Annotated in this window: 52 protein-coding genes and 1 riboswitch (1 of these 53 running past the window's edge); of the genes, 27 read left to right on the top strand and 25 right to left on the bottom strand. The window is 56.7% G+C overall.

Annotation, left to right across the window (positions count from 1 at the left end):
• Nucleotides 1-308: 308 nt before the first annotated feature.
• Both murI and btuB read right to left on the bottom strand, forming a co-directional pair.
• Nucleotides 309-1,160, bottom strand: a complete 852-nt coding sequence (gene murI, locus HP564_RS18390) for a glutamate racemase (protein ID WP_371245280.1) — start codon at nt 1,158-1,160, stop codon at nt 309-311.
• Complete coding sequence (gene btuB, locus HP564_RS18395) at nt 1,105-2,997, bottom strand: TonB-dependent vitamin B12 receptor BtuB (RefSeq protein WP_371245378.1); 1,893 nt, start codon at nt 2,995-2,997, stop codon at nt 1,105-1,107. Before btuB ends, murI begins: the two co-directional genes overlap by 56 nt.
• A gap of 57 nt (nt 2,998-3,054) precedes the next feature.
• Nucleotides 3,055-3,237: riboswitch (cobalamin riboswitch) on the bottom strand.
• A 111-nt stretch (nt 3,238-3,348) separates the two neighbouring features.
• Here btuB and trmA point away from each other — a divergent pair.
• Nucleotides 3,349-4,455: a tRNA (uridine(54)-C5)-methyltransferase TrmA gene (trmA, locus tag HP564_RS18400; RefSeq protein WP_371245281.1), complete on the top strand. Its 1,107-nt coding sequence runs from the start codon at nt 3,349-3,351 to the stop codon at nt 4,453-4,455.
• Nucleotides 4,456-4,523: 68 nt separating this feature from the next.
• Here the strand turns inward: trmA and HP564_RS18405 are convergent, their stop codons facing one another.
• A complete protein-coding gene (locus HP564_RS18405; protein WP_371245282.1) occupies nt 4,524-4,880 on the bottom strand; it encodes a YijD family membrane protein in 357 nt (118 codons plus the stop codon).
• A gap of 17 nt (nt 4,881-4,897) precedes the next feature.
• A complete protein-coding gene (gene fabR / locus HP564_RS18410; protein ID WP_371245283.1) occupies nt 4,898-5,542 on the bottom strand; it encodes an HTH-type transcriptional repressor FabR in 645 nt (214 codons plus the stop codon).
• Nucleotides 5,543-5,734: 192 nt separating this feature from the next.
• On the opposite strand from fabR, the gene sthA reads away from it, so the two are divergent.
• Nucleotides 5,735-7,135, top strand: coding sequence for a Si-specific NAD(P)(+) transhydrogenase (gene sthA, locus HP564_RS18415; protein WP_371245284.1), 1,401 nt, complete (start codon nt 5,735-5,737; stop codon nt 7,133-7,135).
• Here the strand turns inward: sthA and oxyR are convergent.
• A complete protein-coding gene (gene oxyR, locus HP564_RS18420) occupies nt 7,118-8,035 on the bottom strand; it encodes a DNA-binding transcriptional regulator OxyR (protein WP_371245285.1) in 918 nt (305 codons plus the stop codon). The genes sthA and oxyR overlap by 18 nt on opposite strands.
• A 126-nt stretch (nt 8,036-8,161) precedes the next feature.
• Here oxyR and HP564_RS18425 point away from each other — a divergent pair, with 126 nt between their 5' ends.
• Nucleotides 8,162-8,896 carry a glutathione peroxidase gene (locus tag HP564_RS18425; RefSeq protein WP_371245286.1) on the top strand — a complete coding sequence of 245 codons (735 nt, stop codon included), beginning with the start codon at nt 8,162-8,164 and terminating at the stop codon, nt 8,894-8,896.
• A 140-nt stretch (nt 8,897-9,036) separates the two neighbouring features.
• On the opposite strand, the gene HP564_RS18430 is transcribed toward HP564_RS18425, so the two are convergent.
• The 6 genes from HP564_RS18430 to argC form a co-directional block, all read right to left on the bottom strand.
• Entirely contained in the window at nt 9,037-9,375 is a 339-nt protein-coding gene (locus HP564_RS18430; RefSeq protein ID WP_371245287.1) for a hypothetical protein, read from the bottom strand.
• Between the two features lie 53 nt (nt 9,376-9,428).
• Nucleotides 9,429-9,761 carry a colicin V synthesis protein gene (locus tag HP564_RS18435; protein WP_371245288.1) on the bottom strand — a complete coding sequence of 111 codons (333 nt, stop codon included), beginning with the start codon at nt 9,759-9,761 and terminating at the stop codon, nt 9,429-9,431.
• Between the two features lie 304 nt (nt 9,762-10,065).
• Nucleotides 10,066-11,439 (bottom strand): argininosuccinate lyase, encoded by a 1,374-nt coding sequence (gene argH / locus HP564_RS18440; protein WP_371245289.1) that lies wholly within the window; start codon nt 11,437-11,439, stop codon nt 10,066-10,068.
• A gap of 90 nt (nt 11,440-11,529) precedes the next feature.
• Nucleotides 11,530-12,747: an argininosuccinate synthase gene (locus HP564_RS18445; protein ID WP_371245290.1), complete on the bottom strand. Its 1,218-nt coding sequence runs from the start codon at nt 12,745-12,747 to the stop codon at nt 11,530-11,532.
• Between the two features lie 25 nt (nt 12,748-12,772).
• The gene (gene argB / locus HP564_RS18450) at nt 12,773-13,549 is read right to left on the bottom strand and encodes an acetylglutamate kinase (protein ID WP_371245291.1); all 777 of its coding nucleotides are present in this window, start codon (nt 13,547-13,549) and stop codon (nt 12,773-12,775) included.
• Between the two features lie 15 nt (nt 13,550-13,564).
• On the bottom strand, nt 13,565-14,569 hold the full coding sequence (gene argC / locus HP564_RS18455; protein ID WP_371245379.1) for an N-acetyl-gamma-glutamyl-phosphate reductase: 1,005 nt from the start codon (nt 14,567-14,569) through the stop codon (nt 13,565-13,567).
• Between the two features lie 167 nt (nt 14,570-14,736).
• Between argC and argE the strand changes: the two genes are divergently transcribed.
• The 7 genes from argE (at nt 14,737) to HP564_RS18490 (ending at nt 24,356) form a co-directional block, all read left to right on the top strand.
• Nucleotides 14,737-15,885 carry an acetylornithine deacetylase gene (argE, locus tag HP564_RS18460; RefSeq protein WP_371245292.1) on the top strand — a complete coding sequence of 383 codons (1,149 nt, stop codon included), beginning with the start codon at nt 14,737-14,739 and terminating at the stop codon, nt 15,883-15,885.
• A gap of 285 nt (nt 15,886-16,170) precedes the next feature.
• Nucleotides 16,171-18,822, top strand: a complete 2,652-nt coding sequence (gene ppc, locus HP564_RS18465) for a phosphoenolpyruvate carboxylase (protein WP_371245293.1) — start codon at nt 16,171-16,173, stop codon at nt 18,820-18,822.
• 152 nt (nt 18,823-18,974) lie between these two features.
• Nucleotides 18,975-19,691 carry a DUF3053 domain-containing protein gene (locus tag HP564_RS18470; protein WP_371245294.1) on the top strand — a complete coding sequence of 239 codons (717 nt, stop codon included), beginning with the start codon at nt 18,975-18,977 and terminating at the stop codon, nt 19,689-19,691.
• Nucleotides 19,692-20,121: 430 nt separating this feature from the next.
• The gene (locus tag HP564_RS18475) at nt 20,122-22,056 is read left to right on the top strand and encodes a PTS mannitol transporter subunit IICBA (RefSeq protein ID WP_371245295.1); all 1,935 of its coding nucleotides are present in this window, start codon (nt 20,122-20,124) and stop codon (nt 22,054-22,056) included.
• 94 nt (nt 22,057-22,150) lie between these two features.
• Nucleotides 22,151-23,299, top strand: a complete 1,149-nt coding sequence (gene mtlD / locus HP564_RS18480; protein ID WP_371245296.1) for a mannitol-1-phosphate 5-dehydrogenase — start codon at nt 22,151-22,153, stop codon at nt 23,297-23,299.
• A gap of 82 nt (nt 23,300-23,381) precedes the next feature.
• Nucleotides 23,382-23,915, top strand: a complete 534-nt coding sequence (locus tag HP564_RS18485) for an MltR family transcriptional regulator (protein WP_371245297.1) — start codon at nt 23,382-23,384, stop codon at nt 23,913-23,915.
• Nucleotides 23,916-23,993: 78 nt separating this feature from the next.
• On the top strand, nt 23,994-24,356 hold the full coding sequence (locus tag HP564_RS18490) for a YibL family ribosome-associated protein (protein WP_371245298.1): 363 nt from the start codon (nt 23,994-23,996) through the stop codon (nt 24,354-24,356).
• 8 nt (nt 24,357-24,364) lie between these two features.
• Here HP564_RS18490 and HP564_RS18495 read toward each other — a convergent pair whose 3' ends face one another.
• From HP564_RS18495 to fdhD, 3 genes are all read right to left on the bottom strand, one after another.
• Nucleotides 24,365-25,327, bottom strand: coding sequence for a VirK/YbjX family protein (locus HP564_RS18495; protein ID WP_371245299.1), 963 nt, complete (start codon nt 25,325-25,327; stop codon nt 24,365-24,367).
• A gap of 178 nt (nt 25,328-25,505) precedes the next feature.
• On the bottom strand, nt 25,506-26,123 hold the full coding sequence (gene sodA / locus HP564_RS18500) for a superoxide dismutase [Mn] (protein WP_371245300.1): 618 nt from the start codon (nt 26,121-26,123) through the stop codon (nt 25,506-25,508).
• Between the two features lie 182 nt (nt 26,124-26,305).
• Nucleotides 26,306-27,130, bottom strand: a complete 825-nt coding sequence (gene fdhD, locus HP564_RS18505; RefSeq protein ID WP_371245301.1) for a formate dehydrogenase accessory sulfurtransferase FdhD — start codon at nt 27,128-27,130, stop codon at nt 26,306-26,308.
• A 382-nt stretch (nt 27,131-27,512) separates the two neighbouring features.
• Between fdhD and fdnG the strand changes: the two genes are divergently transcribed.
• The 5 genes from fdnG to HP564_RS18530 are packed head-to-tail and all read left to right on the top strand — an operon-like array spanning nt 27,513 to nt 33,659.
• Complete coding sequence (gene fdnG, locus HP564_RS18510; RefSeq protein WP_371245302.1) at nt 27,513-30,563, top strand: formate dehydrogenase-N subunit alpha; 3,051 nt, start codon at nt 27,513-27,515, stop codon at nt 30,561-30,563.
• A 12-nt stretch (nt 30,564-30,575) separates the two neighbouring features.
• Nucleotides 30,576-31,457 carry a formate dehydrogenase subunit beta gene (gene fdxH / locus HP564_RS18515; protein WP_371245303.1) on the top strand — a complete coding sequence of 294 codons (882 nt, stop codon included), beginning with the start codon at nt 30,576-30,578 and terminating at the stop codon, nt 31,455-31,457.
• Nucleotides 31,454-32,095, top strand: a complete 642-nt coding sequence (fdoI, locus tag HP564_RS18520) for a formate dehydrogenase cytochrome b556 subunit (RefSeq protein WP_371245304.1) — start codon at nt 31,454-31,456, stop codon at nt 32,093-32,095. Before fdxH ends, fdoI begins: the two co-directional genes overlap by 4 nt.
• A complete protein-coding gene (fdhE, locus tag HP564_RS18525; protein ID WP_371245305.1) occupies nt 32,095-33,021 on the top strand; it encodes a formate dehydrogenase accessory protein FdhE in 927 nt (308 codons plus the stop codon). The genes fdoI and fdhE overlap by 1 nt, the downstream gene beginning before the upstream one ends.
• Before the next feature lie 26 nt (nt 33,022-33,047).
• On the top strand, nt 33,048-33,659 hold the full coding sequence (locus HP564_RS18530; protein ID WP_371245306.1) for a glutathione S-transferase: 612 nt from the start codon (nt 33,048-33,050) through the stop codon (nt 33,657-33,659).
• 140 nt (nt 33,660-33,799) lie between these two features.
• Here HP564_RS18530 and glyS read toward each other — a convergent pair whose 3' ends face one another.
• Together glyS and glyQ are read right to left on the bottom strand one after the other, a co-directional pair.
• Nucleotides 33,800-35,869, bottom strand: coding sequence for a glycine--tRNA ligase subunit beta (gene glyS / locus HP564_RS18535; RefSeq protein WP_371245307.1), 2,070 nt, complete (start codon nt 35,867-35,869; stop codon nt 33,800-33,802).
• Between the two features lie 9 nt (nt 35,870-35,878).
• Entirely contained in the window at nt 35,879-36,790 is a 912-nt protein-coding gene (gene glyQ / locus HP564_RS18540; RefSeq protein ID WP_371245308.1) for a glycine--tRNA ligase subunit alpha, read from the bottom strand.
• A gap of 180 nt (nt 36,791-36,970) precedes the next feature.
• Between glyQ and HP564_RS18545 the strand changes: the two genes are divergently transcribed.
• Nucleotides 36,971-37,966 carry an acyltransferase gene (locus HP564_RS18545; RefSeq protein WP_371245309.1) on the top strand — a complete coding sequence of 332 codons (996 nt, stop codon included), beginning with the start codon at nt 36,971-36,973 and terminating at the stop codon, nt 37,964-37,966.
• Here HP564_RS18545 and HP564_RS18550 read toward each other — a convergent pair.
• The 4 genes from HP564_RS18550 to xylA form a co-directional block, all read right to left on the bottom strand.
• Complete coding sequence (locus HP564_RS18550; RefSeq protein WP_371245310.1) at nt 37,951-38,883, bottom strand: GlxA family transcriptional regulator; 933 nt, start codon at nt 38,881-38,883, stop codon at nt 37,951-37,953. The two genes, HP564_RS18545 and HP564_RS18550, sit on opposite strands and share 16 nt — an antisense overlap.
• Before the next feature lie 18 nt (nt 38,884-38,901).
• On the bottom strand, nt 38,902-39,441 hold the full coding sequence (locus HP564_RS18555) for an isochorismatase family protein (RefSeq protein WP_371245311.1): 540 nt from the start codon (nt 39,439-39,441) through the stop codon (nt 38,902-38,904).
• Nucleotides 39,442-39,539: 98 nt separating this feature from the next.
• The gene (gene xylB / locus HP564_RS18560; protein WP_371245312.1) at nt 39,540-40,982 is read right to left on the bottom strand and encodes a xylulokinase; all 1,443 of its coding nucleotides are present in this window, start codon (nt 40,980-40,982) and stop codon (nt 39,540-39,542) included.
• A gap of 17 nt (nt 40,983-40,999) precedes the next feature.
• Nucleotides 41,000-42,322, bottom strand: coding sequence for a xylose isomerase (gene xylA / locus HP564_RS18565; RefSeq protein ID WP_371245313.1), 1,323 nt, complete (start codon nt 42,320-42,322; stop codon nt 41,000-41,002).
• Nucleotides 42,323-42,659: 337 nt separating this feature from the next.
• Between xylA and xylF the strand changes: the two genes are divergently transcribed.
• The 4 genes from xylF (at nt 42,660) to xylR (ending at nt 47,640) form a co-directional block, all read left to right on the top strand.
• A complete protein-coding gene (gene xylF / locus HP564_RS18570) occupies nt 42,660-43,652 on the top strand; it encodes a D-xylose ABC transporter substrate-binding protein (RefSeq protein ID WP_371245314.1) in 993 nt (330 codons plus the stop codon).
• 28 nt (nt 43,653-43,680) lie between these two features.
• The gene (locus HP564_RS18575; protein WP_371245315.1) at nt 43,681-45,201 is read left to right on the top strand and encodes a xylose ABC transporter ATP-binding protein; all 1,521 of its coding nucleotides are present in this window, start codon (nt 43,681-43,683) and stop codon (nt 45,199-45,201) included.
• 79 nt (nt 45,202-45,280) lie between these two features.
• A complete protein-coding gene (xylH, locus tag HP564_RS18580) occupies nt 45,281-46,369 on the top strand; it encodes a xylose ABC transporter permease XylH (protein WP_371245380.1) in 1,089 nt (362 codons plus the stop codon).
• 92 nt (nt 46,370-46,461) lie between these two features.
• Nucleotides 46,462-47,640, top strand: coding sequence for a D-xylose utilization transcriptional activator XylR (xylR, locus tag HP564_RS18585; protein WP_371245381.1), 1,179 nt, complete (start codon nt 46,462-46,464; stop codon nt 47,638-47,640).
• A 119-nt stretch (nt 47,641-47,759) separates the two neighbouring features.
• On the opposite strand, the gene HP564_RS18590 is transcribed toward xylR, so the two are convergent.
• The 5 genes from HP564_RS18590 to HP564_RS18610 form a co-directional block, all read right to left on the bottom strand.
• Entirely contained in the window at nt 47,760-48,893 is a 1,134-nt protein-coding gene (locus HP564_RS18590; RefSeq protein WP_371245316.1) for an ROK family protein, read from the bottom strand.
• A 152-nt stretch (nt 48,894-49,045) separates the two neighbouring features.
• A complete protein-coding gene (dnaC, locus tag HP564_RS18595) occupies nt 49,046-49,786 on the bottom strand; it encodes a DNA replication protein DnaC (RefSeq protein ID WP_371245317.1) in 741 nt (246 codons plus the stop codon).
• Nucleotides 49,786-50,322 (bottom strand): primosomal protein DnaT, encoded by a 537-nt coding sequence (dnaT, locus tag HP564_RS18600; RefSeq protein WP_371245318.1) that lies wholly within the window; start codon nt 50,320-50,322, stop codon nt 49,786-49,788. The genes dnaC and dnaT overlap by 1 nt, the downstream gene beginning before the upstream one ends.
• A gap of 103 nt (nt 50,323-50,425) precedes the next feature.
• Nucleotides 50,426-51,103 carry a hypothetical protein gene (locus HP564_RS18605; protein ID WP_371245319.1) on the bottom strand — a complete coding sequence of 226 codons (678 nt, stop codon included), beginning with the start codon at nt 51,101-51,103 and terminating at the stop codon, nt 50,426-50,428.
• 76 nt (nt 51,104-51,179) lie between these two features.
• Nucleotides 51,180-51,872 (bottom strand): autotransporter, encoded by a 693-nt coding sequence (locus tag HP564_RS18610; RefSeq protein WP_371245320.1) that lies wholly within the window; start codon nt 51,870-51,872, stop codon nt 51,180-51,182.
• A 139-nt stretch (nt 51,873-52,011) separates the two neighbouring features.
• Between HP564_RS18610 and HP564_RS18615 the strand changes: the two genes are divergently transcribed.
• From HP564_RS18615 to HP564_RS18645, 7 genes are all read left to right on the top strand, one after another.
• Nucleotides 52,012-52,593, top strand: a complete 582-nt coding sequence (locus HP564_RS18615) for a DNA-3-methyladenine glycosylase I (RefSeq protein ID WP_371245321.1) — start codon at nt 52,012-52,014, stop codon at nt 52,591-52,593.
• Nucleotides 52,594-52,681: 88 nt separating this feature from the next.
• A complete protein-coding gene (locus tag HP564_RS18620; protein ID WP_371245322.1) occupies nt 52,682-53,344 on the top strand; it encodes an OmpA family lipoprotein in 663 nt (220 codons plus the stop codon).
• Between the two features lie 143 nt (nt 53,345-53,487).
• Complete coding sequence (locus HP564_RS18625; protein WP_371245323.1) at nt 53,488-54,474, top strand: LacI family DNA-binding transcriptional regulator; 987 nt, start codon at nt 53,488-53,490, stop codon at nt 54,472-54,474.
• Between the two features lie 71 nt (nt 54,475-54,545).
• On the top strand, nt 54,546-55,571 hold the full coding sequence (locus HP564_RS18630) for a LacI family DNA-binding transcriptional regulator (protein ID WP_371245324.1): 1,026 nt from the start codon (nt 54,546-54,548) through the stop codon (nt 55,569-55,571).
• A 138-nt stretch (nt 55,572-55,709) separates the two neighbouring features.
• Complete coding sequence (locus HP564_RS18635) at nt 55,710-56,459, top strand: sugar phosphate isomerase/epimerase family protein (protein WP_371245325.1); 750 nt, start codon at nt 55,710-55,712, stop codon at nt 56,457-56,459.
• Between the two features lie 9 nt (nt 56,460-56,468).
• Nucleotides 56,469-57,422 carry a sugar kinase gene (locus HP564_RS18640; RefSeq protein WP_371245326.1) on the top strand — a complete coding sequence of 318 codons (954 nt, stop codon included), beginning with the start codon at nt 56,469-56,471 and terminating at the stop codon, nt 57,420-57,422.
• A gap of 36 nt (nt 57,423-57,458) precedes the next feature.
• Nucleotides 57,459-57,671, top strand: partial view of an MFS transporter gene (locus HP564_RS18645; protein WP_371245327.1) — the 5' end (the start) only. The gene runs 1,068 nt beyond the window's last position; 213 of the gene's 1,281 nt are visible here — the first part of the coding sequence; the start codon lies at nt 57,459-57,461; the stop codon falls past the right edge of the window.

Below are 57,671 nucleotides of genomic sequence, written 5' to 3' on the forward strand. Positions count from 1 at the left end.
TATTTTTTAAAGCCCGAAGGCTTCTGATATCTGCTTCCGAGTGCCCACACAGATTGTCTGATAAATTGTTAAAGAGCATGCCGCGATTATTCAGCGGCGCGGGCTGCGTATATTACGCTTTCCGCTTTATCAGTCAAGCATTTATTTTGCTTTCCTGACGATTCGCTTGTTATCGAATCTTCCTGAACACCGCATTCCGTAAGCCGTTGTGCCGTGTCAGTGGAGGCGCATTATAGGGAGTTCTTTTTCGGTGACAAGCGCTAATTTCAAATTAATTTCTGAGTGTCGCTTTTTTCAACAAAACCTCTCTAAACCGCTACTTTTTCCAGCGAAGGGAAGCCATAACGCTGTAAAACTGGCGATAATTTCATCGCCTCACTGTTTAACTCAGTGCAAAACGCGCAGTTAGCCTGAGAAGACTGCACGCCAGGCGCTTCGTGCTCAAGCAGCCAGGCTGTCCGGCGCGCTATCGCCGCGCCCGAATCGATTAATCGCGTTCCTTCAGGTAACACCTGCTGCAACTCTTCACGCAATAATGGAAAGTGGGTACAGCCCAGCACAACCGTATCAGGTGGCTCGGCCATACGTAGCCAGGGTTGCACAATGCGCCTCACCTCTTCTAATGCTACCGCCTGACCGTGCAGCTTCTGCTCGGCCAGTTCCACCAGCTCTGCCGAACCGAGCATGGCAATTCGGCACGAGGTGGCAAACTGCGCCACCAGCTCATGCGTATAAGCGCGGCGCACCGTGGCACGCGTTGCCAGTAATCCCACCACGCCATTACGCGTCAGACGCGCTGCAGGTTTAATCGCAGGCACCACACCGACGACGGGAAAATCAAAACGCGCGCGCAGCGCGGGCAGGGAAACCGTACTGGCAGTATTGCAGGCAATAATACAGAGTGAGAGAGGATGACGGCTGGCAATGGCGCCGACGATCTCAACGACGCGCGCCACAATATACTCTTCCGTCTTTTCGCCGTAGGGAAAGCCTGCGTTATCGAAAGCGTACAGATAATGCAGATCCGGCAGCAGTTGCCGGACCTCATTATAGACAGAAAGCCCCCCCACGCCGGAATCAAACACCAGCACGGTGGGACGCAGATCAGAAGCTGTAGCTGGCGCTGAGGTAATACTCCGTTCCTGGAGTTTGATAGCCATACACTGTCTCGTAGTCTTTATCAAACAGGTTGGCAATTCTACCACGAACCGTCAGCTGAGATGTGACCGGATACGACACCGCGAGATCCCACAGACTCACGCCGCCCAGTTTTACGCGGCGGGTGGGATAGCTGTTGTAGTCATTATCGAAGCGGTCGCCCAGGTAGTGGTAGGTCACCGACCAGTCGAGATGATACAGAGTCCAGTCGAGCTGATACTTAACCTGCTGTTTTGCACGGCGAACCAGCTGTTGATCCGTTTCGCCATCGCGCGCATCAACGTAGTCCCAGGAAATCTGATGACCCAGCGGGCCGGTATCAAAGGAAGCGGTCGCCTCAACACCTTTAATGCGCGCCTTGCGGATATTAAAGTAGCGATAGGTCACCGGATCGCTGTCAATCAGGTTATCGATGTCATTACGATAGCCTGAGATGCGCCAGCTTACCGGTCCGGTTAAGCCGTCAAAGCCCCCTTCCCACTGCTTGCTTTTTTCCGGGTCGAGGTCAGGATTGCCATATCCTGGGCTATAGACTTGGGAAAGATTCGGTGCCTTGAAGGCGGTGCCGTATGAGGCAAAGGCGTGATAGCCCGACACAAACTCCCAGGACGCTGCCGTTTGCCAGGTGTGATGCCAGCCGAACTGGTTATTATCATCACCGCGCAACGCACCTTCTAAGGTTACGCTGCCAAACTGCTGCTGTCCGGTAAGGTAGACGCCGGTATTACGCTGCTCGTAGCTGTCTGCCAGATAGTTTGTTCCTGGCTCGGTGGTCTCTTTCTGCCAGTCTACACCGCCACTGATAGTGCCCTGCCCCACCTGCAGCGTATTGCCCCATTGCAGGTTGTACTGAGTGACATCATCAAAAGTCGACGCCGCACCATAGCGGCCATTGCGCGGATCGTAGTTGATATCTTTGGTTCGACTGTAGCTGGCAATCAGCTGCGTTGAATAGATGTCATGGTTAACGCGCAGGCCGGTATCCCACGTCTGACTATAGAGCTGGCGTGTGTCAGCCAGGCCCACAATATTGGTGTAGCTGTCGTCCCAGGTATAAGAGCCATCATAAGCCGTACGGTTATCGAAGCCGTAGCCGCGCACAAATCCGCTGATTTCATCGCTGAACTGATGTTCCAGATTGCCATACAGGGTTTTACTCATAAAGCCGTCCCGGTCAGGCTGTGCCGGACCATACGCATTGGGATAGCCTGCGCCCACATCGAAGCCGCGGGTATAGGTATAGTTGCCAGCCAGCGTAAGCGTGGTCGCGTCGCTCAGCTTCTGCTGCGTAGAACCGTCGTATGACTGATAACCTTTCGAGCCGATACCCGCCGTCAGCGTTGTACCTGGCTGCGCGCGCCCGGTGATGATATTGACCACGCCGCCAATCGCGTCAGAGCCGTAAACCGCTGAACGCGCACCGCGAATATATTCAATGCGCGCGACCAGTGAGAGAGGAATCTGGCTGAGATCGGAAGAGCCAGAAATGCCCGCCTGGTTGAGGCGGATGCCGTCGATTAAAATCAGCACGTGGCTGGAGTTGGTACCGCGGATAAACAGCGAGCTGCTCTGTCCCAGGCCGCCGTTCTGCGCCACGTCAACGCCAGGCAGGCGACGCATCACATCGGTAAGGCTTTTTGCCTGCCAGCGTTCAATCTCGTCACGCGTAACGACAGTGGTGGGTGCCAGCACCGAGGATACCGGCTGGGCAAAGCGATTAGCAGAAACGATTTGCGTCTCATCATTACCCTGAGCGAAACCCGGTTGCGCCCAGAGAGCAAGCGCCGTTGCACTAAACGCGAACAGCGAAGCGAAGTGTGTTTTCATTGTTATGAGCATCCAAAAGACGAAGCAGGATGCCGCAGGCATACGATCGATAGCACGCGATGACCGTACGAGTTGCGACGTCACACCGGCAGGTCTTCGGGCTGGGAACCATAAATGGCGAAGACTTCCCATCCCGCTGGACAGTGTCTGCAAGGCGATCGCCACGACATTCCTTACCGCTGCGCGTCAGCTCCAGATTTGCACTGGATTCCCTATTAACTCAAGGCTGAGGCCGGCGCAGGCAGTCTACAGCAGTGATAACGGATGTCCAGACAGCCATACACCCCGATGCGCGCGGGACTGGACATCGCCAGGTGAATGCCTACAATCGCCCGGCAAGTTTGCTATTAACCAGGATTGATCATGACACCCGAACATCTCCCGACCGAACAGTATGACGCGCAACTGGCCGAAAAAGTCAGCCGTTTGCAGACGATGATGACGCCGTTCGCCGCGCCTGACGTGGAGGTGTTTCGTTCGCCGGTCAGCCACTACCGGATGCGCGCAGAGTTTCGTCTCTGGCACGACGGTGACGATCTTTATCACATCATCTTTGATCAGGAGACACGCCAGCGCATTCGCGTTGATCGTTTCCCTGCGGCCAGCGAGCTGATTAACGCACTGATGCCGAAAATGATCGACGCCATCCGCGATAACCGCGTACTGCGCCACAAGCTGTTTCAGATCGACTATCTCTCAACGATGAGCAATGAGATTGTGATCTCGCTGCTTTATCACCGCAGGCTGGAGGCGGACTGGACAGAGGCAGCAAGCGCATTGCGCGATGCGCTCCGGGCACAGGGCTATGCGGTGCAGCTGATTGGCCGTGCCACCAAAACCAAAATCTGTCTCGACCGCGACTATGTGGACGAATGTCTGCCTGTTGCCGGCCGCGAGATGATCTATCGCCAGGTGGAGAACAGCTTTACCCAGCCCAATGCGGCCATGAATATTCAGATGCTGGAGTGGGCGATTGATGTCACCAACGGGTCACGCGGCGATCTACTGGAGCTTTACTGCGGCAACGGTAACTTTTCGCTGGCGCTGGCGCGTAATTTCCGCCGCGTGCTGGCGACGGAAATTGCCAAACCCTCTGTTGCTGCCGCCCAGTTCAATATTGAGGCTAATCAGATCGATAACGTCCAGATTATCCGCATGGCGGCAGAAGAGTTTACTCAGGCGATGAACGGCGTGCGCAGTTTTAACCGTTTGCAGGGTATCGATTTAAAGAGTTACGAGTGCGAAACCATTTTTGTCGATCCGCCGCGCAGCGGACTGGATGATGAGACGGTGAAGATGGTACAGGCCTATCCCCGTATCCTTTATATCTCCTGCAACCCTGAGACGCTGCGTGACAACCTGCTCACGCTGGGGCAAACGCATGAGGTTTCCCGCCTCGCACTGTTCGATCAGTTTCCCTATACGCACCATATGGAGTGCGGCGTGTGGCTGACGCGTAAAACGGGATAACAGGGCGGTGTCCCTGATATAAACAGCTAACGCGGACGTCTGATGCCTCTCAGACGCCCGCGCTTGTCTTAATCGTTGTTCTTACGACGCTTCATCTTCAGGCCGATCCAGAACACCAGCGCCACCATCAGCAGCGTGGGAATAAAGTTAGAGCCAATATCCGGATACTCGGCACGCACCAGCGCGCTATAGACCAGAATACCCAGCAGGAAAAACGCGGCGGCTAAACCCGGCATTCCCTCTGGCATATTACGGTTCAGATAACGCTGATGCAGGCTCCAGACCGCGAGCCCCAAAGCGATAATGGGAAAGATAGAAAACGGCACAAAGGTGCTGAACAGCACGGAAAACGAGCCGTTGATAGCTAAACCAGTAATAAAAGCCAGCAGCAGCGTGCCCTTATCGCGAGAAGTCGGTTGTGACATAGCCTTATCCTTATCGTTTACTCTTCGGGTTTTTCCAGGGTGACCGCCAGACGCTCCTGCTCACGGCGATACCAGTAATAAGCACCTTTAGCAATCATGCGCAGCTGTAGCACCAGCCGATCTTCCAGCTTACGGCGCTGCTCAATATCGATATCCAGCGCTTCCGCACCGGCGCTGAACACAATGGTAACCATCGCCTCTGCCTGCGCCTCAGTGAAGCTGCGCGGCATGCGGTTTTCAACTTCGAGGTAGTCAGCCAGTTCGGCGATAAAGTGCTGGATTTCACGCGCGACGGCGGCGCGAAACGCTGCCGACGTGCCGGAGCGTTCACGCAGCAGCAGCCGAAAGGCGTTAGGGTTATTGCCGATGAACTCCATAAAGGTGGAGACCGACGTTTTGATAATGCTGCCACCTTTGGCGATGCGCTGACGCGCCTGACGCATCAGTTGACGCAGCATCAGTCCGCTCTCGTCGACCATGGTCAGGCCAAGTTCATCAACATCTTTAAAATGGCGATAGAAAGACGTGGGCGCGATGCCGGCTTCCCTGGCGACCTCACGTAAACTCAAACTGGCGAAACTGCGTTCAGCGCTGAGCTGGCTAAATGCCGCTTCGATCAGCGTACGCCTTGTACGTTCCTTCTGTTGCGCTCTGACGCCCATTCTCTCTGCCTTATGACAAGTTGAAGAGGCACTATAACAAACTTTTCAGCGTACACAGGGCAAAGTTTGTGACTGCCTGTGAACCTCACGCTTTGTCAAACCGGCAGGAATTTCGCTGTTAGAATTCAGATGTGCGCGGCGAGATGTTAGAATCTCGTTGTAAAAATGTATAGAAACATAGGACGTACTGGTATGCAAAAGTCTTACGATTACGATGCCATCGTGATTGGCTCCGGTCCTGGAGGTGAAGGTGCAGCCATGGGCCTGGTGAAGCAGGGAGCGCGCATCGCAGTGATCGAACGCTACCATAACATCGGCGGCGGTTGTACACACTGGGGCACCATTCCTTCCAAAGCACTTCGCCATGCAGTCAGTCGCATCATTGAATTCAACCAAAACCCGCTTTACAGCGATCACACTCGCCTGCTGCGCTCTTCGTTCGCGGATATTCTTAACCATACGGAAAACGTTATCAGTCAGCAGACCGCCATGCGCCAGGGTTTCTACGAGCGCAACCGCTGCGAGCTGTTTCAGGGTAATGCGCATTTTGTTGATGCCAACACCATTGAAGTTGAACACTACGACGGCACGCGTGAGCAGCTGACGGCAGAAAAATTTGTTATCGCCTGCGGATCACGCCCTTATCACCCGGCTGACGTCGACTTTACCCATCCGCGTATCTATGACTCTGACTCTATCCTTAATCTGCATCATGAACCGGGCCACGTCATTATCTATGGCGCAGGCGTGATCGGCTGTGAATACGCATCGATTTTCCGCGGCCTGAACGTCAAGGTCGATCTGATTAACACGCGCGATCGCCTGCTGGCGTTTCTCGATCAGGAGATGTCGGACTCACTCTCTTACCACTTCTGGAACAGCGGCGTGGTGATTCGTCATAACGAAGAGTTTGAGAAGATAGAGGGCGTCGACGATGGCGTCATCATGCATCTGAAATCGGGCAAAAAGGTAAAAGCGGACTGCCTGCTCTACGCAAACGGCCGAACCGGCAACACCGATTCGCTGGCGCTGGAGAATGTAGGACTTGAGGCAGATGGTCGCGGCCTGCTCAAGGTCAACAGCATGTACCAGACCGCGCAGCCGCACATCTATGCCGTAGGCGATGTCATTGGCTATCCGAGCCTGGCATCAGCCGCCTACGATCAGGGCCGTATTGCCGCCCAGGCCATTATTAAAGGAGAGGCCAGCGCTCATCTGGTGGAAGATATCCCGACCGGGATCTATACCATTCCGGAAATCAGCTCGGTCGGCAAAACCGAACAGCAGCTGACGGCAATGAAGGTGCCGTACGAGGTGGGCCGTGCGCAGTTCAAGCATCTGGCTCGCGCGCAAATCGTTGGCATGAACGTCGGCAGCCTGAAGATCCTGTTCCATCGCGAGACCAAAGAGATTCTGGGTATTCACTGCTTTGGCGAGCGTGCGGCGGAAATCATTCATATCGGCCAGGCGATTATGGAGCAGAAAAACGGTGGTAATACCATTGAGTACTTCGTTAATACCACCTTTAACTACCCCACTATGGCCGAAGCCTATCGCGTGGCCGCACTGAACGGCTTAAACCGCCTGTTTTAACGTGGTGTTCAGATAGCCCTGCATGTGCGTTCGAATCGCTTCTGCCAGTTGCTCATAGCGGCTGCGCAGAGGCGAGCCAGGACGATACACCAGCGCGATAGTGCGCTGTGGCACAGGCTTATAGCACGGCAGATAGCAGACGCCGTCGCGCACGCGCTCCTGTGGCACCGCCAGCGCAGGCAGTAGCGTAATGCCGCTTCCGGCTGCCACCATATTGCGTAGCGTCTCAAGGCTGGTGGCGCGGAAATGGGTATCTTCGTCAGCGCCAGCTTCAAAGCAGAAGCCCATCGCCTGATCGCGCAGACAGTGGCCATCCTCCAGCATTAACAGTTTTTCACCTGCCAGATCGGACATCGGAACACGATCGCGATCGTGCCACGGATGATCCTGATAGATCGCCAGCTTCATCGGCTCATCAAACAGCGGAACCTCAATAAAGGCCTCACTCTCTTTGACCAGCGCCAGAATCGCACAGTCGAGCTTGCCACTGTCGAGCTGTGCCAGCAGCTGCTGCGTCTGCGCTTCATGCAGGTACATTTCAAGTTTAGGGAAGGTCTGGTGCAGCATGGGAATAATCTGCGGCAGCAGATAGGGGCCGGTAGTCGGGATCAGGCCAATATGTAACGGACCAGACATCGCTTCGCCCTGCTGGCTGGCCATTTCTTTCAACACTTTGACTTCCCGCAGCACGGTGCGCGCCTGATCGACCAGCAGCATGCCCGCCTGGGTGAACAACACTTTACGGCTGGTGCGCTCCAGCAGCATTACGCCCAGCTCATCTTCCAGCTTGCGGATCTGACCGCTCAGCGTCGGCTGGCTAACGTGGCATGCATCCGCCGCACGGCGAAAATGACGATGCTCTGCAAGAGAAACCAGGTATTCAAGATCGCGAATGTTCATTGTAATCCTCCAGACCACGATAGCCCGTGGCGATAGATAGGATAGCAATGAACGATTAGCCCTATCAAGCAATGATAAGAATAATGCACGCAACAAATTCAGGCGCGTGGCTCTTAAGGAGAAAATATGTTGGCAACTCAGGAAGGTAAGCCTGTTCCACAGGTGGTGTTCCATACTCGTCAGGGCGATCGCTGGGTCGATGTAACGACGGAAGAGCTGTTCAAAGATAAGACGGTTATCGTCTTTTCGTTGCCGGGCGCGTTTACGCCTACCTGCTCTTCGAGCCACCTGCCTCGCTACAACGAGCTTTTCAGCGTCTTCGCTCAGCACGGCGTCGACAGCATCCTCTGCGTGTCAGTAAACGACACCTTTGTTATGAATGCCTGGAAAGCGGAGCAGCGCGCAGAAAATATCACCTTTATTCCCGACGGCAACGGTGAGTTCACGCGCGGCATGGAAATGCTGGTAGAAAAAGCGGATGTTGGTTTTGGTGCACGCTCGTGGCGCTACTCAATGCTGGTGCGCGACGGCGTAATCGAAAAGATGTTTGTGGAGCCGAACAAGCCGGGCGATCCCTTTGAGGTTTCTGACGCTGATACCCTGCTGCGCTATCTGGCACCCGAATATAAAGTGCAGGAGTCCGTTTCGCTGTTTACCAAACCGGGCTGCCCGTTTTGCACTAAAGCAAAACAGATGCTGATTGATAACAACATACAGTTTGAAGAGATTGTATTGGGTCAGGACGCCACCACCGTCAGCCTGCGTGCCGTATCGGGTCGCGCTACGGTGCCACAGGTGTTTATCGGCGGTCGTCATATTGGCGGCAGCGACGATTTGGAACAGTATCTGCTTTCAGCCTAAAAGAATCATTGTGTCAGCTGGAGTGCTGGCTCTCTGATGATGTGCCTATAAAAATAGTATTTAAATTCCGAAGCTAGAGGTTAGCGGGCAATTATTGCCCGCTTTTTTTCCCAGCAGGATTAACCGGCCGATGACAGCTATTATACGGTGGATTTGCCAGGCATACCTTGCATTAAATCGCCCAGTAGACTTTGCGCCATTACAAGTCCTTCTTCCCAGCCAACATAGGGTCCATAAATAGCACCAGCAATAGCTCCGCCGATCGCGCCGCCAATCATCCCAATCAGGGCAGTAATTCCGCCGCCAATACCGATCACATCAGCAGAATTTGCTCCAAGACCACCCAGAGTAGCCAGGGTCCAGCTACCAATCACAGCTCCGCCAATCGAACAGGCAATACCTTCGGCAACATTCGCCAGCAGATTATCGCTATAAGCACCAGATACGGACTGCAGTTCAGCACCAGTTAACAGACGCATAAAATCACCTTTTTATTTTTTAGAAAATTCGTTAATTAATGAAACATTAGAGATTATTGAATCCCACCGGAAACAAGCGTATGCACGAACTGCTCGGCTAAAGGCAGGCTGTAAGAAAGTGAGACCAGGCTCCCGGCGATAACGCCGCCTACGCCGCCAATTACCGCACCACTTACGGCACCCACCAGTTGTCCAATTACGCCCAGACCCAAAATCCCCATTGCATCACCACCATGCAGAAAGCCAATTGAACCGCCTGCGACAGCAGCGGCGACACCGCCGAGAACCGCGCTAGCTAAATGGTCAGCAACGAAATTTACGACGCTATCAGGAGTAAGTGCTGCACCTGATACATTTGAAACTTCAACTATTGTTAATTCACGCATAAGCCCTCCTGGCTCATATAAAATTTAAAAATAAGCGCTAACAAGGCGCTCAGAAAAATTAAATGCATCCGAAAAAAGAAGGAATAAAAAAAAATCCATAATTCATAAAAAGAGTGAATTTTGTGAAGACCAAAAAGGCAAGCCGATTATAAAAATTATTTCGCTAACATTATTTCAGGTTAATATTTAATACGGAGAGGGAGAAGAAAGGACGATTGTCAATCATTAATAAGAAACAAAGATACTGTATGCAGTAGCAAACTGGCACAGCTTGCGCAATGCCAGTAGTATTTAATAAAGGGCTTTAGGCAAGACGCTTTTTCGCTTCCCCAATGGCAAATGCCACCTGCTGTGGTGCAACGCCGCCTTTGGCGTTACGTTTTTCCAGGCAGGATTGCAGCGCCAGCACCGGATAAACATCCTCTTCAATGACGGCGCTAAACTGCTTCAGCTGCGCCAGCGACAGCGCTTCCAGCGCGATCCCCTGTTTAATCGCTTCAACGACAGCTTCACCGACAATATGATGCGCCTCACGGAACGGCACGCCCTTCGCCACCAGATAGTCGGCCAGCTCGGTGGAGTTCGCGTAGCCCTGCTCTGCCGCTTCCTGGCAGCGCGGACGCTTCACCTGAATGCCATCCAGCACCAGCGCTGACATATGCAGACAGTCCAGCCAGGTGTCGAGCGCGTCGAAAAGCCCCTCTTTATCTTCCTGCATATCTTTGTTGTAGGCCAGCGGCAGCCCTTTCAGCGTCATCATCATACCGGTTAGCGCACCCTGCACGCGGCCACACTTGCCACGGATCAGTTCCAGCGCATCCGGGTTTTTCTTCTGCGGCATCAGCGACGAGCCTGATGTCACTTTGTCAGCCAGCTCAACAAAACCTGCTTCGCCGGTATTGAAGAAAATTAAATCTTCGGCGAAACGCGACAGGTGGACCATGCCAATAGAAGCGTCTGCCAGCAGCTCCAGCACGTGATCGCGGTCGGAAACGGTATCGAGGCTGTTGCGAGTGGCAGAGGCAAAGCCAAGCCAGCCGGCCAGCTGTTCACGGTCGATCTCATAGGCGGTTCCGGCCAGCGCACCGCAGCCAAGCGGACTGACATCCAGGCGCTTGAGGGTATCCTGCAGACGACTCTCATCGCGCGCCAGCATTTCGACATAGGCCAGACACCAGTGCGCAAAAGTAACCGGCTGCGCGCGTTGCAAATGGGTATAGCCCGGCATCACCGCATCCTGATTCGCGTCGGCGGTTGCCACCAGCGCCTGCTGTAGATCGCGCGTTGCGCCAAGCAGCGCTTCTACCTGCATTTTGCACCAGAGTTTCAGATCGGTAGCGACCTGATCGTTACGGCTGCGGCCGGTGTGCAGCTTTTTGCCCAGCGCACCGACTTTCTCAATCAGCTGACCTTCAACCCAACTGTGAATGTCTTCGGCGTCGCTTTGCAGGATCTGCTCGGGGTTCGCCTGTACGTCAGCCAGCAGGGTATTCAGCGCCTGCTCCAGCTGCTGCTGCTCGTCGCTGCTCAGCACGCTAACCGTCACCAGCGCTTTGGACCAGGCAATGGAGCCGATAATGTCCTGCTCCGCCAGACGATAGTCAAAGCGCAGCGAGTCGTTGAACTGTTTGAAACGTTGATCTGCTGCCTGGGTAAAACGCCCGCCCCAAAGTGCCATGTAAAACTCCTTTAACGCTTTTTAAACCAGAGGCGGCCCGAAGCCGCCTCTGCGAAATCTGGATGGGCGAGGCGCGCGCCTCGCCGGAGATTACTTCTTCTGCTCGTTCAGGGCGCGAATGCGCGACGAGAGCGAGAACAGACGGATAAAGCCGCCTGCGTGACGGTGATCGTAAACTTCGTCTTCGCCGAAGGTGGCGAACTCTTCAGAGTAGAGGCTGTTGGACGAGCTTTTCTGGATCGCCGTTGCCTGACCTTTGTAGAGTTGCAGGACCACTTCGCCGTTAACCTCTTCAGCCAGCGACTCCGCCGCGGCCTGAATAGATTTACGCAGCGGCGCAAACCAGCGACCATCGTAAACCACGTAGGACATCTCATGGCCCAGCTGCTCGCGCCATTTGAAGCTGTCGCGATCCAGAACCAGCTGCTCAACGGCACGCAGCGCATTGACCATGATAGTGCCGCCAGGGGTTTCATAGCAGCCACGTGATTTAATGCCCACCAGACGGTTTTCCACGATGTCGATACGGCCAACGCCGTGCTTCGCGCCGATCGCGTTGAGCACTTCAAGGCACTGGAACGGGCTCAGCTTCTCGCCGTTTACCGCTACCACACGCCCTTTTTCTACGGTCACGGTCACATTTTCTGGCTGATCCGGGGCTTCCAGCGGATCCACGGTCCACACCCAGCAATCTTTATTCGGTGCGTTCGACGGGCTTTCCAGCACGCCGCCTTCAGTAGAGATGTGCCATGCGTTCTCGTCGCGGCTGTAGATTTTTTCCAGCGACGCAGTCGTCGGGATGTTGCGCTCTTTCAGGTAATCCAGCAGCGCTTCACGGGAACGCAGGTTCCACTCACGCCACGGCGCGACCACTTTCAGCTGCGGCGCCAGCGCGGTGTAGGTGGTTTCGAACCGCACCTGATCGTTGCCTTTACCGGTTGCACCGTGACACAGCGCATCGGCGCCGACCTTGAGCGCCAGTTCAACCTGCGCTTTGGCGATAATCGGACGCGCCATTGAGGTGCCGAGCAGATAGGTGCCTTCATACAGCGCGCCGGTCTGCAGAACCGGATAAACGTAGTCGCTGATGAACTCTTCACGCAGATCGACAACATGGCACTCCGAGGCACCAGACTGCAGCGCTTTTTTCTCTACGCCTTCCAGATCGCTACGCTCCTGGCCGATATCGGCCACGAACGCGACCACTTCACAGCCGCCGTAGTTCTCTTTCAGCCATGGAATGATGGCAGAGGTGTCCAGACCACCGGAGTAAGCCAGTACGATTTTTTTGATGTTTTGCGTGCTCATTGTCGTCATCCTGAAATCTAAGTCGTTAAGCGAGAATGCGGGTGCCAATAGACACACCGTTAAACAGGTCGGGCAGTTGCTCCGCGTGTCGCCAGCTGGCAATGTCCACCGGGCGGCCCAGGGTGCGCGCCGCGTCGAGCGCCGCGTGCACCTTTACAATCATGCCATCGGTAATGATGCCCTGCGCAATCAGCTGCTCCGCTTTTGCGGCTGTCATCTCAGCGATGCGCTGGCCTTTACCATCGAGAATACCGCTTACGTCAGAGAGCAGCACCAGATCGGCTCCCAGCGTCGCGGCCAGTGCGGTTGCGGCCTGGTCAGCATTGACGTTCATTAGCTCACCGCCGTCAGTAATACCGATTGAACTCACAACAGGCATATATCCTGCAGCCAGCAGCATATTCAGCAGTGCTGGGTTGCCAGGTTCAGCATGGCCCACGTGTCCCAGCTCTTCATCGAACTGCGCCACGTTCACCAGATCGGCATCCCCCAGGCTCAGGCCAACCGCCTTGATACCGTGTTTTTTCGCCCAGGCGAGCAGGGTTTTGTTGGCGGTTCCCGCCAGCGCGCCGGTAATAATGTCAATCTGGTCGGCAGGCGTAACGCGCAGGCCATTTTTCTTCTTCACCGGCAGCGACAGCTTTTTCATCAGCTCATCAACCAGACAGCCGCCGCCGTGAACGATCATCAGCGGACGCTGATGCGCGCTGCGATAGGCCAGTAAGGCGTCAAACAGGCGCGCCAGCGCCTCTTCACTGTCGAGCAGCACGCCGCCCAGTTTGATAATTAATGGAGTCGTCATAATCATCCTTGCCCGTTAAATCAGAGACTGCGTTTCAGGGAAACCGAAGCGAATATTCATACACTGCACCGCCTGTGACGCCGCACCTTTCAGCAGATTATCTTCCGCCGCCACCACAATCAGATGCTCGCCCTGCACGGCAAAACCGATATCGCAGAACGGCTGACCGATAACCGCTTTCAGCGCCGGTACGCCCTGCTCATATACCCGCACCAGTGGCTTGTCGTGATAGGCATGCTGGAACGCCGCGGCCACGTCATCGTGGCTGACGCCCGGCTTAAGGCGACAGGTAATGGTTGCCAGAATGCCACGCGGGAAACTCCCCAGATGCGGTGTGAAAATCACTGGCGTTCCCAGGTGCGCCACAATCTCCGGGTGATGCCGGTGATTAAACAGGCCGTACGCCGACAGGCTCACTTCACAGAAGCTGGTCGCTACGTTGGCTTTGCGACCCGCGCCGCTGACGCCGCTGGTGGCATTGATCACTGGCCACTGCTCCAGATTCAGCAGTTCGCCGTCAACAAGCGGCTTTAGCGCCAGCTGTGCAGCAGTGGGATAGCATCCCGGCACCGCAACCAGCTGCGCCTCTTTAATCTTCGCCTGGTTCCACTCCGCCAGACCATAGACGGCGTTGTCGAGCCAGTCGCCGTGCTGATGGGTGAAGCCGTAAAACTGCTGATAAAAGTCGCCGTCATTAACGCGGAACGCACCGGAGAGATCGAAGACCACGCAGCCCGCCTTGAGGAATTCCGGTGCCAGATCGTGACTGACTTCGTGGGCCGTTGCGAGAAAGACCACGTCCACTTTATCCGCCCACTCCGCTGCACTGCTCAGCGGCTGCAACGGCAGATCCACAATGCCTTTCAGCTGCGGATGCAGATCGGACAGACGCTTACCCGCATCGGGGCTTTGCGCTGAAACCGCCAAAGCGGTTATGTTCATATGTGGATGGCGATTAAGGAAAGTGGCGAGTTCCACACCAGCGTAACCACTGGCACCAACGATCAGCGTATTCAACATCAGGCTGTAACCCTTTTTACAGTCACACGTTCCGGGTCGCGGCCATGCCCCGTTGCCCACGATGCCGTTTGAGGGGATTTTTGCTTCCCAGCCAACCGGCGTTAATGTATTTTTATTCACTATTAATGCATGAATATTGATACATCCTAACTCAAGGACCGTCAACAGTGAAGACAAAATTACCGCCTTTTATCGAACTCTACCGCCAGCTGATTGCCACTCCAAGCATCAGCGCAACCGATGCGGCGCTGGATCAGAGCAATGAAACTTTAATCAATTTGCTGGCAGGCTGGTTTCGCGATCTCGGCTTCAGTGTTGAAGTCCAGCCCGTGCCGGGCACGCGCCATAAATTTAACATGCTGGCCCGCACTGGCAGCGGTGCAGGCGGCCTGCTGCTTGCCGGGCATACCGATACTGTGCCCTTTGACGATGGCCGCTGGACGCGCGATCCCTTTACCCTGACCGAGCATGACAACAAGCTCTTTGGTTTGGGTACTGCCGACATGAAAGGTTTCTTTGCCTTTATTCTCGACACGTTGCGCGATGTGGACGTCAGCAAACTCAGCAAGCCGCTCTACATCCTGGCGACAGCGGATGAAGAGACCACCATGGCAGGAGCGAAGTATTTCTCCGAAACCACTGCTATCCGTCCGGATTGCGCCATTATCGGCGAACCCACCTCCCTGAAGCCGGTGCGTGCGCACAAAGGTCACCTGTCCCACGTTATTCGCATACAGGGCCAGTCGGGCCACTCCAGCGATCCGTCGCGCGGCGTTAACGCCATTGAGCTAATGCATGATGCTGTCAGCCACCTGATGCAGCTGCGCAACACGCTGAAAGAACGCTACAACCACGATGGCTTCGCTATCCCTTATCCCACCATGAACTTCGGCCACATTCACGGTGGCGACGCGGCGAATCGCATCTGCGCCTGCTGCGAACTGCACATGGATATTCGCCCGTTGCCTGGTCTGACGCTGAATGATCTGGAAGGGTTACTGAATGAGTCGCTGGCACCGGTCAGCGCGCGCTGGCCTGGCCGCTTGACCGTAGGCGAGCTGCATCCGCCCATTCCAGGCTACGAATGCCCGGCGAACCATGAGCTGGTGGTGGTGGTAGAAAAATTACTCGGTACCCCGACTGAAGTGGTGAACTACTGCACCGAAGCGCCCTTTATTCAGACGCTCTGCCCGACACTGGTTCTGGGGCCGGGATCAATCAACCAGGCGCATCAGCCGGATGAATTTATCGATACTGCATTCATTAAGCCAACGCGTGCTTTAATCGCTCAGGTTGTGCAGCATTTTTGCCACTGATATGCAATAAACAGGGCAATTCACTGTTAAGAAAGTAATTTTCCTGATCTCCACGCGGGATTTGTTGATAAGAATAACTTATCCCGCTTCTCTACGATTAAAATCTTTGAATTTCCGCCAGTTAGATGCATGTTACCGGGTGGCGAAGCACATTGACGCCGCAAGGTTTACGTGGCTAGATAAAAGCCGATGTTATGCCCAGTGGGTGATGGCTCAGGCCGTTTTCGGGTTAACGCAAACAGTGGGTATAGAAGCTTACAAAGACGATAAGGGTGTCAGGGTCACATGAACGAACAATATTCCGCAATGCGAAGTAATGTCAGTATGCTCGGCAAACTGCTCGGGGATACCATAAAGGATGCACTAGGAGAGAACATCCTCGACCGGGTGGAGACCATCCGCAAACTCTCAAAGTCATCCCGTGCGGGAAATGAGGCCGATCGCAAGGAACTGCTCAATACGCTGCAAAACCTGTCGAACGACGAACTGTTGCCCGTCGCGCGCGCCTTCAGCCAGTTTCTTAATCTGACCAACGTTGCCGAGCAGTACCAGACTATTTCTCGCAGCGGCGACGGCACCAATCATCCTGAACTGCTGAAAACCACCTTTGATCGTCTTAAACAGCAGCCTGACGTGAGCGAAAGCGCTATCCGCGAGGCGATTGAGTCGCTGTCGCTGGAGCTGGTGTTGACCGCGCACCCGACTGAAATTACGCGCCGCACCCTGATTCATAAGCTGGTTGAAGTTAACAGCTGCCTGAAGCAGCTCGATCACAGCGATATCTCCGACTACGAGCGTAACCAGATCATGCGTCGCCTGCGTCAGCTGGTGGCGCAGGCATGGCACACGGATGAAATCCGTAAATATCGCCCAACGCCCATTGATGAAGCCAAATGGGGTTTTGCCGTTGTAGAAAACAGCCTGTGGGAAGGTGTGCCCGCCTTTCTGCGTGAACTGAACGAGCAGGTGGAAGAGACGTTCGGCATCAGGCTACCGGTGGATTTTGTGCCGGTGAAATTTACCTCCTGGATGGGCGGTGACCGCGATGGCAACCCGAATGTCACCGCGCCGGTAACACGCCATGCGATGCAGCTCAGCCGCTGGAAAGCAGCCGACCTGTTCCTGCGGGATATTGGCGTGCTGATCTCTGAACTGTCTATGTCTGAGTGCAGCGAGGAAATACGCGAACTGTGTGGCGATCCAGACGCGATTGAACCCTATCGTGTGATTTTGAAGCGTATGCGCAGCCAGCTGATGGCCACCCAGACCTATCTTGAACACCGTCTTAAAGGCGAGCGTCTGCCGCGTCCGGCCGATTTGCTGATCTCCAACGACCAGCTCTGGACGCCGCTTTACGCAATCTATCAGTCGCTGCAGCAGTGCGATATGGGCATTATCGCTAACGGCCAGTTGCTCGATACGCTACGTCGCGTCAAATGCTTTGGCGTGCCGCTGGTGCGTATCGATCTGCGTCAGGAGAGCACTCGCCATACGGAAGCCATTGCCGAAGTGACCCGTTATCTCGGCCTCGGCGACTACGAAAGCTGGTCGGAGGCTGACAAGCAAGCCTTCCTGATCCGCGAGCTCAACTCCAAGCGTCCGCTGCTGCCGCGCCACTGGGAGCCAGGCGACGAGACGCGTGAAGTGCTGGAAACCTGCCGCGTCGCCGCTGAAGCGCCGCAGGGCTCGATTGCTGCCTACGTCATCTCGATGGCAAAAACTCCCTCTGACGTTCTGGCCGTGCACCTGCTGCTGAAAGAGGCAGGCATCACGTTTGCCCTGCCGGTGGCACCGCTGTTTGAAACCCTCGACGATCTCAACAATGCCAATGACGTGATGACCCAGTTGCTAAACATCGACTGGTATCGCGGCTTTATCCAGGGCAAGCAAATGGTGATGATCGGCTATTCCGACTCGGCAAAAGATGCCGGCGTGATGGCGGCCAGCTGGGCGCAGTACCAGGCGCAGGACGCCCTGATTAAAACCTGTGAAAAAGCCGGCATTGCGCTGACGCTGTTCCATGGACGCGGCGGCAGCATTGGCCGCGGCGGTGCGCCAGCCCACGCCGCGCTGCTGTCTCAGCCTCCCGGCAGCCTGAAAGGCGGCCTGCGCGTGACCGAACAAGGCGAGATGATCCGCTTCAAATATGGTTTGCCCGAGGTCACTATCGCCAGCCTGTCGCTCTATACTGGTGCGATTCTTGAAGCCAACCTGCTGCCGCCGCCGGAGCCAAAGCAAGAGTGGCACAGTATTATGGATCAGCTTTCTGAACACTCCTGCGCCATGTATCGCGGCTACGTACGCGAAAATCCCGACTTTGTGCCCTACTTCCGTTCTGCTACGCCAGAGCAGGAGCTGGGTAAACTGCCGCTCGGCTCACGTCCGGCCAAGCGCCGTCCAACCGGCGGCGTTGAGTCACTGCGCGCCATTCCGTGGATTTTTGCCTGGACGCAAAACCGTCTGATGCTGCCCGCCTGGCTCGGCGCGGGCGCGGCTCTGCAACAGGCGATGGAGGATGGACATCAGGATCAGCTGGAGGCGATGTGCCGCGACTGGCCGTTCTTCTCCACCCGTCTCGGCATGCTGGAAATGGTGTTTGCGAAAGCTGACCTGTGGCTGGCGGAATATTACGATCAGCGCCTGGTCGACAAAACGCTCTGGCCGCTGGGCAAACAGCTACGCGACCAGCTTGATGCTGACATCAAAGCGGTGCTGACCATCGCCAATGACGCTCACCTGATGGCGGACCAGCCGTGGATCGCTGAATCCATCGCGCTGCGTAACGTCTATACCGACCCGCTTAACGTGTTGCAGGCGGAGCTGTTACAGCGTGCCCGTGCGCAGGAAGCGCGCGGTGAAGAGGTAGATCCCCGCGTTGAGCAGGCGCTGATGGTGACCATTGCGGGCGTTGCAGCCGGCATGCGTAATACCGGTTAATGCGCTCTGCAATCCGGGCAGGCTCCTGCCCGGATACCTCACATGCCACGACGCCTTTCACGTGTGCAAGCGTTGTGCCCGGCCGCTACTTTGCTCTATTCTTTAGGACCATTCCTCGGTTATCTACATTCTCATTTACAGGAGTTGCCCTTATGGCATCAGGAATTTCTCGCATCTGGATGCGTACTGGCATGTTGCTCGGTGCCGCATTGCTGGTGCTTAACCTCACCGCATGCGGTGACAAAGAGGGCGATCAGCGCAAAGCCTTTATCGATTTCTTGCAAAATACCGTGATGCGCAGCGGCGAGCATTTGCCGAGCCTGAGTGAAAGCCAGAAGCAGAATTTTGGTAAGTTTGCTGGTGATTACGCCATTATTTATGGCTTTTCCCAACAGGTAAATAAAGCGGTCGAGCAGGGTATGCGTCCGGTTGTCGATGAACTGTCGGCGATTCGCGTGCCGCAGGATTACCTGACTCGTCGTGACGCCCTGCGCCAGGCTAACGGCGCGCTGGTGATTGTTACGCAGCAGCTGGAAAGCGCTAAAATGCAGGCGGACAGCAGTAAAGCGGCGCTCAAGCAGGAAGAGGAGCTGAAAAAAGCCTATGACACCGTTTACGATAAAGTGGTGACGCAGCCAGCAAACCAGTTAGTTCCCCTGCTGCCGAAGCTGCAGGCGCTAAGCCAGGGTGCGGTGCAGGCAGGCGACTTCCTGCAACAGCAAGGTTCGCGCGTCAGCTTCAACAACAATGCCGTTCAGTTCCCGACGCAGGATCAGGTTACCCAGTATAATGCGCTGATGAGCACCCTTTCTGCGAATGCCCAGGCATTAAATCAGGCGCAGGCGACCGTCCAGAACGGTTTGCAGTAATTATTTCAGAGGCAAGCGGCAAGCTTGCCTTTGCCCTTTCTCTTATCCCTTTCCGCTTTTTCCCCATGCGCCAACAGAGTGTGATCTGGCGCATTTTCAACCGAAAATACTTTGTGATCATAGTCACATATATGAAACAAACCAGGGCGATCAAATCGTGATACAGGTCACATTTGCCTCGCTTTGGTGTTGAATAAATGTGCACTTGATCTTTTTTATCCCTCTTTTTTGTGACCAGCTTCACCAAAAATGGCCCTGTCCACACCGAACATTAGTGATCTGGATCACACTTACCCCGACGGCTACGCAGCGTCATATTCGCGTGATAGAGTCCGCCTGCATACAGTAATAGCGACGGCTTACCGCCGTGCTGACTTAACAAAAACAAACGCGCTCTCTTATTGCAGCGCGTCTCGATAAGGGGTGGGATATGTCCTCATCAGTCAAGGTTAAGGTTCAAAGCTTTGGCCGCTTTCTGAGTAACATGGTGATGCCGAACATCGGTGCGTTTATCGCATGGGGCATCATCACTGCACTGTTCATCCCGACCGGATGGATTCCCAATGAAACGCTGGCCAAACTGGTTGGCCCGATGATTACCTACCTGCTGCCGCTGCTGATCGGTTTTACCGGTGGGCGTCTGGTGGGCGGCGATCGCGGTGGTGTTGTGGGGGCCATTACGACCATGGGCGTCATCGTGGGTGCAGATATGCCGATGTTCCTTGGCTCCATGATCGCCGGTCCGCTGGGTGGCTGGGCCATTAAATCTTTCGACCGCGCCGTTGATGGCAAAATCAAAAGCGGTTTCGAGATGCTGGTCAATAACTTTTCTGCCGGGATCATCGGCATGGTGCTGGCGCTGATCGCCTTTATGGCTATCGGGCCCCTGGTAGAAGGTCTGTCGCATATCCTTGCCGCCGGCGTTAACCTGATGGTGCAGAACAACCTGCTGCCGCTGACCTCCATCTTTGTTGAACCGGCAAAAATCCTGTTCCTTAATAATGCCATCAACCATGGTATCTTCTCGCCGCTGGGCATTCAGCAGGCGAGTGAAGCAGGCAAGTCCATTTTCTTCCTGATCGAAGCGAACCCAGGCCCAGGCATGGGAGTGCTGGTGGCCTATATGATCTTTGGCCGCGGCAGCGCGAAGCAGTCTGCGGGCGGTGCGGCGATCATCCACTTCCTGGGGGGGATTCACGAAATTTACTTCCCGTACGTGCTGATGGCACCCCGCCTGCTGCTGGCGGTTATCCTCGGCGGTATGACCGGCGTATTTACGCTGACCGTGCTGAATGGTGGCTTGGTTTCTCCGGCCTCGCCCGGTTCTATCCTGGCCGTCCTGGCGATGACGCCGAAAGGCGCCTACTTCGCTAACATCGCTGCGATTGTGGCAGCCTTTGCCGTCTCTTTCGTAATTGCCTCTGTCCTGTTGAAAACCAGCAAAGTGAAAGAAGATGACGATATCGAAGCCGCGACCAAACGCATGCACGACATGAAAGCACAGTCGAAAGGCCAGGCCGTTGCGGGTGCGCCAGTGGTAGCTGATGCGAACAGCGTTGACGTCAGTCACGTGCGTAAAATCATCGTTGCCTGCGACGCCGGTATGGGCTCCAGCGCCATGGGTGCCGGGGTGCTGCGTAAAAAAGTGCAGGATGCGGGTCTGAGTAACGTCTCTGTCACCAACAGCGCAATTAACTCGCTGCCGGGCGACGTCGACCTGGTGATTACCCACCGCGACCTTACCGAGCGTGCAATACGCCAGGCGCCGCAGGCGCAGCATATCTCGCTGAATAACTTCCTCGACAGTGCACTCTACACCAACCTGACTGAGCGCCTGGTGGCGGCAAACCGCAGCGAAGCGCATCGTGAAACCGTACAGACCGCGCTGGCAGACAGCTACGACAACAGCGGCTCGCACCTGTTTAAGCTGGGCGCAGACAATGTCTTCCTCGGCCTGAGCGCCAGCAACAAAGAGCAGGCAATCCGCTTTGCCGGTGAGCAACTGGTGAAAGGCGGCTACGTTCAGCCAGAATATGTGGAAGCGATGCTGGCACGCGAGCAGCTTACGCCAACTTATCTCGGCGAATCTATCGCGGTGCCGCACGGCACGGTGGAAGCGAAAGATCGCGTATTGAAAACCGGCGTGGTGTTCTGTCAGTATCCTCAGGGCGTATTGTTTGGTGAAGATGCTGATGATGTGGCGCGCCTGGTAATTGGTATCGCGGCACGCAACAACGAGCATATCCAGGTGATCACCAGCCTGACCAATGCGCTGGACGATGAAAGCGTAATTGAGAAGCTGGCACACACTACCAGCGTACAGGAGGTGCTGGATCTGCTGTCAGGCAGCCCGGCTACCGCCTAAACGCCCTGCGTGATTTTCCCTGGGGCGGGTATGCCCGTCCCGATTTCCGGGGCGGATATGCCCGCCCCATCGTCATTTGATATGGGTCAATATTATGAAAGCGTTACATTTTGGAGCAGGCAATATCGGTCGCGGTTTCATCGGCAAGCTGCTGGCGGATGCAGGCATTGAACTGGTCTTTGCTGATGTCAATCAGGTGGTGCTGGATGCACTGAACGCGCGTCATGAATATCCAGTACATGTGGTTGGCGAGCAGGCAAAAGTGGAAATCGTGAAGGGCGTCAGCGCCGTCAACAGCACCAGTGACGATATCATCGCGCTGGTGGCGGAAGTCGATCTGGTCACCACGGCCGTAGGCCCACAAATTCTTGAGCGCATCGCGGGAAGTCTGGCGAAAGGCCTGGCAAAACGCCACGACGACGGCAACACGCAGCCGCTGAATATTATTGCCTGTGAAAATATGGTGCGCGGCACCAGCCAGCTCAGGCAGCACGTGCTGAAGTCACTGCCGGAGCAGTATCACGCCTGGGTTGAGCAGCATGTGGGTTTCGTTGACTCTGCAGTAGACCGAATCGTACCGCCATCCGAAGCAGGCAGCAGCGATCCGCTGGAAGTCACCGTAGAAACCTTCAGTGAGTGGATTGTTGATAAAACCCAGTTTAAAGGTGAACTCCCAGAGATTGCCGGGATGGAACTGACCGATAACCTGATGGCATTTGTCGAGCGTAAGCTGTTTACCCTCAATACCGGCCACGCCATTACCGCTTATCTCGGCCAGCTGGCTGGGCATCAGACTATTCGCGATGCCATTCTGGATAAGAAAATCCGTGCGGTGGTAAAAGGCGCCATGGAAGAGAGTGGTGCAGTGCTGATCAAGCGTTACGGCTTTGATGCTGACAAGCACGCTGCCTATATCGAAAAAATCCTCGGCCGTTTTGAAAACCCCTATCTGAAAGATGACGTAGAGCGCGTCGGCCGCCAGCCGCTGCGTAAGCTGAGCGCGGGCGATCGCCTGATCAAACCGACGCTGGGCACGCTGGAGTATCAGCTGCCAAATGCGAACCTGGTTCAGGGAATTGCGGCGGCGCTGCACTATCGCAGCGCCCAGGATCCGCAGGCGCAGGAGCTGGAAACGCTGCTGAATGAGAAAGGCCCGCAGGCTACGCTGGCACAGGTCTCTGGACTGGATGCCGACAGCGATGTGGTCGCCGCCGCAGTCAGCGCATACAACGCAATGGTTTGAGAAACGCGTGTTACTCACGCATAAGCGGTACGGGCACAGCGAGGCTGTGCCCGTTGACGGTAGTGGAATATTGCAGGCAACAATGGAAGAAAAGCAGGCTTTTGAAAACCGGGTGCTTGAGCGCCTGAACGCCGGTCGCTCGGTGAGAAGCTTTCTGATCGCCGCCGTTGAGCTGTTGGCCGAAGCGGTTAATCTGCTGGTGCTACAGGTGTTTCGTAAAGATGACTATGCGGTGAAATATGCCGTCGAGCCGCTGCTGCTGGGCGATGGCCCGCTTGGTGAACTTCCGGTGCGCCTGAAACTGATTTACGGCCTGGGCGTGATTAACCGTCATGAATATGAAGATTGCGAGCTGCTGCTGGCGTTACGCGAAGAGCTTAACCACGATCGGGGTGACTATCGCTTTACCGACGATGAAATTCTTGGCCCCTTTGGCGAGCTGCACTGCGTCGTCGCCTGGCCGCCAAAACCGGAATTTCATCCTGACGATGCCGAACTGCGCGCGATGCAGCAGCAGCGCTATTTGCAAATGGTGCGCTCAACCATGGTGCTCTCTCTGACCGAGCTCATTTCGCGTATCAGCCTGAAGCAGGCGTTCAAACGTCCCGGTACCTGATCCCTGCTCCATCGTCGTGCGCGAATCTGCGCCGCTTTTCGTGTATCCTTTGCCTGTTTTCCACTACGAGTTTTCGCCATGAAAGAGCAAGAAAAAGCCGAGATTAAACGTCTGAGCGATCAGCTGGACGCCCTGAACCGCAAAGAGCCGCAGCTGCTGGAAGCGGGCGACGCCGAAAAACTGGGCGCGCTGCTGAAAGAGAAAGAGACGCTGGTAACAGAAATTGAGCGTCTGCGCGACAAAATTGACGACAAGCTGAGCAAAGAGGCGCAGAAGCTGCAAAATCTGCCGTTCAGCCGCGAAATCACTAAAAAAGAGCAGGCCGACATGGGATCGCTGAAGAAAAGCGTGCGCGGCCTGGTGGTGGTCCATCCGATGACCGCGCTGGGTCGTGAGATGGGCCTGAAGGTGATGACCGGCTTCGCGAAGAAGCCGTTCTGAGCCCTGGATCAGGCAGCAGCCTGATCCACTGCGCGCTGGCCGGTTGCCGTCAGCACCTGCATTGCCAGCGCGTCCAGCAGTTCATAACGACGGCGATACTCCGCGCGCTTCTTGCTGGCGATCTCCTCCAGCGCTTTGCGCGGCAGGCTAAGCGGCAGCTGGAACAGGGCATCCGGGCGTGCCACTCCGCCAAGTGATGTCCAGAACTCGCTGTAGCTGGCAAAAAAATGGTCACTCTTGCTGCGACGATAGCGCAGGCTGCGGAACACATGCGTGTCATCCCCTACGGCAACCATACTCTCCACACCGCACTGACGGGCCAGCATCAGCACCACCTCCATTAACAGGCGTTTAGGAAACAAGCCGTGCGCCGCTTTCGTCGCCTCGCGGATCACCTCATTTGAAATATGCTTACGCGGTCCCTGCAGGCCGCCAATTAACAGCGTGCGTTGTTTATTTTCATAAATAAGCGAGAAAGAGAGCGAGGCAATGACTTCACTCTGATAGCGCAGCACCAGCGTGATTTCGCCTTCGCGATCGAAACGCCCGGGGCAGGAATAGAGCGTAAAGCATTCGCTGTTTTTACCGTGCAGCGTCGCCAGCAAATTATCGCCGGGAGTTTGCAGCAGCTGCCGTAGCGTCGCATTCTGTAATGATGCTACCAGCTGATAGTGATCGAGAATCGCCTGCGCACGCGCCGCCACGCCCAGTCCGGCATGGAGATAAGGACGGTGCAACTTGGCCGGTAATAACCCTTGTACGCTCATGACCTGAGGTAAATCAGGCAGGCATGAAAGCTGACGTAAATATCCTGTCGTCGTCACGGGATAAGCCAGGGTTCTTAACGCAAACTTCAGGCGAAAGCGTTTGCTCAACCACAGTTTATTCGGGATATATTTTCCGCTAACCAGCTGAAAAAACAGCGAAGCTGAGGAATCAGCGATTGGCACATGCGTTGTTATAATAGACATGAGATAACATTCTCTGGTGGAATGTTATCAATCCTATTGAGTCAAAACTCAACGGCACATTAATGCAACTTAAAGTTAAAAAACAACGAAACAAATGTTTAATTGCCGTTTAAAAAGGCAGATAGCGCGCATAAAAAAACCGGCGACACGCCGGTTTTTTGCTTTAGCGCTGACGCACTTATTTTGCTGAAGCGAAACGCGCTGCCGCTTCGTCCCAGTTCACGACATTCCAGAACGCTTTGATGTAGTCAGGGCGTTTGTTCTGGAATTTCAGGTAGTAGGCATGCTCCCACACGTCCAGACCCAGAATCGGGAAGCCTGAAGTGCCAGAAATTGCTTCGCCCATCAGCGGGTTATCCTGGTTAGCGGTAGAGACAACGGCCAGTTTGTCGCCTTTTTTCACCAGCCACGCCCAGCCAGATCCAAAGCGGGTTGCCGCCGCTTTTTCAAACTCTTCCTGGAATTTTTCAACGCTGCCAAAATCTTTTTCGATCGCGGCTTTCAGGTCACCCTGCAGCGTAGTACCGGTTTTCAGGCCTTTCCAGAACAGGCTGTGGTTAGCGTGGCCGCCTGCGTTGTTACGCAGAACGGTTTTTTTGTCTGCCGGAACCTGATCCAGTTTGGTAATCAGCTCGTCAACCGGCAGGTCAGCGAATTCGGTCCCTTCCAGCGCAGCGTTAGCATTGTTAACGTAGGTCTGGTGGTGTTTAGTGTGATGGATTTCCATCGTCTGCTTGTCGAAATGCGGTTCCAGTGCGTCGTAGGCGTAAGGCAGGGATGGCAGTGAATAACTCATGTTCTTCCTCTCCATATCATATTTGGGCGGCAACGCGAAGGGCGTGCCGCGTAAGCAGTCGAACCATTATAGTTAAATTCATGATCCGGAAAAGGGTAATCAATGCCCCATTAATTGCAAGGAATTGCTTAATCTGGCATAAGCAAACCGTTGTTTTTACAGCCTGCCGGTCGTCATGTGCCTTAGCGCAGGCGCTGAGGATGGGTATAGACCGTGGCGCGCCCTGGCTTACTGAAGCCTACCAGCGTCAGGTTACAGCGCTCAGCCACCTCAACAGCAAGGCGGGTTGCCGCAGAAACAGCAAACAGGATCTCCACGCCACACATGGCCGATTTTTGCACCATTTCATAGCTGGCACGACTGGATACCAGCGCCGCGCCATTGCCCCAGCTGGCGCGACTGCGATAGCCGAGCAGCTTATCCAGCGCAACATGCCGCCCCACATCTTCGCAGCCGCCTGCCAGCTCGCCATCCGGGCGCATCCAGGCGGCCGCATGGGTGCAACCGGTCTGCTGGCCCACCGGCTGAAAGTTTTTCAGCTGGGCCAGGCCGCGATCGAGCTGCGCCAGATCAAATGTCTGGGTAAAAGCCAGCGGCTGCACGGGTTTACCGATCTGCTCCAGCTGTTCGACACCGCAAACCCCGCAGCCGGTTCGCCCCGCCAGCGCGCGTCGATGGGCTTTCAGGGCCATAAAGCGGCGGCTGGAGAGTTCAATTTGCACCTCAATGCCGTTGCAGCCGGGCACGATATCCAGACCAAAAATCTCCGCTGGTGCATCAATAATGCCCTCCGACAGTGAAAAGCCGATAGCAAACGCCTCAAGATCTTTTGGCGTGGTCATCATCACCACATGTGAAATGCCGTTATAGACCAGCGCTACCGGCACTTCGTCCGCCAGCCAGTCGGGCTGAGCCTGCGATAAATTGCCGCGCTGCCATACCTGAGTTTCGCTGCTGCCCGCGTGGGATGTTAAATTTTCGCCGAAAGGTTGTGGAGTGGGTTTCAAAGCATGTGACCTGTTGTTAACAATCAATTTAAAAGTACGCGCCCGGGCCTCCGACGCGGAATGGCACAAGTTTGCGCTCTTGTGGGGGCCGGCGCAAAAGAAACGCTATACAAATTATGCTGCGCAGGGCGCGCCAGCGCTGTTTTTCTCTGCCAGATGAGAATGATTTTCCATCAGCAATTAACATCGGTTTTCAAAGGGGAAAAGGTTTTTTTTTGCTGGCTAAAAAAAATCTGTCGGCCTGTCAGATACCTACAAAGTGTTAAACAGAATTTAAAAAAGCATTACTAAAGCCTGCCTTATTGACTTCTGTCAAATAAGCAGCAGATAGGACTGCTATTTTGCATAGCTTCGCAATGGAGCTAATAAAGAAGAAAGATAAATGCAAATTACCAGACGAGGGTTTTTTAAAATCTGTGCAGGAGGCATGGCTGGAACCAGTGCGGCGTTATTAGGTTTTGCGCCGGAAATGGCTCTGGCTGGCATTCGAGAGTATAAGCTGGTGCGCGCCAGAGAAACGCGCAACAACTGTACCTACTGCTCTGTTGGCTGCGGCATGCTCATCTACAGCCTTGGCGACGGTGCCAAAAATGCCCGCTCAGCCATCTACCATATAGAAGGCGATCCCGATCACCCCGTTAGCCGCGGCTCGCTCTGTCCAAAAGGCGCAGGCGTGCTCGACTATATTCACAGCGACCAGCGGCTGACCTGCCCGGAATACCGCGCGCCGGGCAGCGACACATGGCAGCGTATCAGCTGGCAGGAAGCGTTTGAGCGCATTGCCCGACTGATGAAACAGGATCGCGATGCGCATTTTCAACAGACTAACGCCGCAGGCGTCACCGTAAACCGCTGGCCGACCACATCAATGTTCTGCTCCTCGGCTGCCAGTAATGAAACCGGACTCCTTGACCAAAAGTTTGCCCGTGCGCTGGGTATCGTCGCGCTGGAGAATCAGGCACGACTCTGCCACGGCCCGACGGTTGCCGCGCTGGCGCCGAGCTTTGGCCGCGGCGCGATGACCAACAACTGGAACGACATTAAAAATGCCAACGTCGTACTGATCATGGGCGGCAACCCAGCCGAAGCCCATCCGGTAGGCTTCAAATGGGTGATCGAGGCGAAGACGCACAATAATGCGCAGGTGATTGTGGTCGATCCACGCTTTAACCGCTCGGCATCGGTCGCCGATCTCTATGCGCCGCTGCGCGCGGGTAGCGACGTCACCTTCCTGATGGGTGTGATTAACTATCTGTTGCAGCATAACCAGATTCAGCAGCAGTACGTGCGCGCCTTTACCAACGCCGCGCTGATCGTCAGCGACGGCTACAGCTTCAGAGAGGGGCTGTTCAGCGGCTATGACCCTGAGACTCGGCAGTACGATCGTAGCAGCTGGCAGTATGAGCTGGACGAAAAGGGCCATGCGCGCCGCGACGACAGCTTTAGCCACCCCCGCTGCGTGCTGAATCTGCTGAAAACACATGCCAGCCGCTATACGCCAGAACTGGTCGAGCGTCTGTGTGGCACGCCGCAGGCGACATTCCTCGCTATCTGCCAGCAGCTGGCTTCTACCAGCGTCACCCACCGTACCGCCACTATTCTCTATGCGCTGGGCTGGACGCATCACACCAACGGCTCGCAGATTATCCGCACTGCGGCGATGATCCAGCTGCTGCTCGGCAACATCGGGATGCCCGGCGGCGGCATCAACGCGCTGCGCGGCCACTCGAACGTACAGGGCTACACCGATCTCGGCCTGCTGGCGCAGAGCCTGCCTGGCTACCTGCCGCTGCCATCGGAGAAACTCCCCACGCTGGCAGACTATCTGCAAAAAGCAACGCCTGCCGCGACGCTGGCGGGCCAGGTCAACTACTGGCAGAACACCGACAAATTCTTTGTCAGCCTGATGAAAAGTTTCTATGGCGATAACGCCACGGCGGAAAACCAGTGGGGCTATGACTGGCTGCCCAAATGGGACAAAAGCTATGACTGCATGGCCCAGGCGGAGATGATGGAACAGGGCGAGATAAACGGTGCCATCATTCAGGGCTTTAACCTGCTGGCCGCCTTTCCGGATAAAAACAAAGCGTGCCGTGCGCTCTCTCGCCTGAAATATATGGTGGTGATCGATCCGCTCAGCACCGAAACCGCCAGCTTCTGGCAATCGCACGGCGAGTTCAACGACGTCGATCCGTCGCAGATTGCCACAGAAGTGTTCCGCCTGCCCTCCTCCTGTTTCGCCGAAGAAGATGGCTCGGTGGCCAACTCTTCGCGCTGGCTGCAGTGGCACTGGGCCGCAGCCCGCCCGCCGGGCGAAGCGCTGCACGACGGTAAAATTCTCGGCCATCTCTTTTTGCGCCTGCGCGAGCTCTATCGCCAGGAAGGCGGCGTTGCGCCCGAGCCGCTAATGGCAATGAACTGGAACTACAGGAATCCCGCCGATCCATCACCCGAAGAGGTTGCGCAGGAGAGCAATGGTCGCGCATTACAGGACGTTTATGACGCCAGCGGCAAACGGGTATTGAAAAAAGGCCAGCAGCTTAACAGCTTTGCCGAACTGCGCAACGACGGTAGCACCGCCAGCGGCTGCTGGATCTATGCCGGTAGCTGGACGCCGCAGGGCAATCAGATGGCGCGTCGCGACAATGCCGATCCGTCAGGGCTGGGTGTCGTCTCCGGCTGGGCCTGGGCGTGGCCAGCCAATCGCCGCATTCTTTATAACCGCGCTTCTGCCGACGAGCAGGGCAAAGCCTGGGATGCGCATCGCCGCCTGATTGAGTGGGACGGACAGCGCTGGCTGGGCATTGATGTTCCCGATTATCCGCTGACTCTTGCACCGCAGCAGAAAGCGGGACCGTTTATTATGCAGCCCGACGGCATGGGCCATCTGTTTGCGCTCGATAAAATGGCTGACGGACCATTTCCAGAGCACTACGAGCCAATGGAAAGCCCGCTCAATACCAATCCGCTGCACCCGCAGCAGAGCCACAGTCCGGTCGCGCGACTGTTTGCGCGTGATGCGGTGCATCTGGGCGAAGCGGCTGACTATCCCTGTGTTGCGACGACCTACTCCATCACCGAGCTGTTCCGTCACTGGACGAAACATGCCCTGCTGAACGCCATTGCGCAGCCCGAGCAGTTTGTTGAGATCGGCGTCGAGCTGGCAGAAGAGAAAGGCATCAGGGCGGGCGACAGCGTCAGGGTCTCCTCGCGGCGCGGCTATATCAAAGCAAAAGCGGTGGTGACGCGACGTTTGCAGCGTCTGACTATTGACGGTAAACCGGTCGATACCGTGGGCATCCCCTGCCACTGGGGCTTTGAGGGTGCGGCACGTAAAGGTTTCCTTGCCAATACGCTGACGCCGTCAGTAGGCGATGCCAACTCGCAGACGCCGGAATACAAAGGGTTTTTAGTTAACGTGGAAAAGGCGTAACGGAGAACGAACATGGCTAACCCCACACAGGACATTATTCGTCGCTCCGCGACCAGTTCCCTCACGCCCGCGCCGCAGGCGCGCGATCATCGGCAGCAGGTTGCCAAGCTAATCGACGTGACCACCTGTATCGGCTGCAAAGGGTGCCAGGTAGCCTGTTCGGAGTGGAACGATATCCGCACCGACGTGGGCTATAACATCGGTGTCTATGACAACCCGACTGACCTCGACGCTAAAGCCTGGACAGTTATGCGCTTCTCAGAAACTGAAGAGCATGGTCGTCTGGAGTGGCTGATCCGCAAAGATGGCTGTATGCACTGCGCCGATCCCGGCTGCCTGAAAGCCTGTCCGTCAGCGGGCGCAATTGTGCAGTACGCCAACGGCATCGTCGATTTTCAGTCTGAGCACTGTATCGGCTGTGGCTACTGTATTGCAGGCTGTCCGTTCAACGTGCCGCGAATCAATAAAGAGGATAACCGCGCCTACAAGTGCACGCTCTGCGTCGATCGCGTCAGTGTTGGTCAGGAACCAGCCTGCGTCAAAACCTGCCCAACCGGCGCTATCCGCTTCGGCACCAAAGACGAGATGCAGCAGCTGGCGGCAGAACGCATTGCCGAGCTCAAAACGCGCGGCTTTGAAAATGCAGGACTTTACGATCCGGCAGGCGTTGGCGGCACGCATGTGATGTATGTACTGCACCACGCGAATAAGCCGCAGCTCTATCATGGACTGCCGGAGAATCCCGGCATCAGCCCGACCGTCACCTTCTGGAAAGGGATCTGGAAACCGCTGGCGGCGGTTGGCTTTGCTGCCACTTTTGCCGCCTCGGTATTTCACTATGTTGGCGTCGGGCCAAACCGCGTTGAAGACGAGCATAAGGAAAACAAGGAATGAAACAAGGCGACCGCATCATCCGCTATCGTGCGGCAGAGCGTATTAACCACTGGATTGTTGCCGCCTGCTTTGTGCTGGTCGCGCTAAGCGGGCTGGGCTTCCTTTTCCCCTCGTTTAACTGGCTGATGAATGTGCTGGGCACGCCACAGCTGGCGCGCATCCTGCATCCCTTCATTGGCGTAACGATGTTTATCGCCTTTATGCTGATGTTTTTCCGCTACTGGCAGCATAATCTGGTGAATAAAGATGACCTGCTCTGGGCCCGCAATATCCATAAAATTGCCCTTAACCAGGAGGTCGGTGATACTGGCCGCTATAATTTCGGCCAGAAGTGTGTGTTCTGGGCTGCTATCATCTGCTTAACAGTGCTGCTGCTTAGCGGTATTGCGATCTGGCGTCCCTGGTTTGCCGGCGCCTTCAGCATCCCGCTGATCCGTGCGGCACTGCTGGTGCACTCGCTGGCTGCCGTGGGCCTGATCGTAGCGATCATGGTGCACGTTTATGCGGCGCTGTGGGTCAAAGGCACGCTGACGGCCATGGTTGAAGGCTGGGTGACATCCGCATGGGCGGAAAAACATCATCCCCGCTGGTATCGCGAGCAGCGTAACCGCTCAACACAACAGGAAAAACGCCCCTGATGAGTATTCGCATTATCCCGCAAGACCAGCTGGAGAAGAGCGAGAAAACAACGGCGGATACCATTCCGCCGTTACTTTTTCCGCGGCTGAAAAACCTCTATAGCCGCCGCGCTGCGCGGCTGCGCGAGCTGGCACCTAAAAATCCCCTTGGTGACTATCTGCGTTTCGCGGCGAAAATCGCACAGGCGCAGGAGATCGTTCTGTATGACCACCCCCTGCACTGCGATCTCCATGCTCGCCTGGTGCAGAGCGCCACCGAGGGCAAACCGCCGCTGGATATCCACACGCTGCCGCGTGATGCGCACTGGCATCGTCTGCTCCATTCACTGATTGCGGAGCTCAAGCCAGAGATGACCGGACAGGCGCTGGCGGTGCTGGAAAATCTGGAGAAAACTGCCGCTGGCGAACTGGAGACGCTCGCCAGCGCACTGCTGACAGGCGAGTTTGCACTGGTCAGCAGTGACAAAGCCCCCTTTATCTGGGCGGCGCTTTCGGTCTACTGGGCACAGATGGCGGCGCTCATTCCCGGCAAAGCACGCGCTGAATATGGCGAACAGCGCCAGTTCTGCCCGGTTTGCGCCAGCATACCGGTTGCAAGCGTGGTGCATTTAGGCACGCAGCAGGGGCTGCGCTACCTGCACTGTAACTTATGCGAGAGCGAGTGGTATGTTGCGCGTAGCAAGTGCAGCAACTGCGAACAGACGCGCGATCTGCACTACTGGTCACTCGACAGCGAACACGCCTCGGTTAAAGCAGAGAGCTGCGGCGACTGTGGCACCTATCTGAAGATGCTGTACCAGGAGAAGGATCCGGCGGTAGAGCCGGTAGCCGACGATCTTGCGTCGCTGGTGCTGGATGCCCGCATGGAGCAGGAAGGTTTTTCACGCAGTAGCCTGAACCCGTTCCTGTTTCCCGATGAGCGCTGATTAACCCTTTGATGGCGGAGAAGGCGATGAAACTGATTGGCAGCTACACCAGTCCCTTTGTACGGAAAATCTCGGTTATTCTGCTGGAAAAAGGCATCGTTTTTGAGTTTGTTAACGATGCACCTTACAGCCCCGACAGCCATGTCTCGCACTACAATCCGCTGGGTAAGGTGCCAACGCTGATTGACGACGAGGGCCAGGCCTGGTTCGACTCCTCCGTCATCGCGCAGTTTCTGGAGCTGCGCGGCGATGCCCCCGCACTGCTACCGGACGATCCCTGGCAGGCGTTGCATGTTCGTCAGGTTGAGCGACTGGCCGATGGCGTTAGCGACTGCGCCAGCATCATCGTGCGCGAGAAACTGCGCGCGCCGGAACAGCAGTCTGCTGAGGTGATGACGCGTCACCGTGAGAAGATTCTGCGCGGTCTGGATAAGCTGGAAATGCTCGCCGCCGAAGGCAGGTTACTTAACAGCGGCACGCTCAATCTTGCCGACATTACAACGGGCTGCATGATTGGCTATATCAATTTTCGTCATGTCGTGCCGAACTGGTGCGTGGATCGCCCGGCGCTGGTGAAGCTGGCGGAGAGGGTATTTCAGCGTGAGAGTTTCGCGCGCACAGCACCGCCGGCGGCATAGCGACAGCGACAGCGACAGCGACAGCGACAGCGACAGCGACAGCGACAGCGACAGCGACAGCGACAGCGACATACTGCCAGCGTTGCCCGCTAAAACAATAAAAGGGACGATTTCTCGTCCCTTTTTATCGCCTGCAACGTTTATTGCAGCAGTGAGATATCCGCCACCTGCAGGAACAACGCTCGCAGTTTTGCCAGCAGCGTCAGCCGGTTAACACGCACCTCTGCGTCATCGGCGTTGACCATGACCTTGTCGAAGAAGTTATCGACGGCGGTACGCAGCTGCGCCAGCTCGATGAGCGCATCCTGGTAGCGGCCCTCGGCAAAGTAAGGTTGCAGCTTGTCGCCCAGCGCGGTGACGAAGGTTGCCAGCTGGATCTCTTCGTTCTCCTTCAGCAGTGACGCCTGCACGCTCTCGTTCAGCGTTTCGGTCGACTTCGCCAGTATGTTGGAGACACGCTTGTTGGCTGCCGCCAGCGCTGCCGCTTCATCGAGCGTGCGGAAGTGCGACACCGCTTTCATGCGTGCGTCAAAGTCAGCCGGACGGGTCGGACGGCGCGCCAGCACCGCCTGTAGCGTATCAATGCTGTGGCCCTCTTCCTGATACCAGCTGCGGAAACGGCCCAGCATAAAGTCGATCACATCATCGACTACGTTGCCATTGCTCAGCTTGCTGCCGTAGAGTCGCACCGCCTCTTCGGTCAGGGTTTGCAGATCGAGCGGGAGATTTTTCTCGACGATGATGCGCAGCACGCCCAGCGCGGCACGACGCAGCGCAAAGGGATCTTTGTCGCCTTTCGGATGTTGTCCGATGCCAAAGATACCTGCCAGGGTATCCATCTTGTCCGCGATGGCCAGCGCGCAGGCAACCGGGTTAGAGGGCAGATCGTCACCAGCATAGCGCGGCTGATACTGCTCGTTCAGCGCGACCGCCACGTCCTCGGCTTCGCCGTCGAAACGGGCATAGTGCATCCCCATGACGCCCTGCGTGTCGGTGAACTCAAACACCATGTTGGTCATCAGATCGCACTTGGAAAGCAGACCGGCACGCGTGGCGTGGTTGACGTCTGCCCCCGTCTGCGCCGCAATCCAGCCCGCCAGCGCCTGAATACGATCGGTTTTGTCGCGCAGCGTGCCCAGCTCTTTCTGGAACAGCACGGTTTCAAGGCGCGGCAGATGGTCTTCCAGACGTTTTTTACGGTCGGTGTTAAAGAAGAACTCAGCATCCGCCAGACGCGGACGTACTACCTTCTCGTTACCTGAGATAATCTGCTTTGGATCGCTCGATTCAATATTGGTCACGAAGATAAAGTTTGGCAGCAGCTTGCCTGCATCGTCGTAAACCGGGAAATATTTCTGGTCACCTTTCATGGTGTAGACCAGCGCTTCGGCAGGCACCTTGAGGAACTTCTCTTCAAAGGTAGCCGTTAGCACGACCGGCCACTCCACCAGCGAGGTGACCTCTTCCAGCAGGCTGTCGCTCAGATCGGCGTTGCCGCCCAGCTGACGAGCGGCCGCTTCCGCATCGGCTTTAATCTGCGCCTTGCGCACGGCGTAATCGGCAATAACCTTGCCGCGCGTTTCCAGAATATCGGGATACTGGTCGGCGCTGTCGATAGTGAACTCAGGCTCACCCATAAAGCGATGACCACGAAGAGTGCGCCCGGATTCAATGCCGAGAATAGTGGCCGGGATCAGCTCGTCGCCCAGCAGCAGCGTCACGGTGTGCACCGGACGGACAAACTGCACGTCGCTCGCGCCCCAGCGCATCAGTTTCGGGATCGGCAGCTTGCTCAGCGCGGTGGCGATCATGCCAGGCAGCAGCGACTGGGCAGACTCCCCTTTCACTTGCGCGCGATAGACCAGCCATTCGCCTTTGTCAGTGCTCAGGCGCTCGGCCTGATCGACGGTGATGCCGTTGCCGCGAGCCCAGCCTTCCGCCGCTTTGGTCGGATTGCCGTCGGCATCAAAGGCCGCGGCAATGGCCGGGCCACGTTTTTCAACTTCACGGTCGGCCTGTGCCGCACTCAGCGCGGCCACTTTCAGCGCCAGGCGGCGCGGCGCGGCGTACCAGCGCACGTCACCGTGAGCCAGACCTGCGCCATCCAGTTCAGCCGTTACCTGTGCAGCAAAGGCTTCGGCCAGGCTGCGCAGAGCTTTCGGCGGCAGCTCTTCGGTACCGATTTCCACCAGAAACGTTTTTTCAGTCATGGCTGCCTCTTACTTGTTGTTATTGCACATCGGGAAGCCCAGCGCCTCACGGGAGGCGTAGTAGGCTTCAGCCACGGCTTTAGTCAGGGTGCGGATGCGCAGAATATAGCGCTGGCGTTCGGTAACCGAGATCGCCTTACGCGCATCCAGCAGGTTAAAGCTGTGCGCAGCTTTCAGAATGCGCTCATAGGCCGGCAGCGGCAGGGGTTTTTCCAGCGCCAGCAGCTGCTGCGCTTCTTTTTCATACTGCTCAAAACAGGTGAAAAGGAAATCGACGTCGGCGTATTCGAAGTTGTAGGTCGACTGCTCGACTTCGTTCTGGTGGAACACGTCACCGTAGGTGGTTTTACCCAGCGGGCCGTCGCTCCAGACCAGATCGTAAACGCTGTCAACGCCCTGGATATACATCGCCAGACGCTCAAGGCCATAGGTGATCTCACCTGTTACCGGTTTGCACTCCAGCCCGCCCACCTGCTGGAAGTAGGTAAACTGCGTCACTTCCATACCGTTGAGCCAGACTTCCCAGCCGAGACCCCAGGCACCCAGCGTTGGGTTTTCCCAGTTATCTTCCACGAAGCGAATATCATGCACGGTGGGATCGATACCCAGCTCTTTCAGCGACCCGAGATACAGCTCCTGAATGTTGTCCGGCGATGGCTTGATGATCACCTGGAACTGGTAATAGTGCTGTAAGCGGTTCGGGTTTTCACCGTAGCGTCCGTCGGTTGGACGGCGTGACGGTTGTACGTAGGCTGCGGCAACTGGCTCAGGGCCAAGTGCGCGCAGGCAGGTCATAGGGTGTGAAGTGCCAGCGCCCACTTCCATGTCCAGCGGCTGAACGATGGTGCAGCCCTGACGCGCCCAGTAATCCTGCAATGTCAGGATCAAGCCCTGAAAGGTTTTGGTATCAAACTTTTGCATGATGATTTCGCACGCGAGTCGGGTAGATGAAAAAAGAGGGCGACAGTATACCCTTTGACCGCGCGATGTGCAGCCGGAAATCCTGTCGCCAGACGGCTCCTAAAGCTGTTGCGAAAGGTTGTTGTGCCCGATGTGACTGTCTACCCTTCTTCGCACCAACCTAATGCGCATGAGGACCCGATGTCGCACAAGATTTGCTGGATCGATAATTTACGCGCGGTCGCCTGCCTGATGGTGATTGTGATCCATACCACGACCTGGTACATCACCGGCCCCATGGCAGTGACCGGATACGGGTGGGACGTTGCTAACCTGCTGAATTCCGCGTCGCGCGTCTGCGTACCGCTCTTTTTTATGATTTCAGGCTATCTGTTCTTTGGTGAACGCAGCGCGCAGCCGCGCCATCTGCTGCGGCTGGTGCTCTGCCTGTTGTTCTATAGCGCAGTGGCGCTGGCCTACATTACCTGGCTGACGCCCATCAGCGAAGGGCGCTCGCTGTTGAAGATGTTACAGAAGCCGGTGTTCTACCACCTGTGGTTTTTCTTTGCGCTGATCGGCATCTATCTGTTGTCGCCACTGATTCAGGTGAAAACCGTGCAGGCACGCTATGTGGCGTTGCTGGTTATCGTGCTGGCGGTGCTGGCGAACCCAAACACGGTCGATCAGGCGGTCGGGCCGTTTCACTGGCTGCCGGTTAATCTCTATGTCAGCGGTGACAGTATCTACTATCTGCTCTATGCCCTGCTGGGACGCGCCATCGGCACCATGGAGACAGCGCGACGCGGCGTGACGCCGCTGGCGGCGGGCCTGTTCACTGCCTGTGTCATCGGCATCACGCTTGGCACAAAGCAGGCACTGATTGTCAACGGCGCGTTCAATGATACCTGGTATCTCTACTGCGGGCCGCTGGTGTTTATCGCTGCTATCAGCCTGCTGGTGCTGTTCAAGAACACGCTAAATGCCCGCACCCTGCCGGTACTCGGCACGCTCTCACGCTATTCGCTGCCCATTTATGGCTTCCATGCGCTTTTTATTCACTTTCTGCGCACGCGCCACTATGACGATATGTCATGGCCGCTGCTGGATATGCCCTGGGTATTTGGCGTCACGCTGGTGGGGAGCCTGCTGCTGGCGATGGGCCTGCAACGTCTCGACAGGCGTCACTGGGTCAGCTGATCTCGCCAGCGCGCGTGGGCGCGTCGTAACTGGCGCGCGGAGGAGAAACCTGCGGCCAGCGCCGCCTTTTCCACGCCTTCGCCCTGCTGCTGGCGCTGACGTGCAATGCCCAGCCGCAGCTGCTCGTGATATTCGCGTACGCTGATCCCCAGATGCTGGCGAAACAGGCGCGCCAGATGGCGGCCGCTGACGTGAACGTGCGCGGCGAGATCGTCCAGCGACCAGCTGTGCTCGGGACAGGCGATCATTGCGTCCTGCGCGCGATGAATCGCCGGATGGAGATGATTGCGGTAGCGCAGCCAGGGTGACAGCTGCGGATCGTCACCTGAGCGGCGAAACCACACTACCATGTCGCGCGCTACATCCAGCGCGGTTTGAGCCCCGCACTGTCGGTTTATCAGGTGCAGAGCGAGATCGATACCTGCCGTAATACCCGCGCTGGTCCAGATATTGCCGTCGTCAACGAAGACGCGATTTTCCTTAACCAGCGCAGCAGGCGCCGCGGCTTTCAGATGCGACAGCACGTCGTGATGAGTTGTGCAGGCAACGCCATCAAGCAAACCGGCCTGCGCTGCCAGCAGCGCGCCGGAACAGACGCAGACGAGCGTAATCTGTCGCGCGCGCAGCAGGGGCTGCTGGCGTCGCAGCCAGCGGCGCGCGCTTTCCGCCTGCGGCGTGCGCAACCAGACTGCGGAGTCGCAGACACCCGGCACCACCAGCAGGCTATCAGGGGGCAGCGTTTCCGGCAGCGGCTCAATCCCGGCAATGGTCATCTCCGTTGAGCTCAGAACCCACGCCTCTGGTCCGATATAGCGCAGCGTGAAGCGTTCTCCCGCCAGCCGCAACGTCTCCGCCGGACCGGTCACGTCCAGCGTCATCACGCCAGGCAATATCAAAAACCAGACGGTTTGTGGCATAGGCCTCACCTCTTTCAGTCAGACGCGCGCCAGGCACGTTTCCACGCTTACCACCTCTGCAAACCGGTTAGCCAGCACGGTTTCCGTTCGGTGAATCAGTTCGGCGCTGCTGAGCGTGATGCCGTTATGGGTCATCGGAAAGGTCAGCGTTGCTTCGGAAACAAACAGTACCTTAAAACCGAGATCGGATGCCACGCGCGCGGTGGTTTCGCAGCACTGTTCGGTGCGGATGCCGCTGATAATCAGGGTGTCGATGGCGCGTTCCTGCAGCCACAGCAGGAGGCCGGATTCAGTCAGCGCGTTATGAACATGTTTTTGCACGCTTAGCGTCGGCTCATGCTGTAAAAATGTCATCCGCCTGACCCAGCCGGACGCCAGCGAGAACGGCCCCTGCGGCGCAACGTGGAATACGTCCACCACCGGCATTGCCCTGGCCTGGCAGCCCTCAATCAGCGCACTGATGTTGCGCTGAAAAGCTGGAAAGTCATTCTCCTGCCAGAATTCGCGGTGTAGAAAAGAGTCCTGAACATCAATCACCAACAGTGCTGCCTGTGCCATTTTCGGCCTCCTGAAAAATGAATTCAGGCCCATCATGACGGGCCTGAAGCGCAGGAAGAAGGCCAGATCGGGACAAGATCGTGCCAGTGCAGGACAGGCTATTGCATCAGCGGTGCCAGCTGGGTATAGAGGCGCGTAAAAGTTTCACGCAGCGGCTGGTAATGCTGATAGCGTGCCCTCTCCGGCTGATGACGCTGTACCCGCGTCAAAGCGGGCATCGTCGCCTGCGGATCTATCGCCAGCTGCGCCAGCCGCGCCGCGCCCAGTGCCGGGCCGACGTCGCCCCCCTGACAGTAGTCGAGCGTCTGGCCGCTGATATCGGCCAGCATTTGACGCCACAGCGCACTACGCGCGCCACCGCCGATCAGCATAATACTGGAGGGCGTGACGCCACACTCATGCACCGCATCCATGCCCTGCGCCAGCGCATAACCGACGCCTTCCAGCACCGCTCGCGCCAGTTCAGGCCGACGATGCTGGTGCGTCAGGCCAAAGAAAACGCCTGTCGCCTGCGGATTATTGTGCGGCGTGCGTTCACCAGAAAGATAAGGCAGAAACCACAGCGGCGGCGTATTGCTCTCTGCGCGCTCAGCTTCCGCCAGCAGCTGTGGCACATCGGCGCAGCCGGTCAGCTCAGCAGCCCAGTCCAGGCAAGCCGCCGCACTGAGGATCACCGACATCAAATGCCAGCGCTGCGGCAGCGCATGACAGAAGCTGTGCACCGCGCGCTGCGGATTGCTGAGGTAGCCGTCACTGACAACGAAATAGACGCCAGACGTGCCGAGCGAAAGCATGCCCTGGCCCGGCTCCGTCATGCCAACACCCACTGCGCCTGCGGCGTTATCTCCCCCGCCTGCCACCAGCGGCACGGGCTGCATGCCCCAGCGAGCAGCAATCTCATCGCTCAGCGAACCAGTAATAGCATTGCCCTCAAACAAAGAGGGCATCTGGTCGCGCGTGAGATCGCAGGCCGACAGCATGTCATCGCTCCAGTCGCGCCGCGCCACATCCAGCCACATTGTGCCGGCCGCATCAGACATATCGCTGGCGAAGTCACCGCTCAGCCGCCAGCGCAGATAATCTTTTGGCAGCAGCACTTTGGCCACCTGCTGAAAAATTTCCGGCTCATGCTGCTGCACCCAGAGCAGCTTTGGTGCGGTAAAGCCCGGCATCATCAGGTTGCCGGTAATCTGGCGCGAGGCAGGCACGCGCCGCTCCAGTTCCCGACACTGCTCGCCGCTGCGCCCGTCGTTCCAGAGAATAGCCGGACGCAGAACCCGATGCTCGCTGTCGAGCAGCGTCGCGCCGTGCATCTGACCGCTCAGGCCAATGGCTTTAACCTCGCTTAACGGTTGCTGCTGCGCCAGTGCCTGCATAGCCTGATCGGTTGCCTGCCACCAGCTTTCGGGATCCTGCTCGCTCCAGCGTGCGCGAGGACGCGACACCTGTAACGGTGCGCTGGTGACCGCCACCACGCCTCCCTGCCCATCCAGCAGCGCCACCTTTACTCCGGACGTGCCCAAATCGATCCCGATATACATGACTTGCTCCGATAAACTCAAAAATCGAAAAGATAATGGTTCACCAGGTTTTCCAGCTGCTCCTGGCGCCCGCTACGATGCTGCGGATTAAACTGCTGCTGCTGAGCATGCGCTGCCAGTGAAGCAAGAGAAAACTCGCCTTTCAGAATTTGCTGGCCGAACTCACCATTCCAGCCGCTGTAGCGCTGCGCCACCCGCTGATCCAGCTCGCCCGCTTCTACCATGCGCGCCGCCACTTTCAACGCCAGCGCCAGGGTATCCATCGCGCCAATATGGCCATAAAACAGATCGTATTTATCGGTGCTCTGGCGACGCACTTTGGCGTCAAAGTTCAGGCCGCCAGTGGTAAAACCGCCCGCTTTAATGATTTCATACATCACCAGCGCATTCTCTTCGACGCTGACCGGGAACTGGTCGGTATCCCAGCCACACTGGCTATCGCCACGGTTGGCGTCTACCGAACCAAAAATACCGAGTGCAATCGCCGTGGCAATCTCATGGTGGAAAGAATGACCGGCCAGCGTGGCGTGGTTCGCCTCAACGTTAACCTTGATCTCTTTTTCCAGACCAAACTGCTTCAGGAAGCCATAAACCGTTGCCACATCATAATCATACTGGTGTTTAGTGGGCTCCTGCGGTTTTGGCTCAATCAATAGCGTGCCCTGAAATCCGATCTTATGCTTATGCTCGACTACCATCTGCATAAAACGGCCAATCTGCTCGCGCTCCTGGCGCAGATCGGTATTCAGCAGGGTTTCATAGCCTTCACGCCCGCCCCACAGCACATAGTTTTCGCCGCCCAAGGTCTGGGTTGCCTGCATGGCGCTGCATACCTGGCTGGCGGCCCAGGCGAACACTTCAGGATCGGGGCTGGTCGCCGCGCCTGCGGCATAGCGCGGGTGGGTAAAGCAGTTGGCCGTGCCCCACAGCAGCTTCACGCCGCTCTCCTGCTGCTTTTCCAGCAGTTTATCAGTCATCACCGCGACATTTTCCTGATAGCTGCGCAGCGAATCTCCCTCTGGCGCAACGTCCACGTCATGAAAGCAGTAGTAGGGCACATTCAGCTTGTGAAAAAACTCAAAGGCTACATCAGCTTTTAACTTTGCCAGCTGCAGCGCGTCGCCGCTTTTCTGCCACGGTCGATCAAAGGCCCCCACGCCAAACATATCGGCACCGTTCCAGCAGAAGGTGTGCCAGTAGCAGGCGGCGAAGCGCAGGTGTTCAGCCATGGTTTTGCCGAGGATCACCTCGTCTGGATTGTAATGGCGAAAAGCCAGTGGATTGGTGCTCTTTACCCCTTCAAAACGAACGCGTTCGATCTGGTCGAAATAGGCGTGCATGTTTCGCTCCTCAGCGTGAAAATCCGGACAGTCGGCCGTGAAGCTTTATATTGCGTGTGCGCTTTCAGCCTGCTCAATTACGAAATTTCACACCCTGGTTAAGATAATTATTATTTGTGCTGCGGCTCGCAAATTAATAAGTAATCGGGCCAGAAACCCGATTCGATCCTCCTAAAATTGTTAAATCTCGATCGGGCTCATAAAAACAGAAATAAACCAAAAAACGTAATTGCCGGATAAAAATCAGTAATTGATGTTGCCGGAGAATCGGGTCAACAATTCATCCGCCTGGTACATAGCGATAACGACAACAGCCTCTACCTACAGGATGAATACCATGAAAATGAAACTTACGCTGTTAGCCGCCTGCGCCGCGCTGGCCCTGTTCAGTCATGCGGGCACAGCAAAAGAAGTGAAGATCGGTATGGCGATTGATGACCTGCGTCTGGAACGCTGGCAAAAAGATCGCGACATCTTTGTTAAGCAGGCTGAATCGCAGGGTGCCAAAGTATTTGTGCAGTCGGCCAACGGCAATGAAGAGACGCAGATGTCGCAAATAGAAAATATGATCAACCGCGGCGTCGATGTGCTGGTCATCATTCCCTATAACGGCCAGGTATTAAGTAACGTGGTGGCCGAAGCGAAACGCGAAGGCATAAAAGTGCTGGCGTATGATCGCATGATAAATAACGCCGATATCGATTTTTACATCTCTTTCGATAATGAAAAGGTCGGTGAACTTCAGGCAGAAAGTCTTGTGAAGCAGGTACCAAAAGGAAATTATTTTCTGATGGGCGGATCCCCCGTCGATAATAACGCACACCTGTTTCGCGCAGGGCAAATGAAGGTGTTAAAACCCTATATCGACAACGGCAGTATCAAGGTGGTGGGCGACCAGTGGGTTGACGCCTGGCTGCCAGAAAACGCCTTAAAAATCATGGAAAACGCCCTGACGGCTAACAGCAACCACATTGATGCGGTTGTCGCGTCTAACGATGCCACCGCAGGCGGCGCGATTCAGGCGCTGAGCGCACAGGGCCTGGCGGGCAAAGTCGCCATCTCTGGCCAGGATGCTGACCTTGCCGCTATCAAGCGCATCATTAACGGCACGCAGACCATGACGGTCTATAAACCCATCACTCAACTGGCTACCGAAGCCGCCAACATTGCTATTGAGCTGGGTAACGATAAGACGCCAGCCAGCAACGGCAAGCTGAATAACGGCCTGAAAGAGGTTCCCTCACGTCTGCTGACGCCCATTCCGGTCAACAAAGAGAATATTGATGCCACCGTGGTGAAAGACGGTTTTCATAAAAAGAGCGAGCTCTGAGCGCGCGCGCCGCGAAGAGGAGAGAGCGATGCTGCTGGAAATGAACAACATCACCAAGCGTTTCGGCGCGGTGAAAGCGCTGGATAACGTCAGCCTGCAACTGGAGAGCGGCGAGGTGATGTCGCTGTGCGGTGAGAACGGCTCAGGTAAATCAACGCTGATGAAAATTCTGTGTGGGCTCTACCCGCACGGCGACTTTGACGGCCAGATCCACTTTTCCGGTGACCTGATAGAGGCGCAAACCATTCGCGACACCGAACGCAAAGGAATAGTGATCATTCATCAGGAGCTGGCGCTGGTACGGCAGCTCACGGTGATGGAGAACATCTTTCTCGGCGCGGAGCTGGGCCGCTTTGGCATCGTTGATGACGAAACCATGACGCTGCGCTGCCAGCAGCTGCTGGCGCGGGTGAAGCTTGATGTCTCACCGGATACGCGAGTCGGCGATCTCGGACTGGGCCAGCAGCAGCTGGTTGAGATCGCCCGCGCGCTGAACAAACAGGTGCGACTGCTGATCCTCGACGAGCCAACCTCGTCACTCACCGAACGGGAAACCGAGGTGCTGCTGAGCATTATCAACAATCTGCGCGATCACGGCATCGCCTGCATCTATATCTCGCACAAGCTGAACGAGGTGAAGGCAATCTCCGACACCATCTGCGTTATCCGCGACGGCAAGCATATCGCCACTCGTCCGGCCGCCGGGCTCAGTGAGGACGACATCATTACCATGATGGTAGGACGGGAGCTGACGGCGCTCTATCCGCATCAGCGCCACACCATTGGCGAAACGGTGCTGCGGGTAGAAAACCTTACCGCCTGGCATCCGGTTAACCGCCATATCCGGCGCGTCAACGACGTCTCTTTCAGCCTGAAGCGCGGCGAAATCCTCGGCATCGCCGGACTGGTAGGCGCGGGCCGGACTGAAACGGTCCAGTGCCTGTTCGGTGTCTGGCCGGGCCGCTGGCAGGGGGATATCTGGATCAACGACAAAAAGGTGCAGATCCGCGACTGCCAGCAGGCAATTGCTCAGGGTATCGCGATGGTGCCGGAAGACCGCAAGAAAGATGGCATCGTGCCGCTGATGAGCGTGGGTAAAAATATCACGCTGGCCGCGCTGGATCAGTTTAGCCACCGTTTCGCACCGCTGGATGAGACACGCGAGCAGCACACTATCAACGCATCGATCGCCCGGCTGCGGGTCAAAACCTCTTCGCCGGAGCTGGCGATTGGCCGTTTAAGCGGCGGCAATCAGCAAAAGGCGATTCTCGCTAAATGCCTGCTGCTTAACCCGCAGATTTTAATCCTCGACGAACCCACGCGCGGTATCGACGTTGGCGCACGTCAGGAGATCTACCTGCTGATCAACGCTCTGGTGCAGCAGGGGATTGCGGTGATCGTCATCTCATCTGAACTGCCTGAAGTGCTGGGCCTGAGCGATCGCGTTCTGGTGATGCACGAAGGGCAGATCAAAGCCGATCTGATTAACGACAACCTGACTCAGGAGCAAGTGATGGAAGCGGCCCTGCGGAGTGAACATTATGCTTAAAACGGAAAGTCGTCAGGGCACGCTGCCAGGCGCGCCGTCGCCAAAAAAATTCGCGCTGCCGAATCTACAGGTGCTGGTGATGCTGGGTGCCATTCTGCTTATCGCCCTGTTTTTTACCTGGACCACCGACGGAGCGTGGCTTAGCGCGCGCAACGTCTCTAACCTGCTGCGCCAGACGGCGATCACCGGCATCCTGGCGGTCGGCATGGTGTTCGTCATTATCTCGGCAGAGATCGATCTCTCCGTCGGATCCATGATGGGCCTGCTGGGTGGCGCGGCGGCAATTTTTGACGTCTGGCTCGGCTGGCCGCTGCCGCTGACCATCGTGGTTACGCTGCTGATGGGGCTGCTGCTCGGCACCTGGAACGGCTGGTGGGTCGCCTACCGCAAAGTCCCCTCCTTTATCGTAACTTTGGCAGGGATGCTGGCGTTTCGCGGTATTCTGGTCGGCATCACCAACGGCACCACGGTCGCGCCAACCACGCCTGCCATGTCGCAGATTGGACAAAGCTATCTCTCTGACGGCGTAGGTTTTGGCTTTGGCATCGCTGGCCTGGCGCTGTTTATGCTGTGGCAGTGGCGGCTGCGCCTGCGTCGTCAACAGCTTGGGCTAACGCAGTCCGCTGTCGGCAGCACCGTGGCTCGCCAGGCGATGACGGCCATACTGGTTCTCGGCGCGATCTGGCTGCTGAACGACTATCGCGGCGTGCCAACGCCTGTCCTGCTGCTGGCATTACTGCTGCTGGGCGGCATGTTTATGGCGACGCGCACCGCCTTTGGCCGCCGCATCTATGCCATCGGCGGCAACCTTGACGCCGCGCGCCTCTCCGGTATTAACGTGGCTCGTACCAAACTGGCTGTATTTGCCATCAACGGTGTGATGGTGGCGATCGCCGGTCTGATCCTCAGCTCACGCCTTGGCGCAGGTTCACCCTCGGCGGGGAATATTGCTGAGCTGGACGCCATTGCCGCCTGCGTAATCGGCGGTACCAGCCTGGCGGGCGGCGTCGGGTCAGTGGCAGGCGCGGTTATGGGTGCCTTTATCATGGCCTCGCTGGATAACGGCATGAGCATGATGGATGTGCCAACCTTCTGGCAGTACATCGTCAAAGGGGCAATTCTGCTGCTGGCGGTGTGGATGGATACCGCGACGCGCCGCCGGGTGTAATCGCGCTGGCGATCACAACGTGGCGCAAACAATTTCTGCTGTTCATCTGGCCGTGCTATGCATGGCGCTGGGATTCAGGAGAGCGCGCCACCATGCATGAAAAACGCTATCGCATCACGTTGCTGTTCAATGCCAATAAGGTTTATGACCGCCAGGTCGTGGAGGGAGTTGGTGAATATCTGCAGGCTTCGCAAACCGACTGGGATATTTTTATCGAAGAGGATTTTCGCTGTCGAATCGATAACATTCGCGAGTGGTTGGGCGATGGCGTAATCGCCGACTATGATGACAGCGCCATCGAGCGACTGCTGGCAAACGTCGACGTGCCCATTGTGGGCGTGGGCGGCTCATACCATCGCCAGCAGGATTATCCGCCGGTGCACTATATCGCCACCGACAATGCAGCGCTGGTGGAGAGTGCCTTTCTTCACCTGAAGGAGAAAGGCATTAATCGCTTTGCCTTCTATGGTCTGCCCGCCTCCAGCGGCAAGCGCTGGGCGCAGGAGCGTGAGCATGCGTTTCGCCAGCTGGTACAGCGCGAACGCTATCAGGGCGTGGTCTATCAGGGAATGAATACCGCGCCGGAGAACTGGCAGCACGCGCAGAACCGACTGGCTGACTGGCTGCAAACCCTGCCGCAGCAGACCGGTATTATCGCGGTGACCGATGCGCGTGCGCGTCATCTGCTGCAGGCGTGCGAGCATCTGAAAATACCGGTGCCGGAAAAGCTGAGCGTGATTGGCATTGATAACGAAGAGCTGACGCGCTATCTGTCACGCGTAGCGCTCTCTTCTGTTGCACAAGGCTCGCGACAGATGGGTTATCAGGCGGCTAAGCTGCTTCATCGCCTGCTGGATAAACAGCCGCTGCCGCTCCAGCGCATTCTGGTGCCGCCGGTAAAGGTTATCGCCCGTCGCTCTACTGATTTCCGGTCACTACGCGATCCCGCCGTGATTCAGGCGATGCACTATATTCGCTTTAACGCCTGTAAAGGGATCAAAGTAGAGCAGGTTCTGGACGCTATCGGCCTGTCACGCTCCAATCTGGAAAAACGCTTTCGTGATGAAACGGGTGATACCATTCATGCGATGATTCATCGCGAAAAACTGGAAAAGGCGCGTGAGCTGCTGGCTTCCTCCTCCCTGAACATCAATGAGATTTCTCAGATGTGTGGCTACCCTTCGCTGCAATATTTTTATTCGGTGTTCAAGAAAAGCTACGCCACCACGCCAAAAGAGTATCGCCAGCATCACGGCGAAAAGGTGCTGTAGACCGGCACTGATCGGATAAAGCGGCACCGCGTAACCGTTCCTGCAGCAGGCCATATTAGCGCGGCAGGCAACAGCGGATCACGCCGCCCGGCGAGAGTTCAGGGTCAGCGCTCTGATCGTTAATCCTGACGCTGTTCAAACTGCTCAATGACCGCCAGCGACAGTCCGACTGCCGGATCGAGGCGCGTCTGCAAAAAATGCAGCGTCGTATTCTGAAACGTAAAGGCAGGTGTGCCCGAATCAATGCGTTTGCGCACCGTATCGCAAAACAGCGCGTGCTGATTCCACGGCGCGTCGATAATGACGGTCGCAGGATTCAGCAGCAGGATGATCTGCGCAATCGCCTTCGCCAGAAATCCGGCGGCCTGCTGCATCACTTCATCAACCACTTTCGGCGCTTCGTCGCGCGTCTGCCAGCTTAAACCGGGACGCCGCTGCGCCAGCTGCTGCTCTATTGCCGGCTTGCTGACCAGTATCTCAACGCATCCCTGACGCCCACAGCGACAGCGCGGGCCATCCGGCTGCACGCTGAGATGCCCCGCTTCGCCGGCCGTCCAGCTGTTGCCTGTAACCACTTCGCCCTGCTGAACCAGCGCGCCGCCCATCCCTTCCGCGATGCGCAGATAGAAATGACTGCTTTCCGTGTTCAGCCCCAGCTGCTGCACCGCCAGCAGCGCCGATGCTTTGACGTTATTCATCACGCGCAGCGGCAGCTTCACTCGTTGCCTGACGGCCGTCAGTAAATCGACATCCTGCCAGCCAAGATGTGTTGAAAGATGCATCCAGCCACGCTGCGGATCGACAATGCCGGGAAAGCCGAGTCCGATGCCCAGCAGCTGCGGATGCTTTTCCACCAGCTGCGCGCACAGCGTCGCCACCGCTTCCAGCAGCACGCTGGGATTAGAGGTGTCGATGCGCCGCGTCTGTTCGACCATGACCCGTGAAAAATAGTCGCAAACGCGCCAGTAAATGACGTTGCGCTCCACCATCACACCCGCGCTTTTTAACGTTTCTGGCAGCAGTGCAATCTCAATCCTGGGTCGTCCGGCGGCGGCAACGCTGACCGGGCCCAGCTCCTGAACCAGCTTCTGCTCCAGCAAATCGTCGACTATCAGCGAAACCGTATTTTTGCTCAGCGATAGCAGGCGGGCGAGATCCTGACGCGAGGTCACACGCAGCCGACGCAGCTGCCTCATCACGCGCTTTTGATTGTTAAGTCTGAGTAGTGCAGGACCTTTACCCAAATTTTTCATGGCGCATACCTGACAGAAAAGACGTCTTTCAGTTTAACAGCGCCGGGATGCCCAACATGCGGCACTTTTGCGTGCTGTTTCACACAAACAAAGCGAGGATGGCAGAGGCGTAAAAAAACCGGGTCAGGCCCGGTTTGTCGCTTGCTACCGCATCAGTACTCGTCACCGCGCACGCGGCTGCGGTAGCTTTCCCAGTCGAAGCGCACCCACATACTGTTGCCGAGGCGCATGCGATCCATTACGCGCTCACCCAGCAGCGTGTTCATGCCGGCGGGATCGAGATTCGACAGCATACCGGTTGGACGTTTTGACGACGAACGGCGATCGACGATCTGATTAATAATCACTTTCTCATAGCGCGATTCGCTCTGCATACCGATCTCATCAATGACCAGCAGGTCGACAGTGCTGAGATCCTGCAACAGCCGCTCTTCGGTGATATCGCTGCCGCCGCTAAAGGTGCCCTTCATACTGGACATCAGATCGGCTACGGTGACAATCAGCACGCTTTTACCGCGCAAAATCAGATCGTTACCGATGGCGGCCGCCAGGTGGTTTTTACCGGTGCCCGGACGACCAGAGAAGACAAAGCTGGCGATACTGCCGTCAAAATCGCTGGCATACTGGCGCGCCATGGCCAGCGCCCGGCGCTGCCCCTCATTTTCGACGCGATAGTTGTCGAACGAACAGTTCATATGCAGCTCGCGAATACCGGAGCGCCCCATAACGCGCTGCATCTTCATGGCGCGGTTTTCACGAACGATGGACTCTGAACGTAAACGCCCTTGCTCCTGATTCCACGCCAGCAGCTCTTCACCACTGGTAAACTTCGGCTGCACGTTCGCGGGCATCATTTTTTTTAAACGGCTGAAGAGATCGGTCGGCGTTTTCATTACTCACCTCGAAACCCATCGGGAATGTTGTAATCAGTATTGCTGATTTGCGTGATATCGCGTTTCGGCTGGCCGCCATTAGCAGCGCGGTTCATCTGTACGCTACGCGCCAGCTTCTGCTGCCACTGCACATGATGAAACAGACGACCTTCCGCCTGCCAGTAGGCCGTGAAAGCGGCCAGCTCAGCGGGCGTCACCGGCTCGCTGAGCGCCACGCCCCAGATGGCAGCCTGTCGCTGAAAATCGGCATCGGGCTGCCAGCCCGAATACATGGCGAACTTCCCGACCGGCGTCGGCAGGGGCGCGGGCAGGTCGTCATATAAACTGTCGTCCAGCGCCACATCACTGGGCTGCTGTGCCGCCGCCTCCAGCGCCAGCAGATGCGCCAGCCGCTCGGGCGTCACGGCATAGAGTACCGGCGTGTAATTATCCAGTACTGCCAGCGTGCCGTTTTCTGCCTGGTGCAGCGCCTGACGTGGATCCTGACGGAAAGCATCCAGACCAATAAGCGTAGAAGTAAGAATTTTGACTGACATGATGAAACCTGACGTTGGCCTGCGCGTTGCGCCGACAGAGCATCGGCGCACAAGCCTTTATTGTACCTTTTTTAGCGTCCGGGATCGTCAAAAAAGGCGAGACTTACGAGGACCAGGAGACCGGTTTGCGGGAAAGGATGGCGTGAACCGGCTCGACCACGGCTATCCCGGCAGCCGCGGTGCGCGTTTGCCACAGATAGCGCACTGAGGCGAGCCAGCAAAGGCTGTAGCCCAGCAGCTCGGTTCCCTCTTCCGCCATATTTTTTACCACGCGGTTATAGCCATCCATCATCAGGTGCTGCCACAGCTGATGCATACCGAACAGGCGAGAAAACACCAGAACGATCAGCAGACCGCTGGCGGTCATTAACCAGCTGCGATCCGTCACAAAGGTAACGAGCCCCTCCAGCGTGTCGCGCGGAGAACGCAGCGCGAGGGCAAGGCAGGCCGCTGCGGTCGCCAGCGCAAACCACACCCAGCTGCCGTGCTCCACGGTATCGAACATAAAGTCCAGCTCGCGGATTAACATACAGGCATAGAAGCCACCAGTCAGGATCAACGCGCCACGCTGGGCAGGACGAGAACGGGCTGACCAGAAGAACATTGCTGCGACAGAGGCCAGCATGATTTCCTGCAGCGTCTCCGTCAGCGATGTTTCATGCATCGCGTCATTCATCCAGTTAACATCGATATAGACAGCCGACATCATGGTGACAAGAAACAGTGTTGCAAATAAAAAAGCCGCGCATTCACGGCCGAGGATTAAAAATTGTTCGCGCATATTATTACCAACATTATGATTAGCGCGCTTATTATATGGCGTAACTGACCCGCCCTTTCTCATTTTATGCCCCCGGCTAAAAACTGGCGCTCACCCCCAGACTGTAAATAAACTGCTCACCGCTGTTGAGCGCAGCGTTTTGTGAAAAAGCCGCGAAGGCCGCCATGCGCCCGTTCAGGGGGATCTGCGCGCCCACGCTGATGTCTGCTCCTCGCTCCTGCCGCTCAGTCGCCTCATCGGACTGGCCAACATGCCCTTCGTCAGCCAGACTTTCACCCGGTCGATAGCGGTAGCTCAGCTGCGCATAAGGTGCGATCCAGCCCAGTCTCGAGTCAACGCGCCAGCCCAGCGTCGCGACACCGTCGCGGCTGAAATCACACGGCACGCAGTTGAAGGGCGCAGGTGCGGTTACATACTGCGCCACCGGACCGGTTGTCAGCGAAGCGCCCAGCGGCATATCCCAGCCCATGCTGTAGCGCATGCCGGGCGGCACCGGCTCCATGCGCAACGTGAAGGCAGCGTCGGGCGGATTGAGCGCCGCATCCAGAAAAGCTGAGTGGCGCTCATCGCTGACGATCAGGTGGTTTCTGGAAATTTTTTCCGCAAGGATAGTGTTGTAATCGGGGAGACGGTCGCCTGCACGCTCATCCTGTGATGAGAGCCGCGCACTGCTCCAGGCAAAAACCGGCGTTGCAAAGCAAAAAAGCAACGCACTGCTCAGCGCCAGTGCCGTGAGGCGCTGGCTGGCACACTGACTTTTTGGCAACATGGGCGGCTCCAGACGAGGCTGAAGAAGACGATCGGCGTGATTAACAGAAGGTTTTGTCACGCCTGCTGTTTAACTATTGACCGACTCTACCTGAGATCAAGCGTCGCCGCTCAATTTTCTCACTGGCAGGATATTACTCATGCAACGATGTGGCTGGGTCACTCAGGACCCGCTTTACCTGGCGTACCACGACCTGGAATGGGGCATTGCGCAAACCAACAAGCAGGCGCTGTTTGAGATGCTCTGCCTTGAAGGTCAGCAGGCGGGACTCTCCTGGATCACGGTGCTGAAAAAGCGGGAAAATTATCGCCGCGCCTTTCACCATTTTGACCCTCAGGCAGTAGGGCTAATGGATGAGCAGGATCTGGCACGGCTGATGCAGGACAGCGGTCTGATACGCCACGCAGGTAAACTCCGTGCCATCATCACCAATGCACGTGCTTATCTGGCAATGGAAGCAAAAGGAGAGGATTTTGCGCGCTTCGTGTGGCGTTTTGTCGATAACGAACCCATTGTGCACCATTTTGCCTGTTACAAAGAGGCGCCGACGACCTCAGAGCAGGCGGTTGCGCTCTCTAAAGCGCTGAAGCAGCGTGGTTTCAAATTCGTCGGTCCCACAATTTGCTATTCCTTCATGCAGGCCTGCGGGCTGATCAGCGACCATCAGACCAGCTGTTTTTGTCATCCAGACAATCTTTTACGCTCAATGCCGGAAAAATAGGAGTTTCCCTCACCCTTTCTCTTATTTTAAGCGGCATAATTTCGCCGCTTTTAAGACTTAACGTCTTTATTTGATTTAGGGAATGAGCATGTACAAAAAGACATTTACGATTTGCCTGTTACTGAGCGGCAGCATTGCGCTGTCAGGTTGTACCGTTAACCCTTACACCAATGAGTCCCAGGCCGGTAAATCGGGTATTGGCGCAGGCGTGGGCGCGCTGGTGGGCGCAGGCGTAGGCGTTCTCTCCTCCTCGAAAAAAGATCGGGGCAAAGGCGCGCTGATTGGCGCGGCATCGGGTGCAGCCCTGGGCGGCGGCATCGGTTACTACATGGATGTGCAGGAAGCCAAGCTGCGCGAGAAGATGCGCGGTACCGGCGTCAGCGTGACCCGCCAGGGCGACAATATCGTGCTGAACATGCCGAATAATGTCACCTTTGACTCCAGCAGCAGCAGCCTGAAGGCAGAAGGTGCCAACACGCTGACTGGCGTTGCCATGGTGCTGAAAGAGTATCCGAAAACTGCTGTTAACGTCGTGGGTTACACCGACAGCACCGGGTCGCGCGCGCTGAATATGAAGCTGTCACAGCAGCGTGCTGAGAGCGTTGCCAGCTCGCTCATCACGCAAGGCGTGGCAGCGAATCGTCTGCGCACTCAGGGTATGGGGCCGGATAATCCCGTTGCCACCAACAGTACCGAGGCGGGTAAAGCGCAAAACCGCCGCGTAGAAATTACGCTCAGCCCGTCAGGCTGACAAGCCAACGCCCCTGTCGGGGCGTTTTTTTTGTCGTTTTTCGGCCCCGTTTTCCATAAAGCGAGTCGATTATCTTGCAATCTCTAGTGCCAAAGCAGACTTTATGTTAGCGTGAAAAAAACGTGTTCAGCGAGTCATCCAGCATGTCACTTAAAGCTATTGCCAGTGTATTGGGGTTGTCCGTTACCACGGTTAGCCGGGCGTTAAACGGCTATGATGATGTCTCGCACGACACCCGCAAGCGCATTGAGGCCGAGGCTGAACGTCGGGGTTACCGGCCGAATGCCGCCGCGCGCCGTCTGAAAACTGGCCGGGCCAATGCCGTTGGACTGGTTTTTCCCACCAGCCTCTCTCCCATCAGCGACTGCCGCTTTAGCGAAATGCTGCTGACGCTCGATCAGCGTCTTGCTCAGCAAGATATTGATCTGCTCCTGCTCGTCGATAAGCCGGATGATCCGCAGCGCACCCTGGCGCGGCTGATGCGCAGCCGGGTACTGGATGCGCTGATCGTGACCCACACGGTACCGCAGGACGAGCGCCTGCTCTGTTTGCAGCAAAAAAATTTCCGTTTTATCGCTCTGGGGCGCAGCGATCTGCCGCAGCCCTATGCCTGGCTGGATGTGGATCATCAGCGGGGTTCCCGCCTGGCGGTAGAGGCTTGCCGGCAACAGGGCCTGACGCAAATCGCCTGGCTGGGCAGCGATGAGGCGACCACCTTTGTCCGCGATCGCCGCCGCGGCTTTGTTGATGCAATGGCCGATCTCGCGCCGTTTGCCATCGCCGCCGTGCCACCCTCGCGTCGCGCTGGCTATCAGCAAAGTGCCGCCTGGCTGGCACAGCACCCTGCCCTCCAGGCGATTATCACCGACAGTAGCGCACTGGCAGAAGGTGCGGCGCTGGCGATACAGCAGGCTCATCGTCTTTACGGCGCGCAGGCGGTGCGCCTCTATGCCTGGGAGGGGTTGCCGCGCGAAGCTATCGTCGATGCGCCAGTGATCACTATTTGTCAGGCATCGCAGCGCGAAACCGGCGATCTGTTAGCTGAAATGCTGGTGCAATTGTTGAACGGTGCGCCACAGGAACAGCTCCAGCAGCTCTGTCATCCCTGGCTGGAATCCATGCCATCCTGATGCACGTCCTTTTTTGCGACGGCCCTGGGCTGTGCTAGTCTCTGCCTGTTTCTCTTTTTACAGGTATCGACATGAAGAACAGACCGCCTCGCGCCACCATCAGCGATGTTGCCCGCCGCGCGCGAACCGGTAAAACCAGCGTCTCGCGCTATCTCAACGGCGAGCAGCATCTCCTTTCCGCGGATCTAAAAACGCGTATTGAACAGGCAATTGCCGAGCTTGATTATCGTCCCAGCCAGATGGCGCGCGGTCTGAAGCGCGGGCGCACGCGCCTGATTGGCCTGATTATTGCGGATATCACTAACCCCTATTCGGTTGATGTCATGTGCGGTATCGAAGCGGCCTGCCGTGAGCGCGGCTTCACGCTGCTGATGTGTAATACCAATAATGAGGTGGACCTGGAACAGCACTATTTGCAGCTGCTGAGCAGTTATCAGGTTGAGGGCGTAGTCGTGAACGCAGTGGGGATGCGCGAAGAGGCTTTGAGTCGTCTGCAGCAGTCGCTGCTGCCGATGGTGCTGATAGACCGTAAAATTCCTGACTTCGCCTGTGACGTGGTCGGCCTGAATAACGCCGAAGCCACGATAATTGCCACCGAGCATCTGCTGAACAACGGCTATGAGGCGCTGCTGTTTTTAAGCGAGCCGCTCGGTACCGTCAACACGCGCCGCGAGCGTCTGCAGGCATTTCGCCAGCGGCTGGCCGCCTGCCCGGCTGTTACCTACGAAAACGCCGAAGTGCCGCAGCATCAGCCTGCCGCGCTGGATGCGCTGCTGCTCGACTATGCGCAGCGCCACAGCGGCAAACGGGCGGCGGTGATGGTGGCCAACGGTGCCATGACCTTACAGGTTGCACGTGCGATGCAGCGCATCGGCATGCACTGGGGTGAACACATCGGTCTGCTCGGGTTTGATGAACTGGAGTGGGCGGCGCTGGCAGGCGTCGGCATCACCACACTGCGTCAGCCAACCTGGCAGATTGGCTATGCGGCACTGGAGCGTCTTATCGCCCGCATTGAAGGCACTGCCGGGCCGGTTGGCGAGCAGGTTTTTTCCGGTGAACTGGTGGTGCGGGGTTCCAGCCAGCCACTTTCCTGATCCTGTCCTCTCTCCCTTTTTCTCGTGCTCGCTTCGTGAGCACGATCATAGTTTCAGCGTCTGCTCCTTTGCTTTGGAACCGGTTCCAATTAACGTTTTCCCTGTGAGTTTTGCTTAATGCGCCTTTCAGGAGGGACGATGAACGCTGAAATTATTGTAGTGACCGCTGCTTATGGACAGCAACAGGTCGCGGCGCTGGGCGGCCAGCAGGCTCTGCTGCCGCTGATCCAGCAGGCGGGGGCTGACGGGGTTGAAATTCGTCGCGAACTCTTTGATGCTGCCGCGCTCGACAACCTGCCCACGCTGGCGCAGGCGATTCAGCAGCACCAGCTACACGCCAGCTATTCGGTACCTGACACGCTGTTTTGTGACGACGGCGCGCTAAATCCCCGGCTGGAGAACTACTTTAAAGAAGCTCAGCTGCTTGATGCCCAGCGCCTGAAGCTGGCGCTGGGCGGATTTAGCGGTGAACTGCACGGCGCAGCGCTACATGCACTTTGCGAACGCTATCCGACTGCACTGACAATTGAAAACGATCAGACCGCTAACGGCGAACTTGCCCCTTCGCTGCACTTTTTTCATGCAGTGGAACAGGCAAGCCTGCCGATAGTAATGACATTTGATATGGGCAACTGGCTGTGGACACATGAGAATGCGCTGGATGCAGCCTCGCTGCTGGGCCGCTTTGTAAGCTATATCCACGTTAAAGCCGCTGTGCCACAGGGTGACAGCTTTCGCGCCATCCCACTGGATGAAGCCAGTGATGCGTGGCGTCAGCTGTTGCAACATTTGCCCGCCGGCGCAGCGCGCGGCATTGAGTTCCCGCTGGAAGGTGAGGATTTGCTGGCGGTTACGCGCCACTATGTGACGCTGCTGCGCAATGTGTAAGGAGAAGAGATGACTACTCTGGATAATGGCACGCTGGATGTCGTCACCATCGGCGAAGCGATGGCGATGTTTGTCGCGCGTGAAACGGGCGATCTCGCCGCCGCAGAAAGCTTTATCAAGCGCGCGGCAGGTGCAGAGCTTAACGTGGCGATTGGCCTGGCGCGCCTTGGCCTTAAGGTCGGCTGGGTGAGCCGCGTCGGTGATGACAGCTTTGGCCGTTTTATCTGCCAGGTGCTGGAGCGTGAAGGCGTCAACCATCAGCGCGTTACAAAGGATGGGCGCTATCCCACTGGCTTTCAGCTGAAATCGAAGGTCGATGACGGTTCCGATCCGCTGGTGGAATATTTTCGTAAAGGCTCCGCTGCCAGCCACCTTTCCGTTGAAGATTTCGACAGTGACTACTTCGGCGCAGCGCGCCATCTGCACCTGAGCGGCGTTGCCGCCGCCCTCTCTCCCGGCTCGCTGGCGCTGCTGAAGCACAGTGCGGAGGCAATGCGTGCACGCGGCAAAACCATCTCCTTTGATCCCAATCTGCGGCCGGTGCTGTGGCGCAGCGAAGAGGAGATGCGTCAGCAGCTTAACCAGCTGGCGGAATATGCAGACTGGGTACTACCGGGCGAGAAAGAGGGCTATATCCTGACCGGTTACCGCCAGCCGGAGGCGATTGCTGATTTTTACCTCGACAAAGGGGTGAAAGCGGTAGTGATTAAAACCGGCTGTGACGGCGCCTGGTATAAAACGGCGCAGGGCGAGCAGGGCCAGGTTGAGGCGATTCGCGTGGAAAATGTTGTGGATACCGTGGGCGCTGGTGACGGCTTTGCCGTCGGCGTAATCAGCGCTCTGCTGGAAGGTAAAACGCTGCCGCAGGCGATTAAGCGCGGCAACAGAATCGGTTCGCTGGCGATTCAGGTGATCGGTGACAGCGAAGGGCTGCCTACGCGCAGCGAATTAGGCGACTTCTAGCCGCTATCCGAAAGCGCAATATCAGAGGAGAACACCATGAAATCGCAGACAATCGCGCCGAAACGCTGGTGGTATATCATGCCCATCGTGTTTATCACCTACAGTCTGGCGTATCTGGATCGCGCGAACTTTAGCTTCGCCTCTGCCGCAGGCATAAACGACGATCTGGGCATTACCAAAGGCATGTCCTCGCTGCTGGGCGCACTCTTTTTTCTCGGCTACTTCTTTTTCCAGATCCCCGGAGCGGTC

It is taken from the genome of Pantoea sp. KPR_PJ (genome assembly GCF_041386365.1).
Taxonomy (GTDB): domain Bacteria; phylum Pseudomonadota; class Gammaproteobacteria; order Enterobacterales; family Enterobacteriaceae; genus Pantoea.

Excerpts from the sequence above, each read along its gene's own strand:
- mtlD (WP_371245296.1), top strand. The coding sequence starts at position 22,151 with ATGAAAGCGTTACATTTTGGAGCAGGCAATATCGGTCGCGGTTTCATC.
- HP564_RS18435 (WP_371245288.1), bottom strand. The coding sequence starts at position 9,761 with ATGCGTGAATTAACAATAGTTGAAGTTTCAAATGTATCAGGTGCAGCA.
- oxyR (WP_371245285.1), bottom strand. The coding sequence starts at position 8,035 with ATGAACATTCGCGATCTTGAATACCTGGTTTCTCTTGCAGAGCATCGT.
- HP564_RS18605 (WP_371245319.1), bottom strand. The coding sequence starts at position 51,103 with ATGCGCGAACAATTTTTAATCCTCGGCCGTGAATGCGCGGCTTTTTTA.
- trmA (WP_371245281.1), top strand. The coding sequence starts at position 3,349 with ATGACACCCGAACATCTCCCGACCGAACAGTATGACGCGCAACTGGCC.
- HP564_RS18490 (WP_371245298.1), top strand. The coding sequence starts at position 23,994 with ATGAAAGAGCAAGAAAAAGCCGAGATTAAACGTCTGAGCGATCAGCTG.
- HP564_RS18445 (WP_371245290.1), bottom strand. The coding sequence starts at position 12,747 with ATGAGCACGCAAAACATCAAAAAAATCGTACTGGCTTACTCCGGTGGT.
- fdoI (WP_371245304.1), top strand. The coding sequence starts at position 31,454 with ATGAAACAAGGCGACCGCATCATCCGCTATCGTGCGGCAGAGCGTATT.
- HP564_RS18485 (WP_371245297.1), top strand. The coding sequence starts at position 23,382 with ATGGAAGAAAAGCAGGCTTTTGAAAACCGGGTGCTTGAGCGCCTGAAC.
- sthA (WP_371245284.1), top strand. The coding sequence starts at position 5,735 with ATGCAAAAGTCTTACGATTACGATGCCATCGTGATTGGCTCCGGTCCT.
- dnaC (WP_371245317.1), bottom strand. The coding sequence starts at position 49,786 with ATGAAAACGCCGACCGATCTCTTCAGCCGTTTAAAAAAAATGATGCCC.
- glyQ (WP_371245308.1), bottom strand. The coding sequence starts at position 36,790 with ATGCAAAAGTTTGATACCAAAACCTTTCAGGGCTTGATCCTGACATTG.
- HP564_RS18575 (WP_371245315.1), top strand. The coding sequence starts at position 43,681 with ATGCTGCTGGAAATGAACAACATCACCAAGCGTTTCGGCGCGGTGAAA.
- fdxH (WP_371245303.1), top strand. The coding sequence starts at position 30,576 with ATGGCTAACCCCACACAGGACATTATTCGTCGCTCCGCGACCAGTTCC.
- HP564_RS18425 (WP_371245286.1), top strand. The coding sequence starts at position 8,162 with ATGTTGGCAACTCAGGAAGGTAAGCCTGTTCCACAGGTGGTGTTCCAT.
- xylF (WP_371245314.1), top strand. The coding sequence starts at position 42,660 with ATGAAAATGAAACTTACGCTGTTAGCCGCCTGCGCCGCGCTGGCCCTG.
- dnaT (WP_371245318.1), bottom strand. The coding sequence starts at position 50,322 with ATGTCAGTCAAAATTCTTACTTCTACGCTTATTGGTCTGGATGCTTTC.
- fdnG (WP_371245302.1), top strand. The coding sequence starts at position 27,513 with ATGCAAATTACCAGACGAGGGTTTTTTAAAATCTGTGCAGGAGGCATG.
- HP564_RS18405 (WP_371245282.1), bottom strand. The coding sequence starts at position 4,880 with ATGTCACAACCGACTTCTCGCGATAAGGGCACGCTGCTGCTGGCTTTT.
- HP564_RS18530 (WP_371245306.1), top strand. The coding sequence starts at position 33,048 with ATGAAACTGATTGGCAGCTACACCAGTCCCTTTGTACGGAAAATCTCG.
- btuB (WP_371245378.1), bottom strand. The coding sequence starts at position 2,997 with ATGCTCATAACAATGAAAACACACTTCGCTTCGCTGTTCGCGTTTAGT.
- xylB (WP_371245312.1), bottom strand. The coding sequence starts at position 40,982 with ATGTATATCGGGATCGATTTGGGCACGTCCGGAGTAAAGGTGGCGCTG.
- HP564_RS18475 (WP_371245295.1), top strand. The coding sequence starts at position 20,122 with ATGTCCTCATCAGTCAAGGTTAAGGTTCAAAGCTTTGGCCGCTTTCTG.
- HP564_RS18555 (WP_371245311.1), bottom strand. The coding sequence starts at position 39,441 with ATGGCACAGGCAGCACTGTTGGTGATTGATGTTCAGGACTCTTTTCTA.
- HP564_RS18550 (WP_371245310.1), bottom strand. The coding sequence starts at position 38,883 with ATGCCACAAACCGTCTGGTTTTTGATATTGCCTGGCGTGATGACGCTG.
- argH (WP_371245289.1), bottom strand. The coding sequence starts at position 11,439 with ATGGCACTTTGGGGCGGGCGTTTTACCCAGGCAGCAGATCAACGTTTC.
- HP564_RS18620 (WP_371245322.1), top strand. The coding sequence starts at position 52,682 with ATGTACAAAAAGACATTTACGATTTGCCTGTTACTGAGCGGCAGCATT.
- glyS (WP_371245307.1), bottom strand. The coding sequence starts at position 35,869 with ATGACTGAAAAAACGTTTCTGGTGGAAATCGGTACCGAAGAGCTGCCG.
- fdhE (WP_371245305.1), top strand. The coding sequence starts at position 32,095 with ATGAGTATTCGCATTATCCCGCAAGACCAGCTGGAGAAGAGCGAGAAA.
- HP564_RS18495 (WP_371245299.1), bottom strand. The coding sequence starts at position 25,327 with ATGTCTATTATAACAACGCATGTGCCAATCGCTGATTCCTCAGCTTCG.
- HP564_RS18615 (WP_371245321.1), top strand. The coding sequence starts at position 52,012 with ATGCAACGATGTGGCTGGGTCACTCAGGACCCGCTTTACCTGGCGTAC.
- fabR (WP_371245283.1), bottom strand. The coding sequence starts at position 5,542 with ATGGGCGTCAGAGCGCAACAGAAGGAACGTACAAGGCGTACGCTGATC.
- HP564_RS18630 (WP_371245324.1), top strand. The coding sequence starts at position 54,546 with ATGAAGAACAGACCGCCTCGCGCCACCATCAGCGATGTTGCCCGCCGC.
- HP564_RS18635 (WP_371245325.1), top strand. The coding sequence starts at position 55,710 with ATGAACGCTGAAATTATTGTAGTGACCGCTGCTTATGGACAGCAACAG.
- HP564_RS18610 (WP_371245320.1), bottom strand. The coding sequence starts at position 51,872 with ATGTTGCCAAAAAGTCAGTGTGCCAGCCAGCGCCTCACGGCACTGGCG.
- argC (WP_371245379.1), bottom strand. The coding sequence starts at position 14,569 with ATGTTGAATACGCTGATCGTTGGTGCCAGTGGTTACGCTGGTGTGGAA.
- sodA (WP_371245300.1), bottom strand. The coding sequence starts at position 26,123 with ATGAGTTATTCACTGCCATCCCTGCCTTACGCCTACGACGCACTGGAA.
- HP564_RS18625 (WP_371245323.1), top strand. The coding sequence starts at position 53,488 with ATGTCACTTAAAGCTATTGCCAGTGTATTGGGGTTGTCCGTTACCACG.
- ppc (WP_371245293.1), top strand. The coding sequence starts at position 16,171 with ATGAACGAACAATATTCCGCAATGCGAAGTAATGTCAGTATGCTCGGC.
- argB (WP_371245291.1), bottom strand. The coding sequence starts at position 13,549 with ATGACGACTCCATTAATTATCAAACTGGGCGGCGTGCTGCTCGACAGT.
- xylR (WP_371245381.1), top strand. The coding sequence starts at position 46,462 with ATGCATGAAAAACGCTATCGCATCACGTTGCTGTTCAATGCCAATAAG.
- xylH (WP_371245380.1), top strand. The coding sequence starts at position 45,281 with ATGCTGGGTGCCATTCTGCTTATCGCCCTGTTTTTTACCTGGACCACC.
- HP564_RS18545 (WP_371245309.1), top strand. The coding sequence starts at position 36,971 with ATGTCGCACAAGATTTGCTGGATCGATAATTTACGCGCGGTCGCCTGC.
- xylA (WP_371245313.1), bottom strand. The coding sequence starts at position 42,322 with ATGCACGCCTATTTCGACCAGATCGAACGCGTTCGTTTTGAAGGGGTA.
- HP564_RS18590 (WP_371245316.1), bottom strand. The coding sequence starts at position 48,893 with ATGAAAAATTTGGGTAAAGGTCCTGCACTACTCAGACTTAACAATCAA.
- HP564_RS18470 (WP_371245294.1), top strand. The coding sequence starts at position 18,975 with ATGGCATCAGGAATTTCTCGCATCTGGATGCGTACTGGCATGTTGCTC.
- murI (WP_371245280.1), bottom strand. The coding sequence starts at position 1,160 with ATGGCTATCAAACTCCAGGAACGGAGTATTACCTCAGCGCCAGCTACA.
- HP564_RS18640 (WP_371245326.1), top strand. The coding sequence starts at position 56,469 with ATGACTACTCTGGATAATGGCACGCTGGATGTCGTCACCATCGGCGAA.
- HP564_RS18430 (WP_371245287.1), bottom strand. The coding sequence starts at position 9,375 with ATGCGTCTGTTAACTGGTGCTGAACTGCAGTCCGTATCTGGTGCTTAT.